This window comes from Microvirga sp. P5_D2 (assembly GCF_054049475.1).
The window spans coordinates 112,972-168,214 of sequence record NZ_JBFUMH010000001.1 but is presented as its reverse complement, the minus strand read 5'-3'; the positions used below and the strand labels follow the sequence as shown (position 1 = coordinate 168,214).

57 protein-coding genes (1 of these 57 cut by a window edge) are annotated in these 55,243 nt (G+C 63.5%); 24 read left to right on the top strand and 33 right to left on the bottom strand.

The annotated features are described in order from the left end of the window. Positions 1-161: 161 nt before the first annotated feature. The 3 genes from ACXJKO_RS00850 to tesB all read right to left on the bottom strand — a co-directional run bounded on the left by ACXJKO_RS00850 (position 162) and on the right by tesB (position 2,966). Positions 162-1,526 (bottom strand): ammonium transporter, encoded by a 1,365-nt coding sequence (locus ACXJKO_RS00850; protein WP_457089171.1) that lies wholly within the window; start codon positions 1,524-1,526, stop codon positions 162-164. Positions 1,527-1,563: 37 nt separating this feature from the next. Then, on the bottom strand, positions 1,564-1,902 hold the full coding sequence (locus tag ACXJKO_RS00845; RefSeq protein WP_457089170.1) for a P-II family nitrogen regulator: 339 nt from the start codon (positions 1,900-1,902) through the stop codon (positions 1,564-1,566). Between the two features lie 203 nt (positions 1,903-2,105). After that, positions 2,106-2,966, bottom strand: coding sequence for an acyl-CoA thioesterase II (gene tesB, locus ACXJKO_RS00840; RefSeq protein ID WP_457089169.1), 861 nt, complete (start codon positions 2,964-2,966; stop codon positions 2,106-2,108). A 123-nt stretch (positions 2,967-3,089) separates the two neighbouring features. On the opposite strand from tesB, the gene ACXJKO_RS00835 reads away from it, so the two are divergent. Together ACXJKO_RS00835 and ACXJKO_RS00830 are read left to right on the top strand one after the other, a co-directional pair. Continuing rightward, on the top strand, positions 3,090-4,343 hold the full coding sequence (locus tag ACXJKO_RS00835) for a ubiquinone biosynthesis hydroxylase (RefSeq protein ID WP_457089168.1): 1,254 nt from the start codon (positions 3,090-3,092) through the stop codon (positions 4,341-4,343). A gap of 144 nt (positions 4,344-4,487) precedes the next feature. Then, complete coding sequence (locus tag ACXJKO_RS00830) at positions 4,488-6,617, top strand: cadherin domain-containing protein (protein WP_457089167.1); 2,130 nt, start codon at positions 4,488-4,490, stop codon at positions 6,615-6,617. Positions 6,618-6,701: 84 nt separating this feature from the next. Here the strand turns inward: ACXJKO_RS00830 and ppa are convergent, their stop codons facing one another. Both ppa and ACXJKO_RS00820 read right to left on the bottom strand, forming a co-directional pair. After that, on the bottom strand, positions 6,702-7,229 hold the full coding sequence (gene ppa, locus ACXJKO_RS00825) for an inorganic diphosphatase (RefSeq protein ID WP_457089166.1): 528 nt from the start codon (positions 7,227-7,229) through the stop codon (positions 6,702-6,704). 185 nt (positions 7,230-7,414) lie between these two features. Next, positions 7,415-7,921 (bottom strand): N-acetyltransferase family protein, encoded by a 507-nt coding sequence (locus ACXJKO_RS00820; RefSeq protein ID WP_457089165.1) that lies wholly within the window; start codon positions 7,919-7,921, stop codon positions 7,415-7,417. 415 nt (positions 7,922-8,336) lie between these two features. Between ACXJKO_RS00820 and ACXJKO_RS00815 the strand changes: the two genes are divergently transcribed. Then, positions 8,337-10,202, top strand: a complete 1,866-nt coding sequence (locus ACXJKO_RS00815) for a hypothetical protein (protein WP_457089164.1) — start codon at positions 8,337-8,339, stop codon at positions 10,200-10,202. A gap of 219 nt (positions 10,203-10,421) precedes the next feature. On the opposite strand, the gene acnA is transcribed toward ACXJKO_RS00815, so the two are convergent. Continuing rightward, positions 10,422-13,127, bottom strand: a complete 2,706-nt coding sequence (gene acnA / locus ACXJKO_RS00810; protein ID WP_457089163.1) for an aconitate hydratase AcnA — start codon at positions 13,125-13,127, stop codon at positions 10,422-10,424. Positions 13,128-13,350: 223 nt separating this feature from the next. Here acnA and ccmA point away from each other — a divergent pair, with 223 nt between their 5' ends. From ccmA to ACXJKO_RS00795, 3 genes are read left to right on the top strand one after another with little or no spacing between them, the layout of a single operon-like run. Beyond that, positions 13,351-13,986, top strand: coding sequence for a heme ABC exporter ATP-binding protein CcmA (gene ccmA, locus ACXJKO_RS00805; protein WP_457089162.1), 636 nt, complete (start codon positions 13,351-13,353; stop codon positions 13,984-13,986). Continuing rightward, positions 13,980-14,648: a heme exporter protein CcmB gene (gene ccmB / locus ACXJKO_RS00800; protein WP_457089161.1), complete on the top strand. Its 669-nt coding sequence runs from the start codon at positions 13,980-13,982 to the stop codon at positions 14,646-14,648. Before ccmA ends, ccmB begins: the two co-directional genes overlap by 7 nt. A 5-nt stretch (positions 14,649-14,653) precedes the next feature. After that, positions 14,654-15,142: a GNAT family N-acetyltransferase gene (locus ACXJKO_RS00795; protein WP_457089160.1), complete on the top strand. Its 489-nt coding sequence runs from the start codon at positions 14,654-14,656 to the stop codon at positions 15,140-15,142. On the opposite strand, the gene ACXJKO_RS00790 is transcribed toward ACXJKO_RS00795, so the two are convergent. Further along, entirely contained in the window at positions 15,139-16,128 is a 990-nt protein-coding gene (locus tag ACXJKO_RS00790) for a M23 family metallopeptidase (protein WP_457089159.1), read from the bottom strand. The genes ACXJKO_RS00795 and ACXJKO_RS00790 overlap by 4 nt on opposite strands. Before the next feature lie 452 nt (positions 16,129-16,580). Between ACXJKO_RS00790 and ACXJKO_RS00785 the strand changes: the two genes are divergently transcribed. The 3 genes from ACXJKO_RS00785 to ACXJKO_RS00775 are packed head-to-tail and all read left to right on the top strand — an operon-like array spanning position 16,581 to position 18,056. Continuing rightward, complete coding sequence (locus ACXJKO_RS00785) at positions 16,581-17,321, top strand: heme ABC transporter permease (protein ID WP_457089194.1); 741 nt, start codon at positions 16,581-16,583, stop codon at positions 17,319-17,321. Beyond that, positions 17,321-17,476 carry a heme exporter protein CcmD gene (gene ccmD, locus ACXJKO_RS00780; RefSeq protein WP_457089158.1) on the top strand — a complete coding sequence of 52 codons (156 nt, stop codon included), beginning with the start codon at positions 17,321-17,323 and terminating at the stop codon, positions 17,474-17,476. The genes ACXJKO_RS00785 and ccmD overlap by 1 nt, the downstream gene beginning before the upstream one ends. Beyond that, entirely contained in the window at positions 17,469-18,056 is a 588-nt protein-coding gene (locus ACXJKO_RS00775) for a DsbE family thiol:disulfide interchange protein (RefSeq protein WP_457089157.1), read from the top strand. Before ccmD ends, ACXJKO_RS00775 begins: the two co-directional genes overlap by 8 nt. On the opposite strand, the gene ACXJKO_RS00770 is transcribed toward ACXJKO_RS00775, so the two are convergent. Further along, the gene (locus ACXJKO_RS00770; protein WP_457089156.1) at positions 18,013-18,501 is read right to left on the bottom strand and encodes a YaiI/YqxD family protein; all 489 of its coding nucleotides are present in this window, start codon (positions 18,499-18,501) and stop codon (positions 18,013-18,015) included. The two genes, ACXJKO_RS00775 and ACXJKO_RS00770, sit on opposite strands and share 44 nt — an antisense overlap. 132 nt (positions 18,502-18,633) lie before the next feature. On the opposite strand from ACXJKO_RS00770, the gene ACXJKO_RS00765 reads away from it, so the two are divergent. After that, positions 18,634-19,977, top strand: a complete 1,344-nt coding sequence (locus ACXJKO_RS00765; protein WP_457089155.1) for an adenylate/guanylate cyclase domain-containing protein — start codon at positions 18,634-18,636, stop codon at positions 19,975-19,977. 54 nt (positions 19,978-20,031) lie between these two features. Here ACXJKO_RS00765 and ACXJKO_RS00760 read toward each other — a convergent pair whose 3' ends face one another. Continuing rightward, positions 20,032-20,628, bottom strand: coding sequence for a septation protein A (locus ACXJKO_RS00760; protein WP_457089154.1), 597 nt, complete (start codon positions 20,626-20,628; stop codon positions 20,032-20,034). Further along, positions 20,625-21,980, bottom strand: coding sequence for a signal recognition particle-docking protein FtsY (gene ftsY, locus ACXJKO_RS00755; protein WP_457089153.1), 1,356 nt, complete (start codon positions 21,978-21,980; stop codon positions 20,625-20,627). The genes ACXJKO_RS00760 and ftsY overlap by 4 nt, the downstream gene beginning before the upstream one ends. Before the next feature lie 65 nt (positions 21,981-22,045). Between ftsY and ACXJKO_RS00750 the strand changes: the two genes are divergently transcribed. Continuing rightward, positions 22,046-22,882 (top strand): RluA family pseudouridine synthase, encoded by an 837-nt coding sequence (locus ACXJKO_RS00750; RefSeq protein ID WP_457089152.1) that lies wholly within the window; start codon positions 22,046-22,048, stop codon positions 22,880-22,882. A 10-nt stretch (positions 22,883-22,892) separates the two neighbouring features. On the opposite strand, the gene mtaB is transcribed toward ACXJKO_RS00750, so the two are convergent. Further along, positions 22,893-24,146, bottom strand: a complete 1,254-nt coding sequence (gene mtaB, locus ACXJKO_RS00745; protein WP_457089151.1) for a tRNA (N(6)-L-threonylcarbamoyladenosine(37)-C(2))-methylthiotransferase MtaB — start codon at positions 24,144-24,146, stop codon at positions 22,893-22,895. Further along, entirely contained in the window at positions 24,146-25,036 is an 891-nt protein-coding gene (gene dapF, locus ACXJKO_RS00740; protein ID WP_457089150.1) for a diaminopimelate epimerase, read from the bottom strand. The genes mtaB and dapF overlap by 1 nt, the downstream gene beginning before the upstream one ends. A 181-nt stretch (positions 25,037-25,217) precedes the next feature. On the opposite strand from dapF, the gene ACXJKO_RS00735 reads away from it, so the two are divergent. After that, positions 25,218-26,012 carry a GyrI-like domain-containing protein gene (locus tag ACXJKO_RS00735; protein WP_457089149.1) on the top strand — a complete coding sequence of 265 codons (795 nt, stop codon included), beginning with the start codon at positions 25,218-25,220 and terminating at the stop codon, positions 26,010-26,012. Here the strand turns inward: ACXJKO_RS00735 and ACXJKO_RS00730 are convergent. The 4 genes from ACXJKO_RS00730 to ACXJKO_RS00715 form a co-directional block, all read right to left on the bottom strand. Beyond that, positions 25,997-27,073: an MBL fold metallo-hydrolase gene (locus ACXJKO_RS00730; RefSeq protein WP_457089148.1), complete on the bottom strand. Its 1,077-nt coding sequence runs from the start codon at positions 27,071-27,073 to the stop codon at positions 25,997-25,999. The two genes, ACXJKO_RS00735 and ACXJKO_RS00730, sit on opposite strands and share 16 nt — an antisense overlap. Before the next feature lie 295 nt (positions 27,074-27,368). Beyond that, positions 27,369-27,971 (bottom strand): 3-isopropylmalate dehydratase small subunit, encoded by a 603-nt coding sequence (leuD, locus tag ACXJKO_RS00725; protein WP_457089147.1) that lies wholly within the window; start codon positions 27,969-27,971, stop codon positions 27,369-27,371. A 141-nt stretch (positions 27,972-28,112) separates the two neighbouring features. Continuing rightward, a complete protein-coding gene (locus tag ACXJKO_RS00720) occupies positions 28,113-28,520 on the bottom strand; it encodes a metallopeptidase family protein (protein WP_457089146.1) in 408 nt (135 codons plus the stop codon). Positions 28,521-28,523: 3 nt separating this feature from the next. Next, the gene (locus ACXJKO_RS00715; protein ID WP_457089145.1) at positions 28,524-28,787 is read right to left on the bottom strand and encodes a hypothetical protein; all 264 of its coding nucleotides are present in this window, start codon (positions 28,785-28,787) and stop codon (positions 28,524-28,526) included. A gap of 122 nt (positions 28,788-28,909) precedes the next feature. Here ACXJKO_RS00715 and ACXJKO_RS00710 point away from each other — a divergent pair, with 122 nt between their 5' ends. Then, positions 28,910-29,203, top strand: coding sequence for a hypothetical protein (locus ACXJKO_RS00710; protein WP_457089144.1), 294 nt, complete (start codon positions 28,910-28,912; stop codon positions 29,201-29,203). A 75-nt stretch (positions 29,204-29,278) separates the two neighbouring features. On the opposite strand, the gene leuC is transcribed toward ACXJKO_RS00710, so the two are convergent. From leuC to ACXJKO_RS00670, 8 genes are all read right to left on the bottom strand, one after another. Continuing rightward, positions 29,279-30,685 carry a 3-isopropylmalate dehydratase large subunit gene (gene leuC, locus ACXJKO_RS00705; RefSeq protein ID WP_457089143.1) on the bottom strand — a complete coding sequence of 469 codons (1,407 nt, stop codon included), beginning with the start codon at positions 30,683-30,685 and terminating at the stop codon, positions 29,279-29,281. A gap of 334 nt (positions 30,686-31,019) precedes the next feature. Beyond that, the gene (rplS, locus tag ACXJKO_RS00700; protein ID WP_457089142.1) at positions 31,020-31,409 is read right to left on the bottom strand and encodes a 50S ribosomal protein L19; all 390 of its coding nucleotides are present in this window, start codon (positions 31,407-31,409) and stop codon (positions 31,020-31,022) included. A 153-nt stretch (positions 31,410-31,562) separates the two neighbouring features. After that, positions 31,563-32,021 (bottom strand): hypothetical protein, encoded by a 459-nt coding sequence (locus ACXJKO_RS00695; RefSeq protein WP_457089141.1) that lies wholly within the window; start codon positions 32,019-32,021, stop codon positions 31,563-31,565. Then, positions 32,018-32,698, bottom strand: a complete 681-nt coding sequence (gene trmD / locus ACXJKO_RS00690; RefSeq protein ID WP_457089140.1) for a tRNA (guanosine(37)-N1)-methyltransferase TrmD — start codon at positions 32,696-32,698, stop codon at positions 32,018-32,020. Before trmD ends, ACXJKO_RS00695 begins: the two co-directional genes overlap by 4 nt. After that, entirely contained in the window at positions 32,695-33,273 is a 579-nt protein-coding gene (rimM, locus tag ACXJKO_RS00685) for a ribosome maturation factor RimM (protein WP_457089193.1), read from the bottom strand. The genes trmD and rimM overlap by 4 nt, the downstream gene beginning before the upstream one ends. Positions 33,274-33,476: 203 nt before the next feature. Continuing rightward, positions 33,477-33,842 carry a 30S ribosomal protein S16 gene (rpsP, locus tag ACXJKO_RS00680; RefSeq protein ID WP_457089139.1) on the bottom strand — a complete coding sequence of 122 codons (366 nt, stop codon included), beginning with the start codon at positions 33,840-33,842 and terminating at the stop codon, positions 33,477-33,479. 68 nt (positions 33,843-33,910) lie between these two features. Beyond that, a complete protein-coding gene (gene ffh / locus ACXJKO_RS00675; RefSeq protein WP_457089138.1) occupies positions 33,911-35,464 on the bottom strand; it encodes a signal recognition particle protein in 1,554 nt (517 codons plus the stop codon). A gap of 2 nt (positions 35,465-35,466) precedes the next feature. Beyond that, the gene (locus ACXJKO_RS00670) at positions 35,467-35,682 is read right to left on the bottom strand and encodes a glutathione S-transferase (RefSeq protein WP_457089192.1); all 216 of its coding nucleotides are present in this window, start codon (positions 35,680-35,682) and stop codon (positions 35,467-35,469) included. 490 nt (positions 35,683-36,172) lie between these two features. Between ACXJKO_RS00670 and ACXJKO_RS00665 the strand changes: the two genes are divergently transcribed. From ACXJKO_RS00665 to leuB, 6 genes are all read left to right on the top strand, one after another. After that, positions 36,173-36,544 (top strand): cupin domain-containing protein, encoded by a 372-nt coding sequence (locus ACXJKO_RS00665; protein ID WP_457089137.1) that lies wholly within the window; start codon positions 36,173-36,175, stop codon positions 36,542-36,544. Positions 36,545-36,641: 97 nt separating this feature from the next. Next, positions 36,642-37,832 carry a lytic murein transglycosylase gene (locus tag ACXJKO_RS00660; protein WP_457089136.1) on the top strand — a complete coding sequence of 397 codons (1,191 nt, stop codon included), beginning with the start codon at positions 36,642-36,644 and terminating at the stop codon, positions 37,830-37,832. 6 nt (positions 37,833-37,838) lie between these two features. Then, positions 37,839-38,462 (top strand): LysE family translocator, encoded by a 624-nt coding sequence (locus ACXJKO_RS00655; protein WP_457089135.1) that lies wholly within the window; start codon positions 37,839-37,841, stop codon positions 38,460-38,462. A 66-nt stretch (positions 38,463-38,528) separates the two neighbouring features. Continuing rightward, positions 38,529-39,269: a metallophosphoesterase family protein gene (locus tag ACXJKO_RS00650; protein ID WP_457089134.1), complete on the top strand. Its 741-nt coding sequence runs from the start codon at positions 38,529-38,531 to the stop codon at positions 39,267-39,269. After that, positions 39,270-40,679: a serine/threonine protein kinase gene (locus ACXJKO_RS00645; RefSeq protein WP_457089133.1), complete on the top strand. Its 1,410-nt coding sequence runs from the start codon at positions 39,270-39,272 to the stop codon at positions 40,677-40,679. Positions 40,680-40,894: 215 nt separating this feature from the next. Next, positions 40,895-42,001, top strand: coding sequence for a 3-isopropylmalate dehydrogenase (gene leuB, locus ACXJKO_RS00640; protein ID WP_457089132.1), 1,107 nt, complete (start codon positions 40,895-40,897; stop codon positions 41,999-42,001). Between the two features lie 67 nt (positions 42,002-42,068). Here the strand turns inward: leuB and ACXJKO_RS00635 are convergent, their stop codons facing one another. Then, a complete protein-coding gene (locus ACXJKO_RS00635; protein ID WP_457089131.1) occupies positions 42,069-42,413 on the bottom strand; it encodes a hypothetical protein in 345 nt (114 codons plus the stop codon). Between the two features lie 153 nt (positions 42,414-42,566). On the opposite strand from ACXJKO_RS00635, the gene ACXJKO_RS00630 reads away from it, so the two are divergent. Next, positions 42,567-43,691, top strand: coding sequence for a sulfite oxidase (locus tag ACXJKO_RS00630; protein WP_457089130.1), 1,125 nt, complete (start codon positions 42,567-42,569; stop codon positions 43,689-43,691). Here the strand turns inward: ACXJKO_RS00630 and ACXJKO_RS00625 are convergent. Continuing rightward, on the bottom strand, positions 43,669-44,490 hold the full coding sequence (locus ACXJKO_RS00625; protein ID WP_457089129.1) for a hypothetical protein: 822 nt from the start codon (positions 44,488-44,490) through the stop codon (positions 43,669-43,671). The genes ACXJKO_RS00630 and ACXJKO_RS00625 overlap by 23 nt on opposite strands. Positions 44,491-44,587: 97 nt before the next feature. On the opposite strand from ACXJKO_RS00625, the gene ACXJKO_RS00620 reads away from it, so the two are divergent. Both ACXJKO_RS00620 and ACXJKO_RS00615 read left to right on the top strand, forming a co-directional pair. Next, positions 44,588-45,070 (top strand): N-acetyltransferase family protein, encoded by a 483-nt coding sequence (locus ACXJKO_RS00620; RefSeq protein ID WP_457089128.1) that lies wholly within the window; start codon positions 44,588-44,590, stop codon positions 45,068-45,070. 270 nt (positions 45,071-45,340) lie between these two features. Continuing rightward, complete coding sequence (locus tag ACXJKO_RS00615) at positions 45,341-46,372, top strand: aspartate-semialdehyde dehydrogenase (RefSeq protein ID WP_457089127.1); 1,032 nt, start codon at positions 45,341-45,343, stop codon at positions 46,370-46,372. Between the two features lie 109 nt (positions 46,373-46,481). On the opposite strand, the gene ACXJKO_RS00610 is transcribed toward ACXJKO_RS00615, so the two are convergent. The 4 genes from ACXJKO_RS00610 to ACXJKO_RS00595 form a co-directional block, all read right to left on the bottom strand. Beyond that, positions 46,482-47,813, bottom strand: coding sequence for a sensor histidine kinase (locus tag ACXJKO_RS00610; RefSeq protein ID WP_457089191.1), 1,332 nt, complete (start codon positions 47,811-47,813; stop codon positions 46,482-46,484). Positions 47,814-48,265: 452 nt separating this feature from the next. Continuing rightward, positions 48,266-49,693, bottom strand: coding sequence for a sensor histidine kinase (locus ACXJKO_RS00605; protein ID WP_457089126.1), 1,428 nt, complete (start codon positions 49,691-49,693; stop codon positions 48,266-48,268). Then, positions 49,690-50,352: a response regulator transcription factor gene (locus ACXJKO_RS00600; protein WP_457089125.1), complete on the bottom strand. Its 663-nt coding sequence runs from the start codon at positions 50,350-50,352 to the stop codon at positions 49,690-49,692. The genes ACXJKO_RS00605 and ACXJKO_RS00600 overlap by 4 nt, the downstream gene beginning before the upstream one ends. After that, a complete protein-coding gene (locus tag ACXJKO_RS00595) occupies positions 50,353-50,958 on the bottom strand; it encodes a PepSY domain-containing protein (RefSeq protein ID WP_457089124.1) in 606 nt (201 codons plus the stop codon). It abuts the gene before it with no gap. Positions 50,959-51,101: 143 nt separating this feature from the next. Here ACXJKO_RS00595 and ACXJKO_RS00590 point away from each other — a divergent pair, with 143 nt between their 5' ends. Further along, complete coding sequence (locus tag ACXJKO_RS00590) at positions 51,102-51,788, top strand: hypothetical protein (RefSeq protein WP_457089123.1); 687 nt, start codon at positions 51,102-51,104, stop codon at positions 51,786-51,788. A gap of 51 nt (positions 51,789-51,839) precedes the next feature. On the opposite strand, the gene ACXJKO_RS00585 is transcribed toward ACXJKO_RS00590, so the two are convergent. Genes ACXJKO_RS00585 through ACXJKO_RS00575 form a run of 3 tightly spaced genes read right to left on the bottom strand, consistent with a single transcriptional unit; the run spans position 51,840 to position 54,211 of the window. Further along, the gene (locus ACXJKO_RS00585; RefSeq protein ID WP_457089122.1) at positions 51,840-52,517 is read right to left on the bottom strand and encodes a carbonic anhydrase; all 678 of its coding nucleotides are present in this window, start codon (positions 52,515-52,517) and stop codon (positions 51,840-51,842) included. Positions 52,518-52,532: 15 nt separating this feature from the next. Beyond that, positions 52,533-53,474, bottom strand: a complete 942-nt coding sequence (locus ACXJKO_RS00580) for a threonine/serine dehydratase (RefSeq protein ID WP_457089121.1) — start codon at positions 53,472-53,474, stop codon at positions 52,533-52,535. Further along, entirely contained in the window at positions 53,471-54,211 is a 741-nt protein-coding gene (locus ACXJKO_RS00575) for a DUF429 domain-containing protein (RefSeq protein WP_457089120.1), read from the bottom strand. Before ACXJKO_RS00575 ends, ACXJKO_RS00580 begins: the two co-directional genes overlap by 4 nt. 159 nt (positions 54,212-54,370) lie before the next feature. Here ACXJKO_RS00575 and ACXJKO_RS00570 point away from each other — a divergent pair, with 159 nt between their 5' ends. Continuing rightward, positions 54,371-55,243, top strand: partial view of an HpcH/HpaI aldolase/citrate lyase family protein gene (locus ACXJKO_RS00570; protein ID WP_457089119.1) — the 5' portion only. Its footprint extends 9 nt past the window's final position; 873 of the gene's 882 nt are visible here — the first part of the coding sequence; its start codon is at positions 54,371-54,373; its stop codon lies off the right edge, out of view.

Below are 55,243 nucleotides of genomic sequence, written 5' to 3'. Positions count from 1 at the left end.
AGCATCATCCCGGGGCTGCGTAGCAGAACCCGGGATGACACATGCAGAACTATCATGAGAAAAGCCCCGGCCTTGCGGTCGGGGCTTTTCTTGTCGAGCCTCTGGAAGGCTTCGTTGCTGCATCGCGCGAGCACACCCACTCGCGCGATGCAGATGATTGCTTAGTAGTTGTAGGCGCGCTCGCCGTGGTCCGCGAGGTCGAGGCCTTCGCGCTCCTGGTCCTGCGTGACGCGCAGGCCGGTGATCAGGTCGGTGATCTTGAAGAGGATCACGGAGCCGATGCCGGTCCACACGAGGGTGATCACCACGGCGATCACCTGCGTGACGAGCTGGCCGCCGATGCTGTACTCACCGACGCCGTAGCCGCCGAGGGAGGGAGCCGCCACGATGCCCGTGCCGATGGCGCCTATGATGCCGCCCACGCCGTGGATGCCGAACACGTCGAGCGCGTCGTCATAGCCGAGAGCGTTCTTCACGCCGGTAACCGCGAAGTAGCAGGCTGCGCCGGCGACGAGGCCGAGCACGATGGAGCCCATCGGGCCGGACAGGCCGGCAGCAGGGGTGATGGCGACGAGGCCGGCGACGGCACCCGAGGCGATACCGAGCAGCGAGGCCTTGCCCTTGTGGAGGGCCTCAACCGTCATCCAAGCGAGGCCCGCGGCGGCGGGAGCCAGGATCGTGTTGATCAGCGCGAGAGCAGCGCCGCCCGTGGCTTCCAGGTTCGAGCCGGCATTGAAGCCGAACCAGCCGACCCAGAGAAGGCAGGCGCCCACGAAGGTAAGGGTCAGCGAGTGGGGAGCGAGCAGGTCACGGCCGTAGCCGATGCGCTTGCCGATGAGGATCGCGCCGACGAGGCCTGCCACACCGGAGTTGATGTGAACCACGGTGCCGCCCGCGAAGTCGAGGGCGCCGAGGCTGAAGAGATAGCCTTCGGAGAACCACACCATGTGCGCGATCGGCAGGTACACGAAGGTGAGCCACAGGCCGGTGAAGAGCAGCACGGCCGAGAACTTGATGCGCTCGGCGAAAGCGCCGACGATCAGGGCCGGCGTGATGCACGCGAAGGTCAGCTGGAAGGCGATGAAGCTGAATTCCGGAATCGCCACGCCCTTGGTGAAGGTGTCGGCGGTGGAATCGGTGGTCACGCCAGCCAGGAAGGCTTTCGAGAAGCCGCCGATGATGGCGCCAAGCGTGCCTTCGCCGCCCGAGCTGAAGGCCAGCGAGTAGCCGTAGAACACCCACAGGATCGACACGAGGCTGAACACCGCGAAGACCTGCATGAGCACGGACAGCATGTTCTTGGTGCGCACGAGGCCGCCATAGAACAGCGCGAGGCCGGGGATGGTCATGAGGATCACGAGGATCGTCGACACGAGCATCCAGGAGGTGTCGCCCTTGTTGACGGTGGGGGCGGCGGCTGCGGCGGCTTCAGGCGCGGCGGGAGCCTGAGCAAGGGATGGTTCGACGGCCATCAGGCCGAGGGCCAGCGCACCGAGCGCGGGCAGAAGAAGATGACGGAACTTCATCGGATTCAAATCTCCGGATAGCTTTAGAAAAGGGGAATTACAGGGCGTCGACATCGGTCTCGCCCGTGCGGATGCGAACCGCTTTCTCGAGCGACGTGACGAAGATCTTGCCGTCGCCGATCTGGCCCGTGCGCGCCGCCGCCGTGATCGCGTCGATCACCTGGTTGACGAGCTCGCTTGCCACGGCCACTTCGATCTTGATCTTCGGCAGAAAGCTCACGGCGTATTCGGCGCCGCGATAGATCTCGGTATGACCCTTCTGCCGTCCATATCCCTTCACCTCGGTCACGGTGAGGCCGTGTACGCCGAGAGCGGTGAGCGCATCGCGCACCTCTTCCAGCTTGAACGGCTTGATGACCGCCATCACGATTTTCATGGGCTTGCCCCCTTTGAGACGCTGGCCCGAAAACTCGGGCAACGGTTTCCACATGAACCCGCCGTGCCGGCAGGTGTCGGGAGGGGGATATGCAATAACTATGCCAACACTTGCGGCTCAAAGGGGGAGGGGGCTGCCTAGGAAAGAGGCAGGCAGAATTCGGCCATAAAACAGCCTGTCTGCTTAAAAATTAGACAGAATGCTTACGTAGAACGGTCGCGGATGAGGCCTTCCTGCGCAACCGAGGCGACAAGGGTGCCGTCCTGCTTAAAAATGAGTCCGCGCGAGAAGCCGCGGGCGCTCGATGCGTTGGGAGTATCCTGCGCATAGAGCAGCCATTCATCCGCCCGGAAGGGACGGTGGAACCACATGGCATGATCGAGGCTCGCCGCCTGGACCGTCGGGTCGAACACGGTGCGGCCGTGGGGGATGAGGGACGTGTCCAGGATCGTCATGTCGGAAGCGTAGGCCAGCACGCATTGGTGGATGGCCGGGTCGTCCGGAAGGCGTCCCGTGGTCTTGATCCACACATGGAAGCGCGGCTCACCCGGCACGCGGGAGGTATAGCGCTCGATCTCCACGGGGCGGATTTCGAGAGGGCGCTCGCGCTCGTAATAGGTGCGCATGGGCTCCGGCATCTTGAGCAGAAGGCCGCCCTTCACCTCTTCCTCGCTCGGCAGCTCGTCGGGGCCTGGAACCTTCGGCATCTCGGCCTGATGCTCGAAGCCTCCCTCATCGACCTGGAACGAGGCCGACATGGCGAAGATCGCCTGACCATGCTGGGTGGCCACCACGCGCCGCGTGGTAAAGCTCTTGCCGTCGCGGATGCGGTCCACCTCATAGATGATCGGCACCTTGGGGTCGCCCGGCAGCATGAAGTAGCAATGGAGCGAATGAGGATGGCGCCCGTCCACCGTGCGGGTCGCGGCCACCAGGGACTGGCCGATCACCTGCCCGCCGAACACCCGCTGCCACCCGCTCTTGGGGCTCTGCCCGCGAAACAGGTTCACTTCCAGCTGTTCGAGATCGAGAATGGAGAGAAGGTCGGTGACGGCGCGGGACATCGGCTCTGCGTTCCTTAAGAAGGAAGATGGGTCATCCATCCGTGAGCGGCTCGCGAAGGTCAAGCTTGACGCTGGCACGGGGATGGCTGACACCCACATATAACGTGTGAAGAGGAGAGAGCCATGACCGCAGATGTCTCGCGCATCGTGATCGCGGGAGGCGGCCTTGCCGGCCTGACACTTTCGCTCGCCCTCAAGCGCGCGCTGGATGGCGGCGTCGACGTGGTGATGTGCGATCCGGCCCTCAAGCGCGACCCGCACGGGGACAAGCGTGCCTATGCCATTGCAGCGGCGGCGAGGCGGATGATGGAGGCGCTTGGTGTCTGGGGCGAGGTTGCCGACAAGGCCCAGCCCATCCTCGACATGGTGATCACCGATTCGAGCCTTCAGGACCCGGTGCGTCCGACCTTTCTCACTTTCGAGGGCGCGGTGGATGAAGGGGAGCCCTTCGCCCACATGATCACCTCAGGCGACCTGACGGCCGTACTGCTCGATGCCTGCCGCGAGGCCGGTGTCGGATTGCGTCCGGACGGCGTTGCCGGGTTTTCCGTGCAGGGCGCGCGCACCGAAGTGGCCCTGAGCGGCGGCGAAAAGCTTTCCGCTTCTCTTCTCGTGGCCGCCGATGGCGGGCGTTCGCGCCTGCGCGAGCAGGCTGGCATCGGCTGGATTTCCTGGCCCTATCGCCAGTCCGGCATCGTCGCCACCATCTCGCACGAGCGCGACCATGAGGGCAGGGCGGTCGAGCATTTCCTGCCCTCCGGCCCCTTCGCCATCCTGCCCCTGAAGGATGAGATCCGCCCCGACGGCTCCGCCATGCACCGCTCCTCCATCGTATGGAGCGAGCGCAGCACGAACGTGCCCGCGTTGCTGGACAGCGGCCCTGAGGATCTTCTGATCGAGCTCGAAAAGCGGTTCGGCCTGCAGCTCGGCAAGATCGCCTTCGAGACGAAGCCGCAATCCTTCCCCCTGTCCTTCGGCGTTGCCCGAAGCTTCGTCGCCGAGCGCCTCGCGCTCCTGGGCGACGCGGCCCACGTGATTCACCCCATCGCCGGCCAGGGTCTCAATCTCGGCCTGCACGATGCGGCGGTGCTGGCCGAGATCATCACCGATTCCATGCGCCTCGGCATGGATCCCGGCGGGGCCGATGTGCTCGGCCAATACGAGCGCGCGCGGCGCGCCGACATCACCGCCATGGGCATCATGACGGACGGCCTGAACCGCCTGTTCTCCAACGACATGCTCCCCGTCCGCCTGATCCGCGATCTCGGCTTGGGGCTGGTGGACCGGATGCCCGGCCTCAAGCGCTTCTTCATCCGTGAAGCGGCGGGCTTGCGCAGCGGCGAAGCGCCACGTCTCCTGAAGGGAGAGACGCTTTAAGGCAGGGCATTTCCTGTAAAACTTAGCGGCAACAAAGGCTCACTGAATTACCAGAAGGAAAAAATCTGCGAACTGCCCTTTCGGAAAGTTATGAAATAACATAATAGGTTATGGCCATCCGCATTGAGCCACGGAAGCTTTCCCATGACTGATTTCTACGATCCGACCCACCCGCTGCCGACCCCAGCCGACCCGAACGACGCAACGCTCGTGGTCGGAGCAGGCAATGCCTATATTGGCCTGACCATCCTCAACGAAACCGCGACCGGCAAGGCGATCAGGGCAACTGGCCTGCAGGACATGATCGTCGGAACGACGGGCATTGTGCGCGCCAATGCGAACGCCATCGAATTCGGGGCTGCGGACAGCGGCATCCAGAACCAAGGCACGATCCATTCGATCAATGGCACAGCCATCTCGTTCGCCAGTGGATTGGGCACTGTCTACAACACCGGCTCGATCATCGCGAAGACCGGCATCAGCGTCGCGACAGCCGCTTCGGTCTCGACCCTCGACCGGCTGAACGTCGTCAATAACGGCACGATCTCCACCACCAATGTGGCGATCCAAGGCGGCTATGGCGCTGACCGTATCATCAATACAGGCACGCTGCGGACCAGCGGTGCGACCCTCATCGATCTCGGACACGGCAATGACTATTACGATGGCCGCCAGGGTCTCGCGATCGGTCTCATTAGGTTCGGCGATGGCGACGATATTGCCTATGGCGGTTCCGGCGACGAGACGTTCTCGGGCGGTGCTGGCGACGATTACATCGACGGCGGCGACGGCATCGACACGGTCGATTATAGCGATGCCGCCTCCGCAGTGCAGGTCAACCTTCTCGCCACCACTTGGAGTGACACCTTCCAAGGCAAGGACTACCTCATCAATATCGAGAACGTCACCGGCAGCACGCACAATGACACGCTGATCGGCAGCGCCGGCGACAACATTCTCAGCGGCGGCGACGGCAACGACATTCTTGAAGGCGGTGCCGGTTCAGATACGCTGGTCGGCGGTGCCGGTAACGATACGGTCCGCTATACTGGCGCCTCGAACGTCACCGTCAATCTGAGCACCACATCGTTGCAGCAGATCAGCACGACGCATGGCTGGGATGTGCTCCTCGGCGTCGAGAACGTGGAAACGGGAAGCGGTGCCGACTCCATAACCGGCAACGACGGCAACAACGTCATCAACAGCGGCAGCGGCAACGACACGCTGACCGGCGGCAAAGGCAACGACACCATCGATGGCGGTGCCGGCAGCGATACGGCGAAGTTCAGCGGAGCCAAGGCCGACTATACCATCACCAGCAATGCCGATGGCACGATTACCGTCACCGACACCGTTGCCGATCGTGATGGCGTCGATGTTCTTCGCGATATCCGGTTCCTGCAATTCTCCGATACGACGCATTCCCTAAATAACTCGGTGCCTGCGGCCATTGGTTTGTCGCGCTCCACGGTAGCGGAGGATGCAGCTGTCGGTAACACCATCGCGACTCTGCAGGGCGTGGATCCCGATGGCGACACACTGACCTACAGCCTTGTCTCCAACCCGAACAACATGTTCTCGATCTCAGGCTCGAGCCTCGTTCTGAACCGACCGCTCGATTTCGAGTCGGCGACGTCGCACACCATCCAGGTCCTGGCGAAGGACTCCTATGGTGGCCAGACGGTCCAGACGCTTACGATCAACGTGTCGAACGTCTACGAGACGATCCCCGTGACGAAGCTCGGAACGAACGGCAGCGAGCGGGTCATCGGCGAGTACGGCCATGATCGCGCCTTCGGGTTCGGTGGCAACGACACCATCTTCGGCCAAGCCGGAAACGACACGCTCTATGGCGGCGACGGCGACGATTATGTTATCGGCGGTGACGGAACGGCCACAGCCAGTGGGGACGATTGGCTCTATGGCAACAACGGCAGGGATACCCTGACCGGCGGCGATGGCCGGGATATCTTTGTCTTTGACGTCCGCCCGAACGCGAAAACCAATCTCGACTTCATCAGTGATTTCAGCTCCGCTGACGATACGATGCATCTGGCACGAAGCGCCTTCACCACCATCCGCAAGGGTGTTCTGGCCAAGAGCGCCTTCGTGGTCGGCAACAAGGTCCACGACAGCAACGACAGGATCATCTACATCAAGTCGCAAGGTGCCTTGTTCTACGATCCCGATGGGACAGGCCGGAAGCCGGCGATCCAGTTCGCCATGGTTCAGAAGAATATGGCGCTGTCACATACGGATTTCTTCATCTTCTGACGAAGGTATCCATCGATACGAAAAAGCCCGGCTCGCTTGAGCCGGGCTTTTGCATTTCGGAGCGGAGACCGCTCGAAAAAAGCCTTACTTCTTCGCCCGCTCGATCGCCTCAATGATCAGGCGGCGGGCCTCTTCGGCGTCGCCCCAGCGGATGATCTTGGCCCATTTGCCGGGCTCGAGATCCTTGTAATGCTCGAAGAAGTGCTCGATCTGCTTGAGGGTGATCTCGGGCAGATCGGTATGGTTCTGCACCCGGTCGTAGCGCTGGGTCAGCTTGCTCGACGGTACGGCGATGATCTTCTCGTCCTGGCCGCCGTCGTCCTCCATCACCAGCACGCCGACGGGGCGCACGTTCATGACGGCGCCGGGCGCGATGGCGCGGGTGTTGGCGACCAGCACGTCGCAGGGGTCGCCATCGCCGGAGAGCGTGTGCGGGATGAAGCCGTAATTCCCCGGATAGCGCATGGCGGTGTAGAGGAAGCGGTCGACGAAGAGGGCGCCCGATTCCTTGTCCATCTCGTACTTGATGGGCTCGCCGCCGAGCGGCACTTCGATGACGACGTTCACGTCATCCGGCGGGTTCTTTCCGATCGAGATCGCATCAAGACGCATAGAGCTGTTCTCCAGAACAAAGCTTGAAACATTTTCCCGATGAAGGGGCGCTTCATCATCGGCGAAAATGCGACGAAAGAGGGCTTTCGGAAGCGGCGTGGCCAGACGGCCTCCATCCGCCTTCTCGAAAGGATGGGCGCTTCTAGCCGGAAGGGGTTCCGGCAACAAGAACCAAAAAGCGGTTTTCAGCGAAAGAGATAGGCGACCTTGGCGAGCGGCGTGCCGCCGATGCGCTCCTCGACCGCGGCGATGCTGCGCCCGCCCAGCCCCGCATAGAAGGCGCAGGCGCGCTCATTCTCGGCGAGCGCCCAAACAGCCACCCGGTTCATATCGCCGTGCCTCAGATCGTTGAGAACCGCCTTGAACAGACGTCTCCCTAAGCCGATCCCCTGGTATTCAGGCGCCAGATAGAGCTCGTCGACTTCTCCCTCCGCCGGCAGGGAGCGGTCGCGGCAGCGACCGTAAGAGGCATATCCCGCAATGCCTTGGCCGATATCCAGCACCACCAGGGGCCGCCCCCGGGTGATGGTGGAGCGCCACCAGCGCTCACCGCGCCGGGCGAACATCTTGTCCAGCGTTATGCCGGGAATGATGCCGAGATAAGCCTCCCGCCAAGCCGCGTCGAACACCTTCGACAAAGCCTGCGCATCGTCGGGCTTGGCGTGGCGGATACTGACGAGAAGGTCGCTCATGGCTTGGCAAAGGGTTGGGGAGGCAACGAAAGCAGCTTCCTCGGAACAGGGTTAACAAGGCCTTAACAACTGAGCCGCCTATCCATGAAAGCATGGTGTTTAAAGCAGATGCGCCTAGGGGCGGGGACGAGCCAAAACGTCGCAAGAGCGCAGCTGCAACAGAGATCCATAGGTCAAGTGGCCTAGTTGAAGTCAGAACAGGGTAATGTAACGATACAGAGTATCATTGTTTCGGAGTTCTTTTGTGCCTCTTACCCTGAACCTTCAGTCCTTCACTCAGAGCAATCTCGTCTCCTCTGCGATCAAGCGAATTTCCATCGGCGCCGATGGGGCGGTGCTCAGCGGAGAGAGCCATGATCCTGTCATCAGCGCCGATGGCCGTTATCTATTATTCAAAAGCGACGCCTCGACCCTTGTGCCGGGCGACACCAACGGCAAGGCCGATATCTTTCGTAAGGATTTGGTGACCGGCGCCGTGATCCGTGTCTCCACGGCTGGGGATGAGGCTRAAGCCAACGGCGTAAGTTACAACTATACCATCAGTGCCGATGGCCGCTATGTCCTGTTTACCAGCGAGGCCACCAACCTGACCGGCGACACCACAACCGGCACCGTGGCTCAGGCTTTCGTCAAGGATCTGACGACCGGCGCGGTCACTCGCGTCTCGGAGAATGCCGCCGGTGACGAGATCAATCACGGTATCGATGCTCCTCTTCTGAGCAATGATGGCCGCTACATCGTGTTCACCAGCTGGGCGGACAATCTGGTGCCAGGCGTTGGGGGAGAATTCTTCTCCAACGTGTTTCGCAAGGATCTCACGACGGGGGTCGTCGAGCTTGTCTCGGAAGCGGTCGATGGCACGAACCCCAACAGTTTAAGCTCAGTCAGTTCGGTCAGTGCAGATGGGCGCTACGTGTTCTTCGAGAGCCTAGCCTCCAACCTTGTTGCCGGCGATACAAACGGCACCAGAGATCTCTTCCGCAAGGACATGACAACTGGTGCCGTGGACCGTATCTCCAAGGCCGCCGATGGCACACAGGCCAATGGAGAAAGCTACCAGGCGGCGTACAGCGCCGATGGGCGCTATGTCGTCTTTACGAGCACGGCGACGAATCTTGTGGCGGGGGATACGAACGGCAAAGCGGATATTTTCCGTAAAGATCTGAAGACCGGAGCTGTGATCCGAGTCACCACCGCCGCTGACGGTACGCAAGGGAATTGGGAAAGTTCTGAGGCTCAGATCAGCGCCGATGGGCGCTACGTAATCTTCTATAGCTATGCCAGCAACCTGGYCCCTGGAGAGGAGCCTTCCACCAGACCGGCATTTCCAATTACGGAAGATGTCTATCGTAAGGATCTGGTCACCGGCGCAATCGTCCGCCTTACTCCGACAATCAACGGCTCCCGTGAAGGTGGGCCTTACAATTTCGATTACTCACTGGCCATCAGTCCCGATGGCCAGAAGGCTTATTTCGGCAGCGTGTTGAGCAACTTGGTTGCGGGCGACGTCAACGGCAAATCAGATATCTTTGAGGTAGATGTAAACTTGCTGTCGTCGAGTTCCAGCCGAGGCTCTTCCGTCAATCTCATGTTTGATACCGGCGCAGCCTCACAGGTCAGTCTGGCCTGGGGGGACGGCACTGTCGATACAATCACTCCGGTCGCCGGCAGCGCCAGCTTCAACCACACCTATGCCGCCCAGGGCGCCAAAGATGCAGTTGCGACCGTATTCGAGAACGGCAAATCCTGGGCTGTGCCTTACAAAATTGTCGTGGGAAGCGGCCCCATAAGTCGTAACACGGCCTTGGCCGATACGCTCAGCGGCAGCGCCGCGGCAGACACCCTCACCGGCGACAACGAAACCAATATCATTCTCGGCAATGCCGGCAAGGACACACTCCGGAGCTTTGTCGGTCACGATACGCTTTCAGGCGGGCTCGGCAACGACGTGCTCGACGGCGGCGCGGGCAAGGACGTGTTCGTGTTCGACACCAAGCTCAACAAGCGCACGAACAAGGACAAGATCCTGAGCTGGAACACTAAGGATGACACGATCCGGCTCGACAATGACATCTTCAAGAAACTGAAGGTAGGCAAGCTGCAGAGCAAGTTCTTCACCCTCGGCGACAAAGCCAAGGACGCCAACGACTATATTGGCGTCAACAAGGTCACCGGCGATGTGTGGTACGACCCGAACGGCGACAAAGCGGGCGGGCAGGTGATCTTTGCCAATATCGGTAAGAAGAAAGCTATCTTCGCCTCCGACTTCGAAGTGATCTGACAAAAAGCCCGTGTGGTCTGCTGCGACCACACGGGCTTTAGCGCATCATGCGGAAAAGTGGATCCGGTTTTCCGCTCCGAATGATGCGCTCTTCATAGAACGGAGCATCGGATCGATCCCAAAAGTGCAAATCCACTTTTGGGTCCGATGCTCTAGAATTTACAACGCCCGCTCCTCATCCGAAGAGCGGGCGTTTTCATTCGTGCAGTGATGCAGCCTTTAAGCTGCCAACTGCCGCAGCACGTAGTGCAGGATGCCGCCGTTGCGGAAGTATTCGACTTCCTCGAGCGTATCGATGCGGCAGAGCAAGGGAACGCGCTTCACCGAGCCGTCGGCGGAGGTGATTTCCATGTCCATGATCTGGCGCGGCTTCAGGTTGCCGGCGAGGCCCTTGATGGTGATGGTCTCGTCGCCCTTCAGGCCGAGCGACGCCCACGAGGTGTCGCCCTGGAACACGTAGGGAGCAACACCCATGCCGACGAGGTTCGAGCGGTGGATGCGCTCGAAGCTCTCGGCGATCACGGCGCGCACGCCGAGCAGGTTCGTGCCCTTGGCCGCCCAGTCACGCGACGAGCCGGTGCCGTATTCCTTGCCTGCGAGAATGATGAGCGGAACGCCCTCGTCCTTGTAGCGCATGGCGGCGTCGTAGATGAACATCCGCTCGCCCGACGGGTGATGGATGGTGTAGCCGCCTTCCACCACGTGGCCGCTCTCGTCCTTCACCATCTGGTTCTTGATGCGGATGTTGGCGAACGTGCCGCGCATCATGACTTCGTGGTTGCCGCGACGGGTGCCGTACTGGTTGAAGTCGGCAACGCGCACCTGATGCGCCTGCAGGTATTCGCCGGCCGGAGACGCGGCGCGGATATTGCCTGCGGGCGAGATATGGTCGGTGGTGATCGAGTCCTGGAAGAGGCCGAGAATGCGCGCGTTCAGGATGTCTGTTATGGGCTTGGGCTCCTTCGTCATGCCCTCGAAGTAAGGCGGGTTCTGCACATAGGTCGAACCCATGTCCCACTCATAGGTGAGGCCCGGCTCGAAGGTGACCTTCTTCCAGTTGGCGTCACCCGAGAACACATCGGCGTAGCGGCTCTTGAACAGCTCGCTCGTGATCGTGCGGTCGATGAACTCCTGCACCTCGGTCGAGGACGGCCAGATGTCCTTCAGGTACACCGGCTTGCCGTCCGAGCCCGTGCCGAGCGGATCCTTGGCGAGGTCCACCAGCATGGAGCCTGCGAGCGCGTAGGCCACCACCAGCGGAGGCGAGGCGAGGTAGTTGGCGCGCACGTCCGGGTTCACGCGGCCCTCGAAGTTGCGGTTACCCGAGAGCACCGACACGGCCACGAGATCGTTGTCGTTGATCGCCTTCGAGATGTTCTCCGGCAGCGGGCCGGAATTGCCGATGCAGGTGGTGCAGCCGAAGCCGACGAGGTTGAAGCCCAGCGCATCCAGGTCGCCCTGGAGTCCCGCCTTCTTGAAGTACTCTTCCACGATCTGCGATCCGGGCGCGAGCGAGGTCTTCACCCACGGCTTGGACTTCAGGCCCTTGGCGACGGCGTTGCGGGCGAGGAGGCCAGCGCCGATCATCACGCTCGGGTTCGAGGTGTTGGTGCAGGAGGTGATCGCCGCGATCACTACGTCGCCGTGGCCGAGATCGTAATTGGCGCTTTCCACCTTCACGCGCTTTCCGATTTCCTGAGCCTTGCGGAACTCCTTCTCCATGGCGCCGAGGAACTCGGGCTTGGCGGTGTCGAGAGTAACCCGGTCCTGCGGACGCTTGGGGCCGGCGAGCGAAGGAACGACGTCGTTGAGGTCGAGCTCGAGGGTGTCGGTGAAGACCGGGTCGGCCATGTCGGGGGTGAGCCACATGCCCTGTGCCTTGGCATAAGCCTCGACGAGGGCCACGCGCTCGTCGGTGCGGCTGGTGGTGCGCAGGTAATCGATGGTCTTGGCATCGACGGGGAAGAAGCCGCAGGTGGCGCCGTATTCGGGCGCCATGTTGCCGATGGTCGAGCGGTCGGCGACCGTCATGTCGGTGAGGCCGGGGCCGTAGAATTCCACGAACTTGCCGACCACGCCCTTCTTGCGCAGCATCTGGGTGACGGTGAGCACGAGATCGGTGGCGGTCACGCCCTCACGCAGCTTGCCGGTAAGCTTGAAGCCGATCACCTCGGGGATGAGCATGGAAACCGGCTGGCCGAGCATGGCGGCCTCGGCCTCGATGCCGCCCACGCCCCAGCCGAGAACGGCGAGGCCGTTGACCATGGTGGTGTGCGAATCGGTGCCGACCAGGGTGTCGGGATAAGCGACTTCCTCACCCGTGGCGGGGTCCTTGCGGGTCCAGACGGTCTGAGAGAGGAATTCCAGGTTCACCTGATGGCAGATGCCGGTGCCGGGGGGCACGACCGAGAAGTTTTCGAACGCGGTCTGGCCCCACTTGAGGAAGCGGTAGCGCTCGCCGTTGCGCTGGTATTCCAGCTCGACGTTGCGGTCGAAGGCCTTCGGCGTGCCGAACTCGTCCACGATCACCGAGTGGTCGATCACGAGATCGACGGGCACGAGCGGGTTGATCTTGCGCGGGTCGCCGCCGAGGTTCTTCATGGCGTCGCGCATGGCTGCGAGATCCACCACGGCGGGAACGCCGGTGAAGTCCTGCATCAGCACGCGGGCGGGGCGATAGGCAATTTCCTTCTCGTCCTTGCCCTTGTTGTTGAGCCATGCGGCCACGGCCTCGATATCGGCCTTGGTGACCGTGCGGCCATCCTCGTAGCGGAGCAGGTTCTCGAGCAGCACCTTCATGGAGAAGGGCAGCTTCGAGGCGCCTGTCAGGCCGTTCTTCTCGGCCTCGACGAGGGAGTAGTAGGTATAGGTTTTGTCGCCGACCTTGAGGGTCTGGCGGGCATTGAAGCTGTTATTGAGCGTCACGGCGAATCCTCGCGTGCATTGGGTTACGAACGAACAGTTTGTTCGGCCGAAAGCGCGAAATGCGCGCGCCGCTCCGGGGGCGCCCGGACAGGGGAGAAGCGCGCGAGGCGGATTGGACGCCTTGGCGCGCGGCGCAGCCAAGGGTGCTATAGATCATTTCGAACCATCCCGCTACACGGTTTAGAACCATTCTGGGGTGCAAAGAGGGCAGGGGTCTCACGGTTTGCGTCTGAGCGTTAACAATTTGGCCTGCGACAGGGGGGAAAGACGCATCTTCGCGGATGTATCGTTCACTCTGGAACCCGGCGAAGCCCTTGTCATCACTGGCAGAAACGGGGCTGGAAAGTCCTCCCTCCTCGAAATCCTCGCCGGTCGGCTCCGTCCGGCAGGTGGATCGATTCAGTTTGAAGGTGCAGGCGAACGGACATTACCGGAATGTCTGCATTACGTCGGACACCGCGATGCGCTGAAAGCGGCGTTGACGGCCGAGGAGAATCTGCGATTCGCGCGCGATTTTCTGGGCAACCCGGATCTGTCGCCTCGTGACGCGCTGGAGGCCGTGGGACTGGTCCATGCCGCGAAACTGCCGGTGGGCTACCTCTCCGCCGGCCAGCGCCACCGGGTCGCGCTCGCCCGCCTGCTCGTTGCCCATCGCCCCCTCTGGCTCCTCGACGAGCCGACCTCGGCCCTCGACACCGCCTCGCAGGAAACCCTGCGCCATCTGCTGGAGGATCACCGTGCGAAGGGCGGCATGATTGCGGCCACGACGCATTCACCGCTATTCCTGTCCGAGCCTAAGGAGATCAGGATCGAGCGCGCACCTATCCCTCTCCCCTCCGTAGGAGAGGGTGCATGGTGAGTTCCTTCCAAGCCCTCCTGATCCGCGACCTGAAGCTCGCCGCCCGTGTCGGCGGCTCGGGCGTGATGGGTCTCATCTTCTTCCTGATGATCGTGACCCTCATCCCCTTCGCGCTCGGGCCCGATCTCAATCTGCTCTCCCGCATCGGCCCGGCGATCCTCTGGATCGCGGCGCTTCTCGCCACCCTGATCGGCCTCGACCGGCTCTTCCAGGCGGACCAGGATGATGGGTCGCTCGATTTGCTGCGGCTCTCGCCCGCGCCCATGGAAGTCATCGTCCTGTCGAAGGTCCTGGCCTATTGGCTCGTGACGGGCCTGCCGCTCGCCATCGCCGCGCCGCTTCTCGGCCTGCTCGTGGCCCTGTCGCCCGAAGCCATGCTCGCCATGGTGGCGACGCTGCTGGTCGGCACGCCCGCGCTCACCTTCATCGGCGCGGTCGGGGCAGCGCTCACGGCATCCTTGCGCCGGGGTGGGCTGATCCTGGCGATTCTGGTGCTGCCTTTCATGATCCCGACCTTGATCTTCGGCGTCTCGGCGGCCAATGCGGCGGTCGGCGGGACGATTCCCTTTACGACCCCGTTCCTGATCCTCATCGCGCTTTCGCTGATCGCGGCGGTGGTCGGGACGGTGGCGGCAGCGGCTGCTCTGCGGTCCGGAGAATAGGGCCCATGAGTGGACGCCTTGTCCTACGCATGCGCCGCTCTCTCACGGAGCCCTTGCCGAAACCGGTCTGGCCGGAAGGCATCCGGCTCGTCCCTTTCGAGCCCGAGCGTCATGCGCCCGAAATCCATGCGCTTCTCGTTGCGGCTTATGCGAAGGGCGGCGGCTATGTGGAGCCGTTCAATATCTGGTGGCCGAGCCTCAAGGGCGATTCCGAATACGACCCCGCCTTCTGCTTCATCGCCGCCGATGAGCAGGATCGCGTCGTCGGCGTGGCGCAATGCTGGACCAGCGCCTTCATCAAGGATCTCGCGGTGCAGCCCGACAGGCGGGGGCAGGGATTGGGCTCGGCGCTGATCCTGGAAGCCTTGCAGGCGTTCCAACAATGCGGCGCAACTCACGTCGATCTGAAGGTCAATGCCGACAACCCGTCAGGGGCGCTGCGCCTCTACCGCTCCCACGGCTTCGAAGAGATCGAATCCTATCGGCTGGACTAGGGCCTCAGGCTGATCCCGAAGGCCTGCTCGATAGCGGGCTTGCCGTCCCGCTCAACGCGGTAGATGGCGCGGTAGAGGCCGGCTCTGAAACCGCCTTCGGGCTGCTTCGCGCCGGAAAACATCATCCATTGCGCCTTGTCGCGGTCGAGGGGCGGGGCCTTGTTCTGGGCGAGCGGCTTTCCGTCCGGGTCGAAGAGGGTGAGCGTCTGCACGTCGCCGCCTTTGAGGCCTATAGCGCGCACATAGGCGACGAGGGCGGGGGAGCCGGTCACGGGCAAGGCTTGCTCGGCCGCGCCGGATTCGATGGCCTCCATGGTGACCGGGCCTGGGGCGAAACCTTTGTTCAGAACGCTGCCGGACTGATAGGCGAGAACCCGCTGCGTTTCAGGCTCCCAGAGAGAGCCGATGCCACGGGTCTCACAGGATTTCGTCGGCGGTCCGGGCTGGAACGGATCGACCACCTTACCGTCCTTGCGGAGCGTGAAGTGCAGGTGCGGGAACTCAGTCAGGCCCGAGAGGCCGATGCGGCCCAGTCGGTCGCCCGCCTTCACCGGATCGCCCGGTTTCACGGAGAGGCTTCCCTTGGCCATGTGGCAATACTGGGTTTCCCATCCATTGCCGTGATCCACCGCCACGCCGTTTCCGCATTCGGTATTGGCGACGCTCTGCCGGCCGCGTTCGTTGACCGACACATCCTCCACGCCGTCGCGCAGGCGCAGAACCTTGCCGTCGGCGGCCGCGACCACATCGACGGTTCTGGCCGCAGCCAGCGTCGGCACGCGGATGTCGGTGCCGTTATGCTTGTCATAAGTCAGCGTCCCGCAGCGATAGTCGGTCGCGGCATCGGTCTCGTTATGGTCCACGTAATGCTGGATGAAGCAGGTGCGCCCGATCTCGCAGGCGACCGGCAGGCGCAAGGCAATGTCCTGCGCGGAAGCGATGGCGGGCCAGGCGAGGGCGAAAAGGCTCAAGACTCGAAGACGCATGACCACTCCGTAACAACGATGCGGGAGCATAGGCCTTTCCTGGTGGCGAATGGAAGGCGCATGGCACGTGTTCCCTCCGCCTTGCGGGCAGGGTCAGGTTGGGGGTCGCAAAGTCGGAGCGCTTCGCTCCATCCAGAAAGTGCAACAAGCAGTACAAGCATCCCCTCTCCTGAGTGGGAGAGGTTGGGACTGCGCTTGACTGACGAAGTGCTCACCCGGTCGCACTACCCCCACCCTTAATCCCTCCCCGCAAGGCGTAGGGAAACAACGCCATATCCTTCACGCGATCCCGGATCGGCTACGCCGTCCAGGATGACACCGAGAATTCATCGCCCTACGCACAATCCCGGACTGCCTTTCGCCCCAAGAAGCGCTAAAGAACTGGCGAAATCGTTATTCCTGCGGCGTGCGTGCGCGTTGCAGGCGCCGTTCAAGGCCGCTACATCGTGCGTATGATCCGTGAGCTTGCCAATCCGACCCGTTTCATGAGCCTCAGCGGCGCGCTTCTGCCGTGGGTGGGGGGCTTGGCCGCGATTCTGTTGGGAATCGGCCTCTACATGGTGTGGTTCGTGGCGCCTGCCGATTACCAGCAGGGTGAGACGGTCAAGATCATGTATATCCACGTGCCGGCCGCCTGGCTGTCCCTGTTCTTCTACATGATCATGGCGAGTTCGGCCCTGGGCACCCTGGTCTGGCGCCATCCGCTGGCGGATGTGTCGCAGAAGGCGGCAGCACCCATCGGGGCTGCTTTCACGCTGATCTGCCTCGTCACCGGCTCGCTGTGGGGCAAGCCCATGTGGGGCACCTATTGGCAATGGGATGCGCGGCTCACCTCCATGCTGGTGATGCTGCTCATCTATCTCGGCATTCTCGCGCTCTGGCGCGCCATCGAGGAGCCGAACCGCGCCGCCCGCGCGGTGTCGATCCTCACGCTCGTCGGCGCGGTGAACGTGCCGATCGTGAAATTCTCGGTCGATTGGTGGAACACCCTGCACCAGCCGGCCTCGGTCTTCCGCATCGACGGGCCGACGATCCATTCCTCGATGCTCGTGCCGCTTCTCGTGATGGCTCTGGCGTTCACGTTCATCGGCATCGGCTTACATCTCTCCGGCATGCGCACCGAAATCCTGCGCCGCCGGGTGCGGACGCTCACCATTCTCGAGGCCGAGCGCCTCGACGCACAGGCCGCGTGATGACGCATACCCTCTTCATCGTCTTGTCCTATCTCGTCACCGCGCTGGTGATCGCAGGCCTCGCCTTGCGCGCGGTGATCGACCACCGCATCCAGACCCGCGCGCTGGCGGAGCTCGAATCCCGTGGCGTGAGCCGGAGGTCGCGCCGTGGCTGAAGCAACCGCATCGCCGCGCTTCCGGCTGATTTACGGCGTGCCGGTTCTGGTCTTCGTCGTCCTGGCGATCCTGTTCTTCGTGCAGCTGACCTCGGGGCGAAACCCGTCCGAGATTCCTTCCGTCCTGCTCAACAAGCCGGTGCCCACTTTCAGCCTTGCGCCGTTGGAAGGCCTGACCGCGAACGGCAAGCCCGTACCGGGCTTCTCCAACGAGGATTTGAAGGGCAGCATTACCATCGTGAACGTCTGGGCCTCCTGGTGCGCGCCATGCCGGCAGGAGCATCCGCTCCTCGTCGATCTCGCCAAGGACCCGTCCGTGCGCGTGGTCGGCATCAACCAGAAGGACAACCCGGACAATGCCCGCCGCTTCCTCGGCGCTTTAGGTAATCCTTACGCCGCCGTCGGCGTCGATCCGAACGGCCGCGCCTCCATTGACTGGGGCGTTTACGGCGTGCCGGAAACCTTCATCGTCGGCCCCGACGGCATGATCCGGTACAAGCATATCGGCGCGCTGACGCCGGAGGCCCTGCCCGCGTTCAGGGAGCGCTTACGTCAAATCCCGCCCGCTTCAGCCGGTTGATCGCCACATCGAGCGCCGAGAGAAACGCCGAGCGATCCTTGGCCGAAAACGGCTTCGGCCCGCCGGTCACGTCGCCCATGGCGCGCAGGTCTTCCATCAGGTTGCGGGTGGCGAGCGCCATGCCGATGGAGGCCTCCGAAAACGGCTTGCCCGTGGGGCCGATCACCTCCGCGCCCGCCTTTACGCAGCGGCTGGCGAGCGGAATGTCGGCGGTGATGACGATGGCGCCGCGCCTGGCCCGTTCGGCGATCCAGTCATCCGCCGCGTCGAAGCCGGTACTCACCAGAACGCGCTCGATCAGGGGGCTTCGCGGCACATTAAGAAACGCATTCGCCACTACGAAAACCTTCACTCCGTGGCGCTCCGCGACCTTGTAGATCTCGGGCTTCACCGGGCAGGCATCGGCATCCACATAGATTTCAATCGTCTGGGCGGTCTCGGTCATGGACCTATATTCCTGAAAAGTGAGACTTTTTGAACGTGACCGTTCGGTAAGCGTTGCTTCATTGATCAGTAATGGGCGCTCAGGCACCTGTCGTTATAAACATGGCCCCTGAGCCGGAGTATCGAGAAAACCGTGGCCCCCAAATCCCGCATCCGATCCGCCTGGATTTCCCTGCGCAGAACCCGCACGGGGCTGGAGCTGAGCGACGCCACGCAACGGCTGATCCGCGAGGCGGATACGGGGGCTCTTCAGCGCGCCGGCGTTGCCCGCATCGTGGTGGCGGGGCTTCTGCTCATCACGGTGCTGATCACGACGGGCAGCATCGACATCACCAATCCTGTTGCGCTCAAGCAGATCTGGGCGGCCGAGCTCACGCTCGCCCTGTTCGGGGCCCTCGGTTGGGTTGGGGCGTGGCTGGCCTCCAAGCGCATCGGGGTGGACCAGCTGCCGACCATCACGGCCGTGCTCGATGCCCTACTGATCCTCGGAAATCTGGGCTACAGCCATTGGGGTGTCGGCATTCCGGGCGGCTTTTTCTCCGTCTTTCCCGTCATCTGGGTGGTGCCCATCACCATGGCGGCGGCGGCGATCCATTACCAGCCGCGCCTCCAGGCCTTCGTCGCTGCCGTCTATGTGATCGGCCTGCTGCTTCTGGGCTTCGGTGGGACAACCATGAGCGCAGGGGAGCGCAGCGAGGATCTGTCCCGGCTCTCCGGCCTGTTTTCCGATCAGGCCAATCTTGTGCGCGTGGTCATGATCCTGGCCGCGGCGCTGATCCTGATCCTCGTGGCGCGCCAGGGCCGCGTGCTGCTGGAGCGCGCGGTGCGGGAGACGACCCTGCGCGTTACGCTGACCCGCTATCTGCCGACCGAGCTGGCGCCGATCCTCACCGAGCAGGCCTTCTCGTCCTTGCGCCAGGGACGGCGAATTCGCGTCACGGTGCTGTTCGTGGACATGCGCGCCTCGACCTCCTTCGGCGAGACCATGGACCCCGCGCGGCTCGCAGTCTTCATCACCTCGTTCCGGCGGCGGGTGTTGCGGGCAGCGGCGCAGCATGCAGGCGTGATCGACAAGTTCACGGGTGACGGGGCGCTGATCCTGTTCGGCGTGCCGGGAGAGGGCGACAACGATGCAGGCCGCGCGCTCGATTGCGGGCGTACCCTGCTGCGGCTCATCGAGCGCTGGAACGTGAAGCGCAATTTCGACCCACCGGTGCGCGTCGGCATCGGCATCCATACGGGCGATGTGTTCTGCGGCGTGGTGGGGGACGAAAGCCGCCTCGAATTCACGGTGGTCGGCGAGACCGTCAACATCGCCTCCCGCATCGAACAGGCGACGAAAGGCACGGATTGCGAGCTGCTGGCTTCACAGGAGACGGTGCAGGATGCGGGCGAGGACGCATTCTGGACGACGGTCGAGACCGACCCGTTGCCGGGCGTGACGCGCAACATGGTGCTGATGAAGCCGGTTTCGTGAGACCTCACTGACTTCGTCATGCCCGGCACAAGGCCGGGCATGACGTGACAGCTGTTAAACCTCGTCCGCCTTCTTGTCCTCGTGCCGCAGAATCAGCGGCATCTGCGACAGCGCGAAGGCGACGGTGAGCGGCATAATGCCGAAGACTTTGAAGCTCACCCAGAAATCCGTGGTCTGCGTGCGCCAGACGATCTCGTTGATGGCGGCGAGCGCCAGGAAGAACAAAGCCCAGCGTAAGGTGAGCTTGCGCCAGCCCTCGTCGGTGAGCTCGAACACGCTGTCGAGAACGATCTGGAGCAGAGGCTTGCGGAAATAGAGGCCGCCGAGCAATGCGATGCCGAAAAGGCCGTTCACGATGGTGGGCTTGAGCTTCAGGAACGTATCGTCCTTCAACAGCAACGTGAGCCCGCCGAAGGCCACCACGAACACCGCTGAGACCAGGGGCATGATCGGCAGCTTGCGGACCAGCAGGTAATTGACGGCAAGCGCCACCAGCGTGGCGGGGATGAACAAGCCCGTCGCCACGAAGAACCGTTGATCCTCACCGACGCCGAAGCGGTCCGCATAGGCATTCGTCACGAAGAACAGGACCAGAGGACCAAGCTCGAGGGCGAGCTTGAGGAAAGGGGGGAGGCGCTTTTCATCCGTCATGAGGTTGCTTCTAACCCGGCAATTGCTTTTGCGAAATCCCCTGCGGTAAAGGGCTCCAGATCCTCCACGCCCTCGCCGACTCCGATGAAGTGCACGGGCAGGCCGAACTTGGCGGCGAGCGCCACCAGAATGCCGCCGCGCGCCGTGCCGTCGAGCTTGGTCATGACGAGGCCGGTGACGCCTGCCGTCTTCCGGAACAGCTCTACCTGGCTCACCGCGTTCTGGCCCACCGTGGCATCGAGCACGAGGAGGGTGGCGTGAGGTGCGCTCTCGTCGAACTTCTTGATCACGCGCACGATCTTTTCGAGCTCCGCCATGAGCCCGGCTTTGTTCTGGAGGCGGCCCGCCGTGTCGATAAGCAGCACATCGGTGCCGTTGGCCTTGGCCTCCTGCAGCGCGTCATAGGCCAAGCCCGCTGCGTCAGCTCCCTGCTCGCGGGCAAGAACCGGCGCGCCGACCCGCTCGCCCCAGACCTTCAGCTGCTCGATGGCCGCCGCGCGGAAGGTATCGCCTGCTGCCAGCATCACTTTGAGGCCCTGCTGACGGAATTTTTGTGAGAGTTTGCCGATGGTGGTGGTCTTTCCGGCGCCGTTCACGCCGACCATGAGGATCACGTAGGGCTTCTTGGCGCGGTCGATATGCAGCGCTTTTGCCACCGGCTGGAGGGTCTTTTCCACCTCGCTCGCCAGAATCGTGCGCACCTCCTGAGGGGATATTTCCTTGTTGTAGCGCCCGGCTGAAATCGCCTCCGTGATGCGCATGGCGGTCGGCACGCCGAGATCCGCTTGGATCAGCGCATCCTCCAGCTCCTGCAGGGTCGCGTCATCGAGCTTGCGCTTGGTGAAGAGGCCCGTGACGCTGTCCGACAGGGACGACGAGGTGCGGCGCATGCCGTCCGTCAGCCGCTGCCACCAGCCTTTCTGCGAAGCGGCGGGAGCAGGTTCAGGCGGCGTGACGATGGCTTCCACGGGAGAAAGCTGAACCGGAGGCTCGATAGCGGGAGCCTCGGGGATCGGTGCGACATCGGGCCTGGGCTCGGGGCCTTTTTCCGTGACGATCTGCGGGATCGGCTCCTGCGGCGCGATGCCCTCCGGCTCCAGGCCCTCCACGGGTTGAAGATCGGCCCCGGCCAGCTCTGCGGGCAGCTTTTCTTCTTCCGGCGTATCGGGCGAAGCCGTCGTGACGGTCGAAGGCGCTGCCGTCAGATCGTCCGCAGCATTGGCGGGCGGGGAGGGCATCGCCTCCGGCTCACCCCCAACCTTGGCCTCCGGAGTGGTCTCCGGGGTCGGTTCGGCCTTGCGCCCGAAGAGACGGGAGAAAAATCCGGGCTTGTCTGGCGTCGACTCGGCCATGCTTTGCTTTGCCTCTAAAAATCTTGTGCTTGATTTAGCGTGTTTGCCTCGATAGCCGAGGCATCATGAATGCGGAAGAGATAGTGTCCCGTTTGCTGTATCGCGATGCCCTGATGCTCGTGATCGACAAACCTGCCGGCCTGCCGGTGCATCCCGGCCCGAAAGGTGGCGAGACCCTGTTTCACCATCTTGACGCCTTGCGCTTCGGCCTGCCGCGCCGTCCCGAGGCCGCCCATCGCCTCGACAAGGACACCTCCGGCTGCCTCATCCTCGGGCGTCACCCGAAGGCCATCGCCCGTCTCAACGAGCTGTTTCGCAAAAACGAGGTCGACAAGGTCTATTGGGCCGTGGTCGAGGGCGGGCCCGACGCCGACGAGGGCGAGATCGACTTGGCTCTTGCGCCGAAATCGCCCGATCGCGGCTGGTGGATGAAGGTGGACCCCAAGGGCCAGCCTTCATTGACGCAGTGGCGCGTGCTCGGCCGCTCCACCTCCCCCTCAAGGGGGGAGGTCGCGCCGCAGGCGCGGGAGGGGGTGGGAGGCGATAGTTCTGCTGATGTCGTGCTGCCACCCCACCCCGGATCGCTGACGCGCTCCGACCCTCCCCCTCAAGGGGAGGGTGACAAGCGCCTCACCTTGCTCGAACTCCGCCCCATCACAGGCCGCACCCATCAACTGCGGGTTCATTGCGCGGCCATGAACTTCCCGATTCTCGGCGATCCGATCTACGGCACCGCCCCGCGCTTTCATGGCCCTGGCCTGCATCTCCACGCCCGCAACGTGAGCGTGCCGCTCTACCCGAAAAAACCGCCGATCCTCGTCGAGGCGCCGGTGCCGGAGCATATGCGGGAGCGGGTGATGGCCTGTGGTGTCGTCTTGGACGGCGCAGCCGATCCGGGATGACGGTCCTAACTTAAGCCGCCAGCAAATCCTTGCCGTCGTGTCCTGCGATCATCGTCGGCACGATCGTTCCCTGCTTCACCTCACCCGAGAAGCGCACAAGGGTGAAACCTTCCGTGCGGCCGACCTGGTTGGCTTCGATCAGCACGTTGCGCCGTGCGCCGACTTCCCCGCTCAAATGCTTCAGCAGCGCGGCCTCGCCCTTTTCACGTAAGCGGCGCGCGCGGTTCTTCACGATGTCACGTGCGACTTGCGGCATGCGCGCGGCGGGCGTGCCGGGGCGCGGTGAGAAGGGGAAGACGTGGAGATGGGTGAGGCTGCATTCCTCGACGATGTCGAGGGAGCGCGCGAACATCTCCTCCGTTTCCGTCGGAAAGCCCGCGATGATGTCGGCTCCGAAGACCATGTCGGGGCGAAGGCGCTTCACCTGCTCGCAGAATTCAATCGCGTCGCCGCGCAGATGCCGGCGCTTCATGCGCTTGAGGATTATGTCGTCGCCCGCCTGCAAGGAGAGATGCAAGTGCGGCATCAGGCGGCTCTCGTTGGCGATGGCATCGAGCAGATCGTCATCGGCCTCCACGGAATCGATGGATGAGATGCGAAGGCGCTCCAGCTCCGGCACGTGGCGTAAGATGCTTTTGACCAGCGCGCCGAGCTTCGGCTCGCCCGGCAGATCCTTGCCGTAGCTTGTGATATCGACCCCGGTGAGCACGACCTCGCGCGAGCCGTGCTCCACGAGGGTGCGCACTTGGCTGACCATCGCGCCCATGGGCACGGAGCGGGAATTGCCGCGGCCATATGGGATGATGCAGAAGGTGCAGCGGTGGTCGCAGCCGTTCTGCGCCTGCACGAAGGCGCGGGTATGCCCGCGCACGCCGTCGATGAGATGCATGGCGGTTTCCTTCACCGCCATGATGTCGTTGACGAGAACCTTTTCGGTTTGGCCCACGCCGAAATCGCGCATGGTGTTCCAGGTCTCGGGCTTCATCTTCTCGTGGTTGCCGATGACCTGCGCCACCTCCGGCATGGCGGCGAAGGTCTCGGGCTCCACCTGCGCGGCGCAACCCGTCACGATGATGCGGGCATCGGGCTTATCGCGCGCGATCCTGCGGATAGACTGGCGCGCCTGGCGCGACGCCTCCGAGGTCACCGCGCAGGTATTCACGATGATGATTTCGCCTAAGCCCGCATCCTCCGCGTGGCGCTGCATGGCCTCCGATTCGTAGATGTTGAGGCGACAGCCGAAGGTGACGACCTCGACCGCCATCAGGCTGCCCCCGCGAACAGGGCGGGCGAGAAGATGCCCTCGTGTTCCAGCTCGGTCGGGCCGGTCATAAGCACATGGTCGTCGCCCGCGCGCCATTCGATGATGAGATCGCCGCCGGGCAGGGCCACGGTGGCCTTGCGGCCCGTCAGGCCGTTTCGGGCGGCGGCGACGACGGTGGCGCAGGCCGCCGATCCGCAGGCGCGGGTGGCACCCGCGCCGCGCTCCCAGACGCGCAAGATGATGTGCTCCGGGCCCGTTACCTGGGCAAACGAGATGTTGGCGCGCTCCGGGAAAGCCGGATCGTGCTCGAATACGGGGCCGACGGCGGCAAGGTCGTAGGCCATCGCGTCCTCGACCCAGAAGATCGCGTGCGGGTTGCCCATGCTCACGGCGGAAGGGTTCTGCAGTTCAGGTGCTTCGGGGAGCTGCGTATCCACCGCGATTGTGCGGGTGTCCGGATAAGGATCCCGCAGGGGGATCTCGTTCCAGGCGAGACGCGGCAGGCCCATATCAACGGTGAACACCACATCGGAGACCCGCTCCACCGGCAAAGGTCCGGCTTTGGTCTCCAATGTCAGGCCGCTTTCGGACGGGCGGCTCATGATAGGGTCGCTCGTCATGGCCCACGCCACGCAGCGGGTGCCGTTGCCGCAGGCGCCGGATTCCGAGCCGTCGGTATTGTAGATGCGCAGATAAGCGTCCGTGCCTGGCGAGACCGGATCGTGCAGCACCATCAATTGGTCGAAGTGCGAGCGGGGATCGGCCGCGATGGCGCGTGCCTCAGACGGGCTCACACGCAAAGCGGTGCCGCGCAGGTCCAGCACGGTAATCTCGTTGCCGAGACCGTTCATCTTCAGGAAACGGAGGTTCGCCAAGGGGCTCGATGTCATGGGGCTTATCGTTGCGCTCATGGGCCGTATATGGCCCAAAACGCGCAAAATCGCGAGAGGCTTGAAACAGGCCTGCTTCCATCCGTCCTCCAGGGAGCTGTGGAGACCATCTCGCGGCGGCGCACAAACCCTCCTATGCTGCCGCCCGTGATCCCTTCTTGATTCGGGTGAGGCGTTTTTCATGCGGCTGCGGTCTTTCAACATCGTTCTTGTCCTTGCCCTGTGTTCTTCCGTGGCCCTGGCACAGACCCCGCCGGCCGAGCCAGCGCCGTCAGCGCCTCCCGTGGCAGCGCCGGCCGCACCCGCGACCCCGGCGCCCGCCGCCCCGCAAACACCTGCGCCAGCAACTCCGCCTGCTACGGCGGAGCCCAGCCCTGCTCCGGCAACGCCCGTCCCGTCACAGGCCCAGCCTGCGCCGGCCCCCGCCGCCCCACCGGCGACACCGGCCACGCCCGCACCAGCGCAGCAGGCAGGGCGCACGACCCTGTTCCCCAATCCAAGCGATCCGACCGGCGTCGAGGAGGGCGTTCTCGTCTCGAAGCCTACCATCGTATTCGCCGGCACGAGCACCTGGGACGATGCCTTCACCAACCTGAAGAACACCTTCGCCAAGCTCGAGGACGCGCTGAAGAAGGCGAACATCGAGCCCACCGGACGCCCGCTCACGATCTTCGTCGATACGGACGACAACGGCTTCAAATACGAGGCGATGATTCCGATCGCGCAGGTGCCGGAAGGCAAGACCGAGCTGACCCCCGAGATCAAGTTCGGCAAGACGCCGGAGGGCAAGTCCTTCCGCTTCGTGCACAAGGACGCCTATGACGAGATCGACGGCACCTACGAGACGATCACCGCCTATCTCGACATCAAGGAAATCGTCGCCAAGGACGCCTTCATCGAGGAATATGTGACCGCCTTCACGGATGCCCAGGACACCAATTTCGAGGTGAACATCTACGTTCAGCCGAAGGAATGAGGGGCTGCCTGCCACACCTCGCCCGGCCGTAACGGCTTGAACAGTCCCGGCGGAATCTCCGATTTCTCCAGCGCTGTCGCCAGTTCCTGGGGCGGCTCGTCGACCGCTTCGTTGGTGAGGCGGAAGGTGCCCCAGTGATGGCCGAGCGCCTGTTGCGGCGTGACGATGTCGAACACTTTTACCGCATCGTCAGGATTCATGTGCTGCGGCTCCATGAACCAGCGCGGCTCATAGGCGCCGATGGGGATATGCGCGAGGCGGATTGCGCCGAAGCGTTCGCGCACCGCATGAAAGATCTTGCCGTCGCCGAAGCCCGTATCGCCGATGTGGTAGATCGTGCCGACAGGTGTGGTCAGTACGAAGGCGCACCACAGAGCCATGCGTCGGTCGTTGATGCCGCGCGCGGACCAGTGATAGGCGGGCTCCAGATGAACGGTGACGCCCTGGCCGAGATCGACCGACCCGCCCCAGTCCCGCGTCTCGACGTCGATGTCTGGATGGTCAGCCTTGATGACGGTGTCGTTGCCCAGCGGCGCCACGATGCGCGGGCGGTGCTGCTGCCAGAGACGCCCGATCGTGTCGATGTCGAGATGGTCGTAATGGTTATGGGTGATCAGGAGCGCATGGATCGGCGGCAGATCCTCGAAGGCGATGCCCGGCGGATTCACGCGCTTCGGGCCCGAGAACGAAACCGGGCTTGCCCGCTCCGAGAAGACCGGATCGGTGAGGATGTTGAGCCCTGCCACCTGGATCAGGAAGGAAGCGTGGCCGATCAGCGTCACCCGCAGATCCTTCACCTCGGCTGGCGGCTTGTCCTGGAACGGGCTCGGAAAGCTCTCCGGCCAGTCCTTGCGCCCGCCGCCGAGCTGCCAGCGCAGCAACTCCATGAACCCCTTGTCCTGCGGCTGGCCCGGCGAGAAGAACAGCACTCCGTCGAAATGGTCACTCACTGGACCCTGGTAATAGCGGTTGGTAGCGCGGGCAGCGGTTATCCACCCGAAGGTTCCGGCGGCGCCGATGGCGGGGAGGCTCAAGGCTCTGAGGAGAGTGCGGCGGTTCATCAACAATCGAGATCCTAAGAGAGCCTTAAGCGTGGGGGTTTGAGCGGGTTTCGACAAGATACCCGAGGGCCTAGCTTGGACGGTAGAGTGGATCCAGATTTGCGCAGTAACATTTTCACGTCTTGGCCAGGCCTGTCCCGATCATCCCAATCCTTAAAGCGCGGTGCTGCAAACCATCGGGATCAGCGGCATAAAGCCGGTGATGACGTGCAGCATGATAGACTAGGCGCAGCCTCATCCTGGAACGACAATGGCCGGGACGAGCCCAGCCATTATGACATTGATGCGAAACCTTTTAAGCCCAGGCGCGCTCGCCGAGCTTCTTCTCGAAGCTGTCGATAGCGGGGGCTTTTTCCATGGTCAGGCCGATGCCGTCGAGGCCGTTGAGCATGCAGTGCTTCTTGAAGGCGTCGATGTCGAACTTGATCGAACCGCCGTCAGGGCCTCGGATTTCCTGGGCTTCGAGATCGACGGTCAGCGTGGCGTTGGCGCCGCGGCTGGCATCGTCGAAGAGCTTTTCCAGATCTTCCGGGCTCACCTTGATCGGCAGAATGCCGTTCTGGAAGCAGTTGTTATAGAAAATGTCCGCGAAGCTCGTGGAAATCACGCAGCGGATGCCGAAATCGAGCAGCGCCCAAGGTGCATGCTCACGCGACGAGCCACAGCCGAAATTGTCGCCCGCCACCAGGATCTGGGCATTGCGATAGGCCGGCTGGTTGAGCACGAAATCCGGGTTCTCCGTTCCGTCCTCGCGGTAGCGCATTTCCGAGAAGAGACCCGTGCCGAGCCCCGTGCGCTTGATGGTCTTCAGGTACTGCTTGGGGATGATCATATCGGTGTCGATATTGATGATCCGCAGCGGCGCCGCGACGCTTTCGAGCACAGTGAACTTGTCCATGGTCTTGTCCTATCCTCAAGACGGCAACGGGCCGCCTTGGTTGCGTCATATCAAAGGCTTCGCGACAGGACTAGGGCCATGATGGTCGCGCCCGCATAAGATTTTTGCGCGAAGCCAGCTCTTTGCGCAATCTTATGAGAATTATGCAGCCGCCGCCTCGATGGCTTCCATGTCCTCGTCCGAGAGGCCGAAATGGTGGCCGATCTCGTGCACCAGAACGTGGGTGACGAGACTGCCCAGGCTCTCCTCGTGCTCGGCCCAGTAATCGAGGATCGGGCGGCGGTAGAGCCAGACCATGTTGGGGAACTGCCCGGTCTGCATCATGCCGCCACCTTGCGCGAGGCCGATGCCGCGAAAGAGGCCGAGCAGGTCGAAGGGCGTTTCGCATTCCATTTCGGTCATGGTTTCGTCGTCGGGAAAATCCACGACGCGGATCACTACGCCTTCGCAGAGCTGCCGGAATGCGTGCGGCAGCCGCTCATAGGCCTCGTGTGCGAGAATCTCGAAATCCGCCAGCGACGGTGCTTGAAGATTGGCCCAATCGGTCATGTTTCAGAGGATCCTAAGCTGGAGCAGAAGCCACAAGCCGAGAACCACCACGCCCACCAGCGACAGCCCGCGCCCGATGCGCCGCCCCCATAGTTCGATAGGGTCCGTACCGCCCCCTTCAGAGGCGCCCTCGGCATCACGAGCGGAAAAATGATCCTGCGCCCGCTGGCTCATGCGGGCGAGCGCCGACGAGCCGGCGGTTTCGGAATCCCGGCTGACCCGCTCCAGGGCCTCGCGCGCCTCGCGCTGGCGTTCTTCCTCGTTCATGGCTCCCTCCGGCGTCCCTTAAATCTTGCTCAACCATAATCCCGGTCGCGCGTTCAACAAACGGAACACCTTCCGGCCTTTGCCGTTAACACCCCCGAAGAGGCAACCCTTTGTGAGGCAACATGCGTAAGATTCTTGGAGTTCTGGCTGTAGCCGGACTGACGGCTCTCGGCGCCGGCGCTGCGTCGGCCCAAGGCGTCGATGTTCGAATTGGCCCCGGCGGCGTGAGTGTAGGCGAGAGCCGCCCCGCTTATCGCGAGCGCGTCATCGAGCGCCGCTATGAACGCCCCGCCCGCACCCGCACAGTCTGCCGGACGGAGTATCGTGAGCGCGTTCGTGGCAACGGCGTCCTGGTTCGCCGCCCGGTTGAAGTGTGCCGTCAGGTCGTGGCAGGCGGTCGTCGCTACGTGGACTAATCACGCACATATCTAAAATCAAAAAGGTGGCGGTTGGGATCAACCGCCACCTTTTTGTTTGGTCTGAAAATCAGATCAGCCAAAGGTCCGAATGTCCACGAACCGGCCCGCAATCGCCGCCGCTGCCGCCATGGCGGGGGAGACGAGGTGGGTGCGGCCCTTGAAGCCCTGGCGGCCCTCGAAATTGCGGTTCGAGGTGGAGGCGCAGCGCTCGCCGGGGGCGAGACGGTCCGCGTTCATGGCCAAGCACATGGAGCAGCCGGGTTCGCGCCAGTCGAAGCCGGCGGCCCTGAAGATCTTGTCGAGGCCTTCAGCCTCGGCCTGCATCTTCACGATGCCTGAGCCGGGCACGATCATGGCGTTGACGGCCTCGTGCACGTGCTTGCCCTCGACCACCTTGGCAACGGCGCGCAGATCCTCGATGCGGCCATTGGTGCAGGAGCCGATGAAGACGCGGTCGAGCGTGATGTCGGTGATCTTCTGGCCGGGCTTCAGGCCCATATATTCGAGCGCGCGCCACTTGGAGAGGCGCTTGTTCTCTTCCGGAATCTCGTCCGGATTCGGCACCGCGCCCGCCACCGAGATCACATCCTCAGGGCTCGTGCCCCAGGTCACGATGGGTGGCAGGTTGGCGGCGTCGAGACGCACTTCGGTGTCGAAGAACGCGCCCTGCTCTGTGCGTAGCGTATCCCAATAGCGCAGGGCCGCTTCCCAGGCCTCGCCCTTCGGCGCCTTGGGGCGGTCCTTCAGGTAAGCATAGGTCTTCTCGTCGGGAGCTACCATGCCCGCGCGGGCGCCGCCCTCGATCGACATGTTGCAGACCGTCATGCGGCCTTCCATGGAGAGCGCGCGGATCGCCTCGCCGGCATACTCGATCACGTGGCCGGTGCCGCCGGCGGTGCCGATCTCGCCGATGATGGCGAGCGTGATGTCCTTCGCGGTGACGCCGGCAGGCAGCTGCCCGTCCACGGTCACGCGCATGTTCTTGGCCTTCTTCTGGATCAGCGTCTGCGTAGCGAGCACGTGCTCCACTTCCGACGTGCCGATGCCGTGGGCCAGCGCGCCGAAGGCGCCATGGGTCGAGGTGTGGCTGTCGCCGCACACGATGGTCATGCCGGGCAGCGTGAAGCCCTGCTCGGGCCCCACCACGTGCACGATGCCCTGGCGGCTATCGAGTTCGTTGTAGTATTCGACGCCGAATTCCTTGGCGTTTTCGGCCAAAGTCGCCACCTGGAGCGCGGATTCAGGGTCCGCGATGCCTTCCGAGCGGTCGGAGGTCGGCACGTTGTGATCCACCACGGCCAGGGTCTTGCCCGGCTGGCGCACCTTGCGGCCCGTCATGCGCAGGCCCTCGAAGGCCTGGGGGCTGGTGACCTCGTGGACGAGGTGGCGGTCGATATAGAGAAGGCACGTCCCGTCAGCCTGCTGATCGACGACGTGGTCGTCCCAGATCTTGTCATAGAGCGTGCGCGGGTTAGCCATTTTTCTCTTCCATCGATAGTCAAGGAATGTCGTGTTTAGCGTCTTCAGCCTTCGGGGAAAAGGTGTCCCAAAGGCGCAGCGCTTTGAAAGTATCGCATAGCTGAAAGAGCAAAACGCGCAATTAAATTTTTCTGCGCTGAGGATCGGATCCAAAAGTGGATTTGCACTCTTGGGATTAATCCGATGCCCATTTTCTCAACCAGCGCATCGCCTTAGCGGAAAACCGGACCCACTTATTCCGGACGATGCGACGATCAGCGAAGCTTATGCCCATAAACAAAAAGCGCGGCTTTCGACCGCGCTTTTCGAAAAATCCAAGAACTGGAAACGAGACTTACTCGGCAGCGGCCGGGGTCTTGTTCTTGTCCTGGCGGTCGGCGCGCTCGGCGATACGGGCCGACTTACCGCGACGGTCGCGCAGGTAGTACAGCTTGGCGCGACGGACGGCGCCACGGCGCACGACCTTGATGGACTCGACGTTCGGCGAATAGACCGGGAACACACGCTCCACGCCTTCACCGTAGGAAATCTTGCGAACCGTGAAGCTCTCCTGGATGCCGCCGCCGGAACGGGCGATGCAGACGCCTTCATAGGCCTGCACGCGGGAGCGCTCGCCTTCCTTCACCTTCACGTTGACGATGAGGGTATCGCCGGGCTGGAAATCGGGAATGGTCTTGCCGAGCTTGGCAATCTGCTCTTGCTCGATCTGCTGAATGAGGTTCATGTCTTACTCCTGCCGTTGCAAGGTCTTGGTTGCCCAAGCCCGCTGGATTTCGGCGTCCTGTTTTAAGTTAAGGCCGCGCCTATACAGGAGTTTTGAGGGGTTGTCGAGCGTATTGGAGAGGGTCCTTTCCTCTCGATACGGGCAGGATACCCATCAAAGGCCGAGATCGTCGAAATTGTCCCGTATCTCGTCCTCGACACTCTCGATATAGCCGGAATCGCGCCGCGCGAAATCGCCTGACTGAAGGCAGGCTTTCATATAAGCCACCACCGTCCAGCTCTGCCCGCTATGCTCCACGACAGGGAGCGCCTGGAGGGACTGGCTCTCCAGATAGGCAATGGTGGGCTCGGGGCCGGCTCCCGCCAGAAGCTCCACGTCAAGGCTCGAAAAACAATCGAAATTGCTCGTCTTGGCGCACCAGATGAGCGGCACATCGTCAAGCGCGCCGTTCTTGTAGAGCAAAAAGGCGAGGGCTTTCAGGGCGACAGGCGTGCCCCAGCTTCCCTGTGCCTCGGCAATCTCCTCTGCAAGGAGGGCTCTGGCTTGCGCCAGATTGAGTTCGGCCTCACCATCGAAAGCCTTCTTGATGAGAAGGAGCTTGTCGTCATTCATTTCAGCAAATCCGGCCGTCTCTCCCGCGTGATCCGCTCGGATTCCTCACGCCGCCAGCGCTCGATATGAGCGTGGTTGCCGTTGAGCAGAACCTCGGGAATGGTGCGACCCTCCCATTCGCGGGGCCGCGTGTAATGCGGGTATTCGAGGCGGTTCGTCTCGAAGCTCTCCTCGGTGCCGGAGGCCTCCTTGCCCATGACGCCGGGGAGCAGGCGCACGCATGAATCGAGCACGATCATCGCCGCCATCTCGCCGCCGGAGAGCACGTAATCTCCGATGGAAACCTCTTGCAAACCGCGCGCCTCGATGACGCGCTCGTCCACGCCCTCGAAGCGTCCGCAGACGATGACGACACCGGGGCCAGCCGCGAGCTCGCGCACGTAACTTTGAGTGAGCGGCTTGCCGCGCGGGCTCATGAGCAGTTTCGGACGGGGATCTTCAGCAGGCAAAGCATCATCGATAGCGGCAGCCAGCACGTCGCAGCGGATCACCATGCCGGGGCCGCCGCCTGCCGGCGTATCGTCCACGGTGCGGTGGCGGCCGAGGCCGTGATCGCGGATGTTTCGGGCTTCCAACGACCACACGCCGCGCGATAACGCATCGCCCGAAAGCGACATGCCGAGCGGTCCTGGAAACATATCGGGATAAAGCGTGAGGATGGTGGCGGAGAAGCTCACGCGCAATCCTCGCCGGGTTCGGGTTTGCCGATCTCGAAGAAATCGTCCGGCAGCGCTGCGATCACGCGCTTGCCTGCGATGTCGACCGTCGGAACAAAGGCCCTGGTGAATGGCAGAAGCGCCGTTGGCCCTTTGAGCGCGGGCGCGATTTCAAGAAGATCGCCGCCGCCGTAATTGGGAACAGCGACAATGGTGCCGATGATCTCGCCGGCTTCGTTCAGCACGGAAAGACCGATCAGATCCGCCAGAAGAAACTCGTCTTCCTCGTCGGGCGGCGGAAGCTTGTCGCGGTCCATGTAAAGCTGCACACGGTTGAGAGCCTCGGAGGCCTCGCGCGTGGTCACCCCATCGACAATGGCGATCAGCATATCGGGCGCGCCGCCGGGAGCAGTGCGCGCAGTTTTAAGAGAATAGGTTTTGCCGTTCGATGCGATCAGCGGCTTGTAATCGGCAATCGCCTGTGGATCGCCGGTATGCGATTTCAGCCGCACCTCGCCCTTGAGGCCATGGGCGCGACCGAACTCGCCCACGAGGACGAGGTTGTCTTTGAACCACCTTTTATCCTCCTCTCGGATATCGGGTGTTCCCGATACCCGTTTATCCTGACGCAAATCGGAAACATCCGACTTGCGTGAGGGAGGATCGGACCGCAGGTCCGGGGTAGGATGGGAGCGCGACCTTGCAGAACGGGGTGTTTCCACCCCACTCCGCCGCTGCTCACGCAGCGTCGACCCTCCCCCTCTAGGGGAGGATGGGTTGCGCCCCCTTGTCATGGTGCTTACGCAGCCTCGCCTTCGCCAGCCGGAGCAGCGGCGGCAGCAGCCTTCGCGTCAGCGCGCTCCTGGGCCTTCTTGCCCGGGACGGCCTTCTGCGGGTTGCTGCGAGCCGTACGCTTCAGGAGGCCAGCGGCATCGAGGAAGCGCAGGACGCGGTCGGTCGGCTGGGCGCCCTTGGCGAGCCAAGCCTGGATCTTCTCGATATCGAGATTCACGCGACCGGCATCATCCTTCGGCTTCATCGGGTCGTAGGTGCCGACCTTCTCGATGAAACGGCCGTCGCGCGGGGAGCGCGAATCGGCAACGACGATGCGGTAGTAGGGACGCTTCTTCGCACCACCACGGGTGAGACGGATCTTCAGGGACATGGGGAACTCCTTTTAGTGTCCTGTGATCAAACCTTGTGCCGTTTCAGATCAACCCGAAACGACGAAACCTATTTCTTCTTCCCGAATGGGAAACCGCCGACGCCCGGAAGACCGGGAATCTTCGCACCGAGACCCGGCAGGCCCGGACCACCAAGCCCCTTCGGCATGGGAGGCAAAGCGCCGCCCGCACCGCCGGGGAAATCGGGGAGCTTGCCGCCCATCTGCTTCTGCATCGCCTCGATCTGCTCCGGCGTCGGCTGGGGCATTCCGCCACCGCCGATGCCGAACATCTTGCCGAGCGCGCCGGCCATGCCCTTGCCCTTGCCGCCGCCCATCATCTTCATGACGTCGGCCATTTGGCGGTGCATCTTCAGGAGCTTGTTGATGTCCTCGACCTTCGCGCCGGAGCCCGCCGCGATGCGCTTCTTACGCGAGGCTTTCAGGATGTCCGGATTGCGGCGTTCACCAGGCGTCATGGAATCGATGATGGCGCGCTGGCGCTTGATGACCCGGTCGTCGAGATTGGCGTTCTCAAGCTGCGACTTCATCTTGGCGACGCCGGGCATCATGCTCATCAGGCCGCCGAGACCACCGAGCTTTTCCATCTGGGAGAGCTGATCGCGCAGGTCTTCCAGATCGAACTTGCCCTTGCGCATCTTCTCGGCCATGCGCTGGGCCTGCGCGGCGTCGAAATTCTCAGCCGCCTTCTCCACGAGGGAGACGATATCGCCCATGCCGAGGATGCGGTTGGCGACGCGCGAGGGGTGGAACTCCTCCAGCGCATCGACCTTTTCGCCCGTACCGATGAGCTTGATCGGCTTGCCGGTGACGGCGCGCATGGAAAGCGAGGCACCACCGCGCGCATCGCCATCCATACGGGTCAGCACGATACCGGTGACGCCGAGGCGCTCATCGAAAGCGCGCGCGGTGTTGACCGCGTCCTGGCCGGTGAGCGCATCGGCGACGAGCAGAACCTCGTGCGGGTTGGTGGCGGCGCGCACGTCGGCGGCCTCCACCATGAGAGCCTCATCGACCGTCACGCGGCCCGCCGTGTCGAGCATCACCACGTCGTAGCCGCCGAGACGCGCGGCCTCCATGGCGCGCCGCGCGATCTGCACGGCCGTCTGGCCCGCTACGATGGGCAGCGTGTCCACGCCCACCTGCTTGCCGAGAATAGCGAGCTGCTCCATCGCTGCCGGACGGCGCGTATCGAGCGAAGCCATGAGAACCTTGCGGTTCTCGCGGTCGGTGAGGCGCTTGGCGATCTTGGCGGTGGTGGTCGTCTTACCCGAACCCTGCAAGCCCACCATCAGGATGCCGACGGGCGGAACCGCGTTAAGGCTGATCACCTCCGCGTTCGAGCCCAGCATTTCCACGAGCTGGTCGTGGACGATCTTCACCACCTGCTGGCCGGGAGAAACCGATTTCACGACCTCGGCGCCGACGGCGCGGGCGCGCACCTTGTCCGTGAACGAACGCACGACCTCGAGCGCAACGTCGGCTTCGAGCAGCGCGCGGCGGACTTCGCGCAGGGCCGCGTTCACATCCTCTTCCGTCAGCGCGCCACGGCGCGTGAGGGAATTCAGGATGTTGGAAAGTTTATCGGAAAGGCCTTCGAACATGATCACTCAATTCCTTTTGCAATGAGTGGTACATCGCGATCCGCGATGGCCTTTTCAAACTGATTGACGGCCGCCTCGAACTTGTCGCGGCATCCGGGATTGCAGAAGCCGACCACTTCGCCGCGATAGAGGGTGAGCGAATCCGCCGCGATCGGCTTTCCCGACCACGGGCAGGTCTCGTTGACCGCATCCTCTATGCGCAATGTGTCTTTCGACATCCGTTCATCCTGTTTCGTCACGGCCACGCTGACGCGGCCCCGACGGCGCAGAGAAAGCCAAATGAAAGCGCGCCCGAGGGCGCATCGCGCTGTCGGACGTTGACCTCCAGCCTCTCGGGCTGGGCGGCGGCTTATAAGGGCTCGCTCTACAGATTTGAGGGCAGGCGATAGAGGAAAGGGGGGATGGAGTCAAGGAAAAGGCGGAAAAGGGAGAGTCTCGAAGAGCTTGGCCGCGCATCTTCTCGGCCTGTGTTGAACAACCTTAGCGTTACCCTCCTACGTCATCACAGGCCCTGTGCAGGTGATCCCGATGGCTTGAGGTGTCGCGCTCTTCCGATCGGGATGGCCGGGACAACAGGCCCGGCCATGACATGCAGGCATTTCTCACCGCTCGCGCCACCTTCTAAGATCCAAACTAAATCCCGCTTGCAAAACCGGCCCGCAATGAGGACGATCTCCTCCATTCCTCGCTCCCCGACCCGGATGATCCATGACAGAGAAAAGGGCCCCGATCCTCAACCGCGCCGATTGGGCCTCTCACCCCACGCTGTGGAAGGGCCGGGTCGAAGGGCATCAATTCGGCACCGGTGTCACGGTGCTATTTTATGCCACGGAGGAAGTCGGCGTCGGGCCGAAATGGCATGTTCATCCCTATGACGAGATCTTCATTGTTCGCCAGGGGCGGGCGCTTTTCACGGTCGGCAGCGAAAAGTTCGAATGCGAGGCGGGGCAGGTCGTCTTCGGGCCGGCCGGGGTGCCGCATAAGTTCAAGAATCTTGGCCCTGGCACGCTTGAGACCACCGATATCCACGTCAGCGACCGCTGGATTCAGACGGACCTGCCCGATCCTGAACTTGGCTGAAGCGGAAGAGGTAAGTCGTGCGACTTCCACCTAACGAATCCGTGAGGAGCGGCCGCGTTACCATAAGATTAACCAAATTGCCTGCAAGGTCGCAGGCATGAAACGCATCATTGTTCCCGCGCTCCTCAGTCTTCTTGCTATCGCGGCGGCCGCATCGGCTTCCGCTCAAGGCGATTTCCGCTCGTGCCTTTCGAGCCTGCGCAGTCAGGCTGCCGCCAAGGGCATTTCGGGCCAAGCTTTCGATGTCGCGACGCGCGGCGTCGAGCCGGATCTGACGATCCTCGACCTCATGAATAACCAACCGGAGTTCAAGACGGCGATCTGGGACTACCTGTCGGCTCTAGTGGACGAGGAGCGGGTGCAGGACGGCCGGACCGCCACGCGCCAATGGGGTCAGGCGCTTGCCGCAGCAGAAGCCCGCTTCGGCGTCGACCGCCATGCGATTGCGGGCGTGTGGGGCGTCGAGTCCAATTTCGGCAAGGATATCGGCGGGCGCTCCCTGGTGCAGTCGCTCACGACGCTCGTCTGCTACGCCCCGCGTCGCAACGAATACTTCAAGGGCGAGCTCATGGCGACGCTCAAGATCGTGCAGGACGGGGATATCAACCCGGCGAACCTTCGCGGCTCCTGGGCTGGCGCCTTCGGCCATACCCAGTTCATGCCCTCCACCTTCCAGCGCCTTGCGGTCGATGGTGACGGCGACGGACGCCGGGACATCATGGCGTCCGTGCCGGATGCGCTTCATTCCACCGCCAACTTCCTGAAGAAGGCCGGCTGGGTGAATGGCCTTCCCTGGGGCTACGAAGTGCGCCTGCCTTCGAACTTCAGCGCGGGTCTTGCCGGACGCAAGAACAAGAAGCCGCTCGCCTCCTGGGCCGCCATGGGCGTGACCCGGGTCGACGGGCGTCCGCTTCAGGGCAATTACGCCGCCGGCATCATCATTCCGGCGGGCATCAACGGCCCGGCCTTCATCGTCACGAAGAACTTCGATGCGGTCTATTCCTACAACGCCGCCGAATCCTATGGCCTTGCCATCGCGCTGCTCGGCGACCGCCTGAAAGGCCAGCCCGGCATTCAAACCGCATGGCCGACGGACGATCCGCCCCTGTCCCGCGCCCAGCGCCGCGAGCTGCAGCAGCTGCTCACCGCCCGCGGCTACGATGTGGGCGAGCCGGATGGCCGCATCGGGTCCAAGACCCGCGAAGCCATCAAGGACGTGGAGCGCCGCATCGGCCTCGAACCGCGCGGCCGCCCCGGCGGCAAGGTGCTGGAAGCCCTGCGCGGATAATCCGTCATGACCTGGAGCACGCTTCTTCTCTTCGTCCCGGCGTGCTTTGCCCTGAACCTGGCGTTCGGGCCCAACAACCTGCTTTCCCTCACGTATGGATTGCAGGACGGGGTCCGGACCGCCGTGTTGGCTTCAAGCGGGCGGCTGGTGGCGTTCGCCGTCATGATTGCGCTCACGGCACTCGGCGTCGGCGCCGTGCTTGCCGCTTCCGAGATGGCCTTCACAGTTCTCAAATGGGCGGGCGCCGCCTATCTCGTCTTTCTCGGCATCAAGATCCTCCGCTCTGGCGGCGCTGCGACGCCCTCGGCTGAGGCCGCGCCCCGGCGGCCCTTGAAGGCGCTCGTGTTGCAGGAATTCTGGACCGCCATCGGCAACCCGAAGGCCATTCTCATCTTCACGGCCTTCTTCCCGCAATTCATCGAGCCCGGTTCGTACTGGTCGAGTTTTGCGACCATGGGCGCGGTGTTTCTCGTGCTCGAAGTGGTGGCCGTGTTCTTCTATGCGCAGGTCGGCCAGCACCTGAATCGCCTCAGCCGCAACCGGCCCGTCTTCGGCTGGCTCAACCGGATATCGGGCGGCACCATGATCGGCTTCGGGATTGCGCTGCTGCTGACGCGCCGCCCCGCCTGAGATCATCCTCATTGCCGCTGAAGGAAAAGGTTGCAGCAAGCCCGGGTTTGGGAGTGTAGTGCGGCCATGTTGATTGCGCTCTTCACCGATATCCATGGCAACCGCGAGGCCTTTTCGGCCTGCCTCGATCATGCGCGCCTCCTCGGCGTCGACCGCTTCATTCTTCTCGGCGATTACGTGGGCTATGGCGCCGATCCCGCCTGGGTGGTCGATACGGTGGGCTCTCTCGTGAACGAGGGCGCCGTCGCGCTGCTCGGCAACCACGATGCGGCCATCGACGGTTCGGATGCGAACATGAACCCGATCGCGCAGGAAGCGATCCGCTGGACGCGCGGGCAGCTCGGCCTGGGGCAGCGCAATTTTCTGGCAAACCTTCCCCTCATCCATGAGGAGGGGAGCGTTCTCTACACCCACGCCAACGGCTACGCGCCGAGGGATTGGGATTACATTTCGGGCTTGGGCGAGGCGGTGCGCCATTTCAATCTGGTCGATGCGCACATCACCTTCTGCGGCCATGTGCATGTGCCCATGCTCTATCACATGAGCACCACCGCGAAGGTCGGCACCTTCACGCCCGTGATCAACAGCGAGATCCCGCTGCTTGCGACCCGCACATGGCTTGCGGTGATCGGGGCGGTGGGCCAGCCGCGCGATGGCGTTCCGGCTGCGAATTACGCGGTCTTCGACGATGCGCGCCAGCAACTGCGTTACCTGCGTGTGCCCTACGACACGGCAAAAGCCGCGCGAAAAGTGCGTGAGGCGGGCCTGCCCGAAAAACTCGCGCTGCGTCTGGAGCAGGGACACTAGATGCGTCTTCGCCTTTCTCCCGGCATGGTAATCGACGGTTTTGTACTCCAGGAGCATCTGGCGACCGGCGGCATGGCGCAGATCTGGGCGGTGAGCCGCGAAGATGACGCGACATCGCTTGTGATGAAATTCCCCATGCTCATCGACAGCGACGATCCGCTGCCCATCGTCTGTTTCGAGACCGAGCAGATGATTATGCCGCGCCTCACCGGCCCGCATGTGCCGCGCTTCATCGCGACAGGGCCGCTGGAGCCGCAGGCCTATCTCGTCATGGAGCGCATTCCCGGCGCATCGCTGAAAGCGCGGCTTGAGGACGTGCCGCTGCCCTGGCCAGAAGTGGTCGCCATCGGTGCGAAGGTGGCGCATGCGCTGCACGACCTGCATCGCCAGCACGTCATCCATCTCGACGTGAAGCCGAGCAACATCATGTTCCGCGAGACCGGCGAGGCGGTGCTCATCGATTACGGCTTCGCGCGCCATGAGCAATTGCCGGATCTTTTAGCCGAGGAATTCCGCGAGCCCTTCGGCACCACGCCCTACATGGCGCCCGAGCAGGTGCTGGAGGATCGGTGCGATCCACGCAGCGATCTCTTCGCGCTCGGCGTGATGCTGTATTTCTTCGTCACCGGCGAGCGGCCCTTCGGCACGCCCAAAGGCGGCCAGATCCGCCGCCGTCTCTGGCAGCGGCCGGTGCCGCCACGGGCGAAGAACCCGGATTGCCCGCCCTGGCTGCAGGAGGTCATTCTGCGCTGCCTGGAGGTGAACCCGGAAGATCGTTACGCTACGGCGGCCCAGCTGGCGCTCGATCTCGAACATCCCGATCAGGTTGTGCTGACGGAGCGGGCCGAGCGCCTGGAGCGCAGCGGAGGCATAGAAACCTTTCGGCGCTGGCTCAAGGCGCGCAAAGCCCAGCCGCTGGAGAACCCGAACATCGCGGGCCAGCTCGCCCGTGCGCCGATCCTCCTCGTCGCCATCGATCTCTCGCCCGGAGCCGAGGATCTGGCGGAGGCGATCAAGGCCATGGTCCAGCGTATTCTGGCATTGGAGAGCGGCGCCCGCGTCGCCTGCCTCAACGTTCTGAAAACCTCGCGCATCGCCATCGATGTCCTGGAGGACGAGGAGGGAAGGAGCCTGCATGTGCAGCGGCTGATCCACCTCCGCCACTGGGGCGCGAGCCTCGATATCCCGGCCGAGCGCATCACCTACAGCGTGCTCGAAGCCCCGGACCCGGCGGCGGCCCTCGTCGATTATGCCCGCCACAACAACGTGGACCACATCGTCATCGGCGCCCGCGCCTCCTCGGCGCTCAGGCGCTATCTCGGCAGCGTGTCGTCCCAGGTGGTGGCGCAGGCGCCTTGCTCGGTCACGGTGGTCAGGACCTCGAAAGACCGGCGGTCGGGGGAGGAGTAAGGGTGTTCGCCTAGAGCATTTGGACCCAAAAGTGGATTTGCACTTTTGGGAACCATCCGATGCTCAAGTTTAAGCTGGCGCATCGTTCGACCGAAAAACCGGGTCCACTTTTTCGCACGATGCACCAGGCCAACGCGACAAACGCTTGCCAAGCGGCGCATTCGGCTTTTTAAGAGCCGTGGATTTTTCATCACCGCACGACAAGGGTCCTTCTCATGGCAACGCACAAGCTTCTCCTTCTCCCCGGCGACGGCATCGGTCCGGAGGTCATGCGTGAGGTCGAGAAGATTGTCGGCTGGTTCCGCAAGCGCGGCGTCGGCTTCGAGACCGAGACGGACCTCGTCGGCGGCTCGGCCTATGATGCCCACGGCAAGGCCATCTCTGAAGCAGCCATGGGCCGCGCTCAGGCGGCCGATGCGGTGCTCTTCGGCGCTGTCGGCGGCGCGAAGTGGGACAGCGTGCCTTACGCGGTGCGCCCGGAAGCCGGCCTGCTGCGCCTGCGCAAGGATCTCGGCCTCTTCGCCAATCTGCGCCCGGCGATCTGCTATCCGGCGCTCGCCGATGCCTCCTCGCTCAAGCGCGAGGTGGTGGAAGGCCTCGACATCATGATCGTGCGCGAGCTCACCGGCGGCGTCTATTTCGGCGAGCCGAAGGAGATCGTGACCCTGGAGGACGGCTCGCAGCGCGCTGTCGATACGCAGGTTTATCACACGCATGAAGTCGAGCGTATCGCCCGCGTCGCCTTCGACCTCGCCAAGAAGCGCCGCAACAAGGTCTCGTCGGCCGAGAAATTCAACGTGATGAAGACCGGCGTGTTCTGGCGCCAGGTCGTGACCCGCATCCACAACGCGGAGTTCTCCGATGTGGAGCTGGAGCACGTGCTTGCCGACAACTGCGCCATGCAGCTCGTGCGCTACCCGAAGCAGTTCGACGTGATCGTCACCGATAACCTGTTCGGCGACATTCTCTCCGACATCGCCGCCATGCTCACCGGCTCGCTCGGCATGCTGCCCTCCGCCTCGCTCGGTGCGGAAGATCCCGCCACCGGCAAGCGCAAGGCGCTCTACGAGCCCGTGCACGGCTCCGCGCCCGACATCGCCGGCAAGGGCCTTGCGAACCCCATTGCCATGATCGGCTCCTTCGGCATGGCCCTGCGCTATTCCTTCGGCCTCCTCGACGAGGCGGATCGCCTGGACAAGGCCATCGCCAACGTGCTCGCCTCCGGCACGCGCACCAAGGACATCGCGGCCCCCGGCGCGAACGCCGTCGGCACGCAGGATGTGGGCGACGCGATCGTCAAGGAGCTCGAGGCTCAGTCGTAAGATTTCCATTCGACCATCAAAAAAAGCCCCGGCCATCATGCCGGGGCTTTTTCGTTGAAGGCTGGTATCAGCGGATCGAACCGGTGGATTCCACATCCGGAACGCCGAAAGGCGGGAAGGGATTGCGTGAGCCGACGAAGGGGCCGTTGGTAATCGGATCGGGCAGTCGCCCCATGCCGAAGCGCTCGCCGTTTGGAGCATAGGGTGGGCTGAGCAGATAGGCTTGTGTTTGCCCGTAACCCGTAACGCCTGGATTGATCGAATCCGGTGCTACGACATTGCCGGGATCGAGGAAGCTGCGGGGCTGAACGCGGAACGTGAGGGGTCGGTCTCGCGTCTGCGCCTCGGCCACCACGCTGAAAGCGGTGATCGAAGCCAGCGAAGCCAAGCCGACGAGAGCGAAGCGGCGCATGGTGAAATCTCCAGATTGGGCGCAGCCTATCGGCCGGGCACCGGCTTTCAAGAAACTCAGGAACCACTAGAACAAGGCAACCTGCTTGAAATGGTTCCTTCCCATCGTAGAGTGCTCCCAAAGAGTGACCTGGATCGCAGAGGACAATCGACAGTGCAGAAGCATGCGAAACCGCCTTTCGATCTCTTCGGCAAGGAAGGGTTGACCCTTCTGGGCGATAAGCCGCTCGTCGCCGAGACGCCGGAATCTCTCCTTGATGACGAGACAACACCGATCTCGCGCTTCTTCGTCCGCAACAACGGCCTTCTGCCCGAGAAGGTCGAAATGCCGGAAGAGTGGCGCTTTACCGTCGATGGCGAGGTGGAGCGGGCGCTCGATCTGTCGCTTACGGATTTGAAGAACGGCTTTCGGCCGAAGAATTTTCGCATGGTGCTCGAATGCGGCGGCAACGGACGCTCGTTCTTCGAGCCCAAGGCCGAGGGCAATCCCTGGACCCATGGCGGCGTCGGCTGCGCGGAATGGACGGGTGTCTCGCTGAAAGACGTGCTGGAGGAAGCAGGCCTCAAACCCAGCGCCCTGTTCACGGGGCATTACGGGGCCGACCCCGACAAGAATGGAAGCCGCGAGCATCAAGCCATGTCGCGCGGCGTGCCCATCGCCAAGGCGCTCGAAGAACATACGCTGCTGGCCTGGGCCATGAATGGCGAGCCGCTGCCGTTTATCCATGGCGGGCCTTTGCGCCTCGTGGTGCCGGGCTGGCCCGGCTCGCTSAGCCAGAAATGGCTGAAGCGGATCTGGATCCGCGACCGGGAGCATGACGGCCCCGGCATGACGGGCCTGTCCTACCGGATGCCCGTTCGCCCGCTGCCGCCCGGGGCGGATGCGGAGGGCGTGGAACTGCGCGTGCTGGAATCGATGCCCGTGCGCAGCATCATCACCGCTCCCGCTGACGGCACCGGATTTGCTGCGGGCACGATGAGCATCGAGGTGCGCGGCGCGGCCTGGGCGGGCGACGACGAAGTGGTGCGTGTGGATTGCACCATCGACGGCGGCGCGACCTGGCTTCCCGCCACTATGACGTCACCGCGCAATCGCTATGACTGGGTGCGCTGGTGCGTGGAAATCCCGCTGAAAGGCGAGGGCTATTACGAGATCTTTGCCCGCGCCATCGACTCGGAGGGAAGAGCGCAGCCATTCCATGCCGCCAACTGGAATCCCAACGGCTATGGCTGCAACGTCATGCATAAGGTGGCGATTACGGTCGTGGCGGAGGCTTAGGGCCGATCGACGCCGTGCGCGCCGCCGATCCGCAGGCCTCGATGCGGTTGCCCTCTGCACGGGCGAACACCGCCTTCACGGAAGGGCTTCCCGCGCCCGAAAGTGTCAGTCCGTCGATGAAGCAGGTCAGCTGCACCTCGTCCACGTGTGCCGCAGCCGAGCCGCAGAGCCAGCCCTCGAACCCGAACCCGGCTTCGTTATGCGGGAAGCGGAAGGCCTGGCAATCCTGCTCGCGCGGCCCGGTGAGCGTGATGAGGGCCGCTTCCACTGGCCCGAACTTGGTGGCGACCATGCGGCTCTGGGCATTGCGCGAAACCGCAAGGCCGGCTTGCGCCGCCCGGCGCACGATGTCGATGAAGAAGCTCCTGGCCGGCTCGGTCGAGCCTTGCAGCAGGGTGACACGCGCGTGCCGCGCCTCGCCGAAGCGGCCGAGCATCAGGGTGTCCTCCCGGGCGCCGTTCGTATGCTGGCGCGCCTCGACCGTGACGGGCAGGGCGTTTTTCTCGAAGCCGTAGAGCGCAGCCGTCTGCGGGAGCGGGTTCCACATGGGAGCCGGCGCAACCAGCACCGAGACCGGAACGCCCTGGCGGCTCACAGGCTTTTCGTCGATGCCCTTGCGCGGGGCGAAATAGGCGAGCGTCGCCACGATGAGCGACGACATCAGGGTCATACGGAACCAGGGAAGCCGCCGCTTGCGCGCATGACGGGACGGGCGCTCGCTCTCGAACGCGTCCTCCTCATCCCACTCTGCCAAGCCGGCTCTCGCCATCGCGCTGTTCACATCCGTTGATCGGATCACCCAGCATGTTCTAGCGTAGCAGAAGCAAGCCTTCGAAAGGTTTTGCTAAGCAAGGTGAATCTAAGGTTACCGCCCTCTCCAGACTCAGGTGCGATTCATGCCCGTTCCCGTCGTCCGGCTGGCCGATCTCAAGGATGCGGCCGATGTCGCAGCCCTCGTGCGGGCCGTCGATCTTCACTATGCCGGCCCGGACGTGGCCCGGCCCATCGCACCGACCATCGCCATGGTGGAGCATTCCATGCGCGAGGCTGAAGGAACGCGCTATGCCCTGGCCTTCCTCGACGGACGCGCCGTGGGTCTCGCCTGCTTCGCCCTCCTGAGGCCGGGCTTCAGGCTTACGGGACTGCTGTTCCTGAAGGAGCTCTTCGTGGACAGCAGCGCGCGCGGGCAGGAGGTCGGGGCGGCCTTGATGCAATGGCTTGCGGCCTATGCCCGGGAGCAGGGCTTGACCCGCATCGATCTGACCACCGAGGCGAGCAACCAGGGCGCACGGGTATTCTACGAGCGGCTCGGGGCTGAGCAAAAAGACAAGGTTTTCTACCGGTTCAACCTCTCGACGGACGTTCTGACAGACGGCTGAAAATATAAAGCACGCAAAGAGAACCCTTGACGAAAGCTGGCCTTTGGTGTGTTGGTGACTTGATCGAAGCCCGACCGGGCTTGCGAATGGACGAAGGCAAATGGCGCTGCTCACTCACACGACGAGCAAAACGAAAACCGCCACGACGGCCGTCAAAACGACGGTCGAATAAGCCTCGTCGTCCCCGGTTCTCTCTCCCCACGGGGCGAGAGGCGACACCCGAACAGGGTCTTTTTATCTCCCGGGGAGAGCGACAACAGGAGAAGTCCAATGGGTTACAAGATCGCCGTCGTGGGTGCGACCGGCAATGTGGGCCGCGAGATGCTGAGCATCCTGGCCGAGCGTGCTTTCCCGGCCGATGAGGTGGTGGCGCTTGCTTCCCGCCGCAGCCAGGGAACGGAAGTCTCTTTCGGCGACAAGATCCTGAAGACGAAGACCCTGGACACTTACGATTTTTCCGACATCGACATCTGTCTCATGTCGGCGGGCGGCGAGGTCTCGAAGGAATGGTCGCCCAAGATCGCGGCGCAAGGCGCGGTGGTGATCGATAATTCCTCGGCCTGGCGCTACGACCCGGAGGTGCCGCTGGTGGTGCCGGAGGTGAATGCCGAGGCTTTGCGCGAGATCAAGAAGGGCATCGTCGCGAACCCGAACTGCTCCACGGCCCAGCTTGTCGTGGCGTTGAAGCCTCTTCACGACGCCGCCACCATCAAGCGCGTGGTCGTCGCCACCTACCAGTCGGTTTCCGGCGCGGGCAAGGACGGCATGGACGAACTCGACCGCCAGACCAAGGCGCTCTACTCGCTCCAGGATGTGCAGGAGAAGAAGTTCCCCAAGCGCATCGCCTTCAACCTGATCCCCCAGATCGACGTGTTCATGGAGGACGGGTACACGAAGGAAGAGTGGAAGATGATGGTCGAGACCAAGAAGATCCTCGACCCGAAGATCAAGCTCACCGCCACCTGCGTGCGCGTGCCGGTCTTCATCAGCCACTCGGAAGCGGTGAACGTGGAATTCGAGAAGCCGATCACGGCGGACGAGGCCCGCGACATCCTGCGCGCGGCTCCCGGCGTTCTCGTGATCGATAAGCGCGAGCCCGGCGGCTACATCACGCCTCACGAGGCCGCCGGCGAGGACGCCACCTACATCTCCCGCATCCGCGAGGACATCACGGTCGAGAACGGCCTGTCCTTCTGGTGCGTCTCCGACAACCTGCGCAAGGGCGCCGCGCTGAACGCGATCCAGATCGCCGAAGCCATGGCCAATCGCGGCCTGCTGAAGTCGAAGAAGCAGGCGGCGTAAGCGTCGATCTCGTGAAAATGGAAAAGGCCGCCTTCGGGCGGCCTTTTTGTTGCGCGGCTTCATACCCACAATCCTCATCCTGAGGGCTTTGAGGGAGGCGAAAGCCGGCTTAAGTCGTCTCCCCGCTCTCCACCTTGAGCGGCGCGTCGATGGTGCACACCACACCATCCGGAGCGAAATCGATCTTCGCCTCGCCCGCGAGCTGTCCTTGGGCCAGGCTGCGCTCGACGAGGCGCGTGCCGAAACCGCGGCGCTTGGGCGGCGTGACGGAGGGGCCGCCTTTCTCCTCCCATCTCAAGACGATGTGAGGCACCTCCCGCGTGTGGTCCACGCGCCAGTTGATTTCAACCTTGCCCGTCTCGTTCGATAACGCGCCGTACTTGACGGCGTTGGTTGCAAGTTCCTGGAGCGCCATGGCAAGGGCCAGGGTCGTGTTGGGTGGCAGCCTGATTTCGTCTCCATGGTAGTGGATGCGGTTGTGGCCCGCCGTCTGAAAGGGCTGCATCGCGTGGCTGACGACCTCCCTGATCCAGGCTCCGTCCCAATTCTCGCGCGTGAGCACGTCATGGGCGCGCGAGAGCGCGAACAGGCGCGACTCGATGGCCTCCTTGGCCGCTTGCGTCGAGCCTGCCGTGCGCAGGGTTTGGGAAGCGATGGATTGCACTGTCGCGAGAGTGTTCTTGACCCTATGGTTCAGCTCGTTGAGCAGAAGCCGCTGATGCTCCTCCGAGCGAATGCGCTCCGTGACATCGCTGCCCTCGGCGAAGATGCCGGTGATCTGACCGTTGCCGTCGCGGATCGGCTGGTAGACGAAATCGACGAAGCGCTGCTCAGCTTCCTTGGAGGGATCGCGCTGTAGAAAAACCGAGAGGCTGCGGCCGACGAAAGGCTCCTGCGTTTGGTAGACTTGGTCGAGGAGCTGCTCGAAGCCCTGGTCGGCAATCTCCGGCAGCGCCTCCGCGACCGGTTTGCCGACGATCTCGCGGCGGCCGACCAATTGGTAATAAGCCTCGTTGGCCAACTCGAAAACATGGTTGGGTCCGTTGAAGATCACCATGAAGCCGGGCGCCTGGTGGAAGAGTTCGCGAAGACGATCCTTTTCCGCGATCATCCGGCGCTCCGCGAGCACCCGCTCCGTCGTTTCCACGACGATGGCGAGAACCCCGCCGGGCTTGCCGGTTTCATCGATGACCGGGCTGTAGTCCAGGTTCATCCAGACCTGTTCGGGAACGTTGTTGCGATAAAGTGTGAGCTCCTGATCCTGGTAGGAGAGCGTGCCGCCCGCCATGCCGACCCGCATCACGTTGGCGTTGAAATCCGCAACCTCCGCCCAGCCCTCCAGAACCTTGGAGCCGAGGAGGCGCGGGTGCCGCCTGCCGGCAAAGATCGTGTAGGCATCGTTGTAGATCATGATCCCATCCGACCCCCAGAGGAGAACCATAGGGATCGGCGAACGCAGCATGATGCTGATGGTGGTTCTCAAGCTTTGAGGCCACCTGTCCATGGGCCCCATGGACGTGCTGGCCCATTCGAAGCTTTGCATGAGGGCCGACATTTCCCCGCCGCCTGCGAGGAAGTCAGCTGGTGCCGTTCTCAGATTACCGTGCACAGGGACCGGCCCAGGAGCGCACGAGGCCGCTCTGCAGGTGGAAGCTGAGACGTCCCAGCTGCGGGTTCGGACTGATCATGAATGTTATTTCGTGGTGCGTCGGTGATGGTGCCGGACCGAGTTTGCCTTTGGACCGGCTGCCGCTGAACATATATCGGATATATGTAACGCGCACACCGTGACAATTGCTTCATTACTCAAACGAGTGACGACGTCGGCCGTCTTTCTCCGAGAATTGCAGTCCTGATCCTGCGGTCACGCTGCTCGCGCGCTCGAAGCAGTCATCAGACCTTCGTAGCTTCTTCAGACCGTATCTGCGGAACCTGCTGACTCGACTGCATCGCCCGGCCAGCGGAACTGGGCGTCACCTGACAAAGGCGAACCTCGAATGAGATGCGGCAATGCCCGTTGCCATCGAGATCGATGCTGGTCCCATATTCGGCCAAAATGTCCTTGACGATGCCGAGGCCGAGACCGCTCGAAGCCGGGTCGTTTCGCGACGGGACGCCGCGTTCGGGCAGCCCGCCATCGGTGCCTCCTGAAAAGCCGGGGCCGTCGTCCTCGATGATGATCCGGGCGTTCCGGCCCATCCGCTCGAGGCGAATAGTGACGCGGGTCTTGGCCCATTTTCTGGCATTGTCGAGAAGATTACCCATGACCTCCCCGAAGTCATGAGGGTCCATGTTGACGCCCAGATCGGCAGGGATCTCGGTTTGCCAAATAAGCTGATCGCCTTTGGGCATATGCTGCATCAGCCTCAGGAGGCGGGCGACTGTCTCGTCGGCTTGCGCAAAATCACCATGCCCGACCGATGCGCCGCTGGTGCGGGCGCGGGCGACCTCGTGTTCCACATGGGTCGAGATCGTCTCCAGCTGCTCCCGGATGCGCTTTGCCTCATCGTCCAGGCCCGCCTGTTCGAGGCGCCGCACCTCGCCTCCGAGAATCGTCAGCGGCGTTTTCAGACCGTGGGCCAGAGCGCCGGCGCGGTCTCGCGCCTTGCGCACGAGATTCTCCTGACGGTCGAGCAGCTTGTTGATGCTGTCGACCAGAGGCGCGACCTCATCGGGGAAACGCTTCGTCATGCGCCGGATCTGTCCGCTCTGAACGGCGTTCAGCTCCTGGCCCACCGCCCGCAGCGGGCGAAGACCCAGCCAGAGCTGCAGCCAGGCAAACAGGACGAGAACCATCGCGATGGGAATCAGGACGCGGGTGACGTCCCATCCGAAAGCCTGCCGCAGCTCCACGACCTGCTTGTGGTCGAGAGCGACCGCAAGGCTGAGAACGCGGGGGCTATCCTCGCCGTCGAGCGTGACGTTCCGCTCGACTACATAAAGCTCCGCGCCATCCGGCCCCTCGACCTCGTAGGCCTTCTCGCCATCGGAAGCCTGCCGGGATCCTGCTCCGGGAAGATCCTTGTCCCAGAGCGAGCGCGACCGCATGATCGGGCGTCCATTCTCGGTGACCTGCCAATACGCGCCGCCATATGGCTGGTGGTAGCGCGGATCCGTCAGCCTGTGGCTGAGACCGGCCTCGCCTTCCGCGCCGAATGCGGCCGCGAGCGCCGTCCAACGGACATTGAGATCCTGTTCCACGTAGCGCAGAACCTGCCGCTCGAAGAACACCACGAGGGACGCCCCCGCGACCCCGATGGTCACGACGATGGACATGATGGCGACGGCCAGCAGCCGCAGGCGGATGGAGTTCCTTGTCATGATGACGGTGCCTCCATGATGTAGCCGTGGCCGCGACGGGTTCCGATGGTGTCCGACCCGATCTTGCGCCGAAGGCGGGCGACCAGAGCCTCGACGGCATTGCTCTCGGGCTCGTCCGTTCCGTAGACGTGCTCCACGAGCTCGCTCTGGGGAACGACGCGGTTCCGGTTATGCGCCAGGTACCGCAACAGCCGGAACTCCAGCGGCGACAGTTCGATGGCCCTGCCGTTGATCATCACCCGCAAGCGCCGCGTATCGATATGCAGCGGGCCGATCTCGATGAGGGGCGTGACGTGGCGCCCGACGCGGCGCAGCAGGGCGGCCAGGCGGGCGAGAAGCTCCTCCATCTCGAAGGGCTTGGTCAGGTAATCGTCGGCACCTGCGTCGATCCCCTCGACTCGCTGGAGCCAGGAGCCGCGCGCCGTGAGGACAAGGATCGGAACCACGCTCGCCTCCTCGCGCAAGCGCCGCACGATGGACAATCCGTCCAGTTTGGGAAGGCCGAGATCGAGGATGACGGCATCGTAGTCTTCCGTCGATGCGCGGAACCAGCCCTCTTCCCCATCGCTGGCGATGTCCACCACATAGCCGGTCGCGGACAAGGCGCTCTCGATGTCCTTGGCAATCGCCCGTTCATCCTCGATGAGAAGAACTCTCAATCAACGTCTCCTGATCTGGAGAATCCGGTTGGCCCGGGCATCGACGACGACCTCGAGATAATGCCGCTCCCGGGTCAGGATGAGGAATTCATAACGCCATTCGCCGCTCCAGGACTGACGCAGGTCCACCTCCAGGACTTGGCCCGGAACAGCCTTGGACACGGTGGGAAGCACGACCCCTAAGCCCAAGGCCCAACCGTGAGAGACCGCATCGCGGGCGTTCTCCGATGAGGTGCTGCCCCAGCCGGTCCTGCCCTGCATCGCGTCGCCGCCGCGTCCTCGGCCTCGTCCCTGCCCGCCGTCATCATCGCCTCCACGGCCCCTGCCGCGACCGCCATCGTCGTTCCCGCCGCCAGGACCCCGGTTGTCACCGCCTCGGTTATCACCACCACGGTCGTCGCCACCCCGGTTGTCACGGCCGCCGTCATCGCCGCCGCCCCGGCCGCTGTTGTCTCCCCCATGGCCGCCATCGCCACCGCCATGGCCCCCTCCGTCGCCACCGCCGCCGCTGTCGCCGTCCTTGGCGAACGAGACCGTCGGCCAGGAGGTCGCCATCGCGGCCAAGACGAGCAGGGACAACAGGACAATGAGGCAACGCCGGATCATGAGCACTTCCAAAGTGCTCCAGCATAGCACGCCCAAGCTGATATTTCGCTGACATGGCCCGTCAGGTTCGCATGCCACGCCTTGCCTAGTCTCCCTCTGCATCGGCGCGGTTCCGTGGCGCCATGGATGAAGGGAGAGAGACGATGTTGAACCAGCTCAAGACGAAGCAGTCCAAGAATGGGCATCACAAGAATGGATCGAGCATCCTCGTGCTCAGTGCAATCCTGGTATCGCTGACAGCGGCGAGTGTTCCTGCCGTGGTCGCCGACGCGCTCATGTCGCCGGCCATGGCACGGGGCGGCGACGGCGGCGGCCATGGTGGCCGCGGCGGTGACGATAGTGGTGGGGGCAGCAGGGGTAGCCGTGGCGGTGACGATAACGGCGGCGACAACAGAGGCGGTCGTGGCGGGAGCAGTGATGACAACGGAGGCGCACGTTCCGGGAGCGGAGGCGGTGGCCGAGACGACCGTAGCGGAGATGATCGTGGTGGCGACCGCTCAGGCCGAAGCTCGGGCCGTGACGACAACCGGGCGGACGATCGCGGACGCGGCAGGGGCCGGGGAGAGGACGATGTCTCTCGCGCGCAGGACGACCGGCGCGGAGGCCGCGGCGTGGATGACAGAACTCAAACCCGCAACCGCACCGAGGATCGGACCAGAACCCAGACGCAGACCCAAACCCGGACACGAACCCGCGGCGCCGATGATCTCGTCGTCAGGCGCGTTCGCGACCGCAGAGTGGACGATGACGCCTTCGACGATAACGGCGGGCGGGTCGACCGCGACAACCGCTTCGAGCCTGGCGATGATCGCAGGCTGAACGGCCAGTAACGTCCGCCATGACGAGATCGGTTGCGGGGTTCTCAACCCCGCGACCGGAGCCTACGGCTCGACCTGACGCGCCGAAAACATCGAAAACCGCTCCGGCACACCTTCCACCGCCGGCTTGAACTCTCCGGTTTCAGGATCGCGCACCAGCAGCACGCCGGTGGCTACGCCGAAATAGGCGCCGTGGAGCTGCAACTTGCCGCGCTCCACCAGAATGCGCACGCAGGGGAATGTCATCAGGTTCTTGAGGCTGTTCTCGACGGCGGCGAGTTCGAGGCGCGGCAGGTATTCTTCCAGATTGCCGTTATGAGGTCCGAGGCGCTCGCCGGCGGGCTTGATCAGGTTCATCCAGCGGCCGATGAAATCGCCGGGCGAGAGTGGGGCGGTGTCGTCGGCAAAGGCGCGCACGCCGCCGCAGCGGGCATGGCCCAACACCACGATGTGTTTCACACGAAGCGCCTGCACGGCGAATTCGAGCGCCGCCGAGGTGCCGTGATAATCGCCGCCGGTCTCAAAAGGCGGCACGAGGTTCGCCACGTTGCGCACCACGAAGAGTTCGCCCGGGCTCGCGTCAAAAATCACCTCCGGCGAGACGCGGCTGTCGCAGCAGCCGATCACCATCACCTCCGGCTTCTGGCCCTTTTCGGCCAGGGCTTCGAAGCGGCCCTTCTCGCGCGGGAAGCGGTCGTCCAGAAAGGCCTGGTAGCCTTCGGTCAGGCGCTGCGGAAACATGGATCGCTCCTTACGTCATGGTTGAATGATGTCGGCGAGCTTGCCGAGTTCGACATTGGCCCCGCACAGAAGCACGCCGATCCGCTCGCCCGAGCGGGGTTTATAGGCTCCCGAGAGCAGGGCCGCCAGAGCCGCCGCACCGCCGGGTTCCGAGGCGATGCGATAATCGCGCCAGAGCAGGCCTTGAGCATCGCGGATGGCGCCGTCGGTCACGAGCGCCACATGATCGACCGCGTCCTTGCAGATGGAATAGACGAGGTCGCCTGCCGCGCGGGCGCCGAGCGAATCGGCCGCCACGGAATCGACGTCCACATCGATGGGGTGACCGGCTTCGAGTGCCGCATGAAGCGCCCGCGAGCCTCCGGGCTCCACGCCCACCACCTTCACGCGGCCCGCCCACCAGCTCGCCACGCCGCTGATGAGACCACCACCGCCTACGGCTACCAGAACGGTGTCGAGGTCGGGCGCGTCCTGCTCCCATTCGAGCGCCGTCGTGCCTTGGCCCGCAATGGTGGTGTCCGCGTCGAAGGGATGGATACGCAACGCTCCGGTCTCGGCGACATAGGCATCGCAAGCCTCCTGCGCATCCGCGTAGCGCGCGCCGCCGATCACCACCTCCGCGCCATGGGAGCGAATGACCGCGATCTTCGCGGGACTTGAAATCTCGGGCACGAAGATGCGCGCCGTCACGCCGAGCTGCTTCGCAGCATAAGCTACGGCAGCCCCGTGATTGCCGCCGGAAGCCGCCGCCACGCCCGCTTCAGGAACGGGTTTCGACAACAGGGTGTTGAACGCGCCGCGTGTCTTGAACGAGCCCGCATGCTGCAGGAATTCGAGCTTCAGGCTCATCGGGCCGTCATGGTCGAAGGCGTGCTCCATGTTCCAAGTCGGCGTTCGGCGCACATGCGGGGCGATGCGGGCATGGGCCGCTTCGATATCGGCGCGGGAGATGGTCATGAGCAACCTCTGAGCGTCCAGATGGCGACCGGCAGGCCGTGGGCGTCACGGCCGGGCGGGTCGGGAAAGCATTGACCTCCACCTCTCGCGATATCCAGCGCCACGGTCAACCCCGCCAGAGCATCGAGCAGGTCATCGCTCGCCGCACCTCTGGGCGCGGGCCTGTGAACCAGTTCCTCAGGCAATCCAGCCCTTATGAGAAGTGTTCGGCGCAGCTCCATGCCGGGCGGATAAGGCGTGCCCTTCACCTTCTTCGGCTCATGCAGGGCGCGCTCACCGTTGAGCGCCCAGAAGGCGAGTTCCGGATGCACCTCGTAGACGCGGCTCACGAGATCCGGCCGCGTGAGCAGAAGCGCATCCACCTCGCGGATCTTGGCGAAAATCGCAAAGCCCTGCCGCGACACCTTACGCGGCGGGTTGGAGGTCGCGAGCGCCAACGCGCAGGCTTCCCGGTAATCGGCGGCATGGACCGCCTGCCGCGCGGGAATCGCGAAGACCGAGGATTGCCGCTGGCCGAGAAGCGGGCGGATCAGCCGTTCCGGCGCGCGCCCGGAGCCTTCGGTGGATTCAGGCAATCCGATCGGCATATCGACCGCGATGATCGCAGGCGCTTCCGGCGCACCCGCGATCGCGTCCAGCGTGGGAGCGACCATGATGCGGGCGGAGGCTGCGTTGCCCATTTCCATGAGCACCGCGATCCAGCCGGCTCTGCAACCATCCACGCCCGCAACCCACATGCAATACTCTCCTTGTCATCCCCGGCGGCCAAAGGTCGGGAAGGGGATCCACCCACCAGCGTTGCGCTATGGATCTCCTTCCCCCCTCCGCTGACGCTTCGGCCGGGAATGACATTAACCGGCGTGCCTATTACAACGAATGGCATTCGAGGAACCAACATGCCCGTCATTCGCCCGCGTCGTACCGCTCTCTACATGCCCGGCTCCAACGCCCGCGCGGTGGAGAAGGCGAAAACGCTGCCTGCCGACGCCGTGATCTTCGATCTGGAGGATGCGGTCGCGCCCGAATCCAAGGCGCAGGCGCGCGATGGCGTGTGCGCTGCGGTGAGGGCTGGCGGCTACGGCTCGCGGGAACTCGTGATCCGCATCAATGGCCTCACGACGGCTTGGGCCGAGGACGATCTCGCGGCCGCTGCCGCCGCAATGCCCGATGCGATCCTGATACCGAAAGTGTCGTCGCCGGATGATCTCCTGAAGGTCGGAGCGCGCCTGCAAGCGCTCGGCGCACCGGATCAGGTGCGGGTGTGGGCAATGATCGAGACGCCGCTTGCGATTCTCGATGCCAAAGCCATCGCCGCTGTGGCGCACAACAAGATCTCGCGCCTGTCCTGCTTCGTCATGGGCACGAACGATCTGGCCAAGGAAACCCGCGCACGCCTGAGTGCGGGACGTAAGCCGATGATGCCATGGCTGATGACGGCGCTCGCGGCGGCGCGCGCCTCCGGCATCGATATTCTCGACGGCGTCTACAACGATCTCTCCGACGAAGAAGGTTTCCGCGCCGAGTGCAGCGAGGGCCGCGATTGCGGATTCGACGGCAAGACGGTGATCCATCCCAACCAGATCGCAGCGGCCAACGAAATCTTCGCGCCGTCAGATCAGGAGATCGAGAGCGCCCGCGCCATCGTCGCCGCGTTCGAGGAACCGCAGAACGCGGGCAAGGGTGCGATCAACTTGAACGGCCGCATGGTCGAGCGGCTCCATGCGGAGATGGCGCAGCGCACGCTGGCGGTGGCGGATGCGATTGAAAAG

Bases quoted from the DNA above. Each gene is read 5' to 3' on its own strand.
- tesB (WP_457089169.1), bottom strand. From the start codon at position 2,966: ATGTCCCGCGCCGTCACCGACCTTCTCTCCATTCTCGATCTCGAACAG.
- ACXJKO_RS00830 (WP_457089167.1), top strand. From the start codon at position 4,488: ATGACTGATTTCTACGATCCGACCCACCCGCTGCCGACCCCAGCCGAC.
- rpsP (WP_457089139.1), bottom strand. From the start codon at position 33,842: ATGTCCCTGAAGATCCGTCTCACCCGTGGTGGTGCGAAGAAGCGTCCC.
- ACXJKO_RS00635 (WP_457089131.1), bottom strand. From the start codon at position 42,413: ATGCGCCGCTTCGCTCTCGTCGGCTTGGCTTCGCTGGCTTCGATCACC.
- ACXJKO_RS00750 (WP_457089152.1), top strand. From the start codon at position 22,046: ATGAATGCGGAAGAGATAGTGTCCCGTTTGCTGTATCGCGATGCCCTG.
- ACXJKO_RS00615 (WP_457089127.1), top strand. From the start codon at position 45,341: ATGGGTTACAAGATCGCCGTCGTGGGTGCGACCGGCAATGTGGGCCGC.
- ACXJKO_RS00790 (WP_457089159.1), bottom strand. From the start codon at position 16,128: ATGCGTCTTCGAGTCTTGAGCCTTTTCGCCCTCGCCTGGCCCGCCATC.
- ACXJKO_RS00735 (WP_457089149.1), top strand. From the start codon at position 25,218: ATGCGGCTGCGGTCTTTCAACATCGTTCTTGTCCTTGCCCTGTGTTCT.
- ACXJKO_RS00580 (WP_457089121.1), bottom strand. From the start codon at position 53,474: ATGACCATCTCCCGCGCCGATATCGAAGCGGCCCATGCCCGCATCGCC.
- ACXJKO_RS00795 (WP_457089160.1), top strand. From the start codon at position 14,654: ATGAGTGGACGCCTTGTCCTACGCATGCGCCGCTCTCTCACGGAGCCC.
- ACXJKO_RS00715 (WP_457089145.1), bottom strand. From the start codon at position 28,787: ATGAACGAGGAAGAACGCCAGCGCGAGGCGCGCGAGGCCCTGGAGCGG.
- ACXJKO_RS00730 (WP_457089148.1), bottom strand. From the start codon at position 27,073: ATGAACCGCCGCACTCTCCTCAGAGCCTTGAGCCTCCCCGCCATCGGC.
- ACXJKO_RS00620 (WP_457089128.1), top strand. From the start codon at position 44,588: ATGCCCGTTCCCGTCGTCCGGCTGGCCGATCTCAAGGATGCGGCCGAT.
- ACXJKO_RS00605 (WP_457089126.1), bottom strand. From the start codon at position 49,693: ATGACAAGGAACTCCATCCGCCTGCGGCTGCTGGCCGTCGCCATCATG.
- ACXJKO_RS00590 (WP_457089123.1), top strand. From the start codon at position 51,102: ATGTTGAACCAGCTCAAGACGAAGCAGTCCAAGAATGGGCATCACAAG.
- ACXJKO_RS00575 (WP_457089120.1), bottom strand. From the start codon at position 54,211: ATGTGGGTTGCGGGCGTGGATGGTTGCAGAGCCGGCTGGATCGCGGTG.
- ACXJKO_RS00845 (WP_457089170.1), bottom strand. From the start codon at position 1,902: ATGAAAATCGTGATGGCGGTCATCAAGCCGTTCAAGCTGGAAGAGGTG.
- ccmD (WP_457089158.1), top strand. From the start codon at position 17,321: ATGACGCATACCCTCTTCATCGTCTTGTCCTATCTCGTCACCGCGCTG.
- ftsY (WP_457089153.1), bottom strand. From the start codon at position 21,980: ATGGCCGAGTCGACGCCAGACAAGCCCGGATTTTTCTCCCGTCTCTTC.
- dapF (WP_457089150.1), bottom strand. From the start codon at position 25,036: ATGACATCGAGCCCCTTGGCGAACCTCCGTTTCCTGAAGATGAACGGT.
- leuD (WP_457089147.1), bottom strand. From the start codon at position 27,971: ATGGACAAGTTCACTGTGCTCGAAAGCGTCGCGGCGCCGCTGCGGATC.
- ACXJKO_RS00610 (WP_457089191.1), bottom strand. From the start codon at position 47,813: ATGGTTCTCCTCTGGGGGTCGGATGGGATCATGATCTACAACGATGCC.
- ACXJKO_RS00660 (WP_457089136.1), top strand. From the start codon at position 36,642: ATGAAACGCATCATTGTTCCCGCGCTCCTCAGTCTTCTTGCTATCGCG.
- ACXJKO_RS00710 (WP_457089144.1), top strand. From the start codon at position 28,910: ATGCGTAAGATTCTTGGAGTTCTGGCTGTAGCCGGACTGACGGCTCTC.
- ppa (WP_457089166.1), bottom strand. From the start codon at position 7,229: ATGCGTCTTGATGCGATCTCGATCGGAAAGAACCCGCCGGATGACGTG.
- leuC (WP_457089143.1), bottom strand. From the start codon at position 30,685: ATGGCTAACCCGCGCACGCTCTATGACAAGATCTGGGACGACCACGTC.
- ACXJKO_RS00760 (WP_457089154.1), bottom strand. From the start codon at position 20,628: ATGACGGATGAAAAGCGCCTCCCCCCTTTCCTCAAGCTCGCCCTCGAG.
- ACXJKO_RS00835 (WP_457089168.1), top strand. From the start codon at position 3,090: ATGACCGCAGATGTCTCGCGCATCGTGATCGCGGGAGGCGGCCTTGCC.
- ACXJKO_RS00695 (WP_457089141.1), bottom strand. From the start codon at position 32,021: ATGAATGACGACAAGCTCCTTCTCATCAAGAAGGCTTTCGATGGTGAG.
- ACXJKO_RS00785 (WP_457089194.1), top strand. From the start codon at position 16,581: ATGATCCGTGAGCTTGCCAATCCGACCCGTTTCATGAGCCTCAGCGGC.
- ACXJKO_RS00820 (WP_457089165.1), bottom strand. From the start codon at position 7,921: ATGAGCGACCTTCTCGTCAGTATCCGCCACGCCAAGCCCGACGATGCG.
- ACXJKO_RS00770 (WP_457089156.1), bottom strand. From the start codon at position 18,501: ATGACCGAGACCGCCCAGACGATTGAAATCTATGTGGATGCCGATGCC.
- ACXJKO_RS00650 (WP_457089134.1), top strand. From the start codon at position 38,529: ATGTTGATTGCGCTCTTCACCGATATCCATGGCAACCGCGAGGCCTTT.
- ACXJKO_RS00655 (WP_457089135.1), top strand. From the start codon at position 37,839: ATGACCTGGAGCACGCTTCTTCTCTTCGTCCCGGCGTGCTTTGCCCTG.
- ccmB (WP_457089161.1), top strand. From the start codon at position 13,980: ATGGTGAGTTCCTTCCAAGCCCTCCTGATCCGCGACCTGAAGCTCGCC.
- ACXJKO_RS00595 (WP_457089124.1), bottom strand. From the start codon at position 50,958: ATGATCCGGCGTTGCCTCATTGTCCTGTTGTCCCTGCTCGTCTTGGCC.
- leuB (WP_457089132.1), top strand. From the start codon at position 40,895: ATGGCAACGCACAAGCTTCTCCTTCTCCCCGGCGACGGCATCGGTCCG.
- ffh (WP_457089138.1), bottom strand. From the start codon at position 35,464: ATGTTCGAAGGCCTTTCCGATAAACTTTCCAACATCCTGAATTCCCTC.
- ACXJKO_RS00670 (WP_457089192.1), bottom strand. From the start codon at position 35,682: ATGTCGAAAGACACATTGCGCATAGAGGATGCGGTCAACGAGACCTGC.
- rplS (WP_457089142.1), bottom strand. From the start codon at position 31,409: ATGAACCTCATTCAGCAGATCGAGCAAGAGCAGATTGCCAAGCTCGGC.
- ACXJKO_RS00720 (WP_457089146.1), bottom strand. From the start codon at position 28,520: ATGACCGATTGGGCCAATCTTCAAGCACCGTCGCTGGCGGATTTCGAG.
- ACXJKO_RS00850 (WP_457089171.1), bottom strand. From the start codon at position 1,526: ATGAAGTTCCGTCATCTTCTTCTGCCCGCGCTCGGTGCGCTGGCCCTC.
- ACXJKO_RS00645 (WP_457089133.1), top strand. From the start codon at position 39,270: ATGCGTCTTCGCCTTTCTCCCGGCATGGTAATCGACGGTTTTGTACTC.
- mtaB (WP_457089151.1), bottom strand. From the start codon at position 24,146: ATGGCGGTCGAGGTCGTCACCTTCGGCTGTCGCCTCAACATCTACGAA.
- ACXJKO_RS00585 (WP_457089122.1), bottom strand. From the start codon at position 52,517: ATGTTTCCGCAGCGCCTGACCGAAGGCTACCAGGCCTTTCTGGACGAC.
- ACXJKO_RS00665 (WP_457089137.1), top strand. From the start codon at position 36,173: ATGACAGAGAAAAGGGCCCCGATCCTCAACCGCGCCGATTGGGCCTCT.